This is a genomic window from Vineibacter terrae (assembly GCF_008039615.1).
In the GTDB taxonomy this organism is placed as follows: domain Bacteria; phylum Pseudomonadota; class Alphaproteobacteria; order Reyranellales; family Reyranellaceae; genus Vineibacter; species Vineibacter terrae.
Window position 1 is genome coordinate 1 of sequence record NZ_VDUZ01000064.1, and the last position, 48,598, is coordinate 48,598.

A 48,598-nucleotide genomic window follows, 5' to 3' on the forward strand; every position below is an offset into this window, starting at 1 on the left:
CCGTAGCACAATATATCCATAATTGCTACTCAAAAACACCATTTACATGCCTACATACTGGACGCAAAATCGCCGCTTTTTTCAACAAAGCCAAATACTTACCTGACTCTGTCAGGGGTAACTTCGGACTAGTACTGGGAATCGCAGGTCGCTGATACATCCGTCATCCCGAGCGCGGCGAGGGATCTCCCGCGTGGGACGCAGTACGCCATTCGCAGGAGATCCCTCGCTTCGCTCGGGATGACAGTCACGACTCACCTTCTACCGATAGCTGGTACTAGCGCCTCGGGTTCTCCAGGCCGCGCACCAGGGTTTCGACCATGGTGTCGAGCAGCTGCTTGCGGTCGGCCCAGGGGAACTCGGGGCGGGCGATCAGCAGCGCGACCAGGCCGTGACAGGCGGCCCAGATGGTCTGCGTGGCCACGGTCACGTCCATGCGGCGCATGGCACCCGCCTGCACCATGCGCGCGACCTGCTCGCGAAACAGCGTGAAGGCCTGCAGGCCGGGTGCCTGCTCGCTGAACGGCTGCGAGAGATCCTTGTGCTGCGGCGACTTCAGCATGGCGTGGCTCACCATGAAGGTGAGCTGGTATTCGTCGGGATTCTCGAGCGCGAACGCCATGTAGCCGCCGATCAGGCGGCGCAGCAGCCCCAGGTCCGGCGGCGAATCGCCGACGGTCTGGCAGAAGCGCCGGGAGAGCTCCTTGAACGTGGCCGTGCACAGCGCCTCGAGGATCTCCTCCTTGCTCTTGAAGTAGACATAGAGTCCGGTCTGCGACAGCCCGACCTGCTCGGCGAGCTTGCGCGTGGTGACCGTCTCGTAGCCTTCCGACACGAACAGCGCCTTGGCGGCTGCCAGAATCTCGCCATGCCGCTCGTGGCCCAGCCCACGCGGCTTGCGCCCACGCGGCGCCGGCGCCGGATGCCGCCGCGGCGGTGGTGGTTTCTTGGTCGTTGCGCGCGGTAAGGCCATCGGCTCCCTGCTGGGCATTGGTTTGTCGGGTTGACGCCACTAATCACTGAACATGAATGTACGTTCAGCAACACGACACGTCCAGGAAGCCGTCTCGCAACGCAGCAAGAACAAGGCCGTCATCCCGAGCGCCCCTTCGACAGGCTCAGGAGAGGGATGCGGGAAGACGCACAGTGCGCCATTCGCGGGAGATCCCTCGCTACGCTCGGGATGACAGTTACTTTCAGAAGAACACCGTCAGATTCTTCGCCAGCAGCACGTTCTGGTCGAGGATGATCTCGCGGCGCGCCAGCTTCCAGGCGCCGTCGACCCGGCGCAGCGTGTCGGTGCGCTTGCCGACGAAGATGTAGGTCTCGGTCTCGACCCGGTTCTGGTAGACGAGGAAGCGGCTGCGTGCCGTCACCGTCTGCGGCGCGGCGGCCGAGGGCAGCGCCTCGAGCAGCTGCACGTTGCTGACCATGTGGCAGATGCGCGACAGCGGCTCCTCGGCCCAGTGCACGCCGGTCATGATCTGCTCGCAGCGCTTGGCCAGCGTCCACTTGTCCTCCTCGAACCAGCTGATGTCGCTGCCTTCGCGGGTGTTCTCGCGCGCCGCGTGCTCGCCCGCCTTCACGTTTCGGCGCATGGGCATGAAGTAGACGAGATCGTCGGCCAGCAGGTCGAGCCACGCCGTGTAGCGGCGCTGGTCCAGCAGTTCGGCCTCCTCGTAGAGGAACGCCGCGACCTCCTCCTTCAGGAGGTAGAAATCCAGGTCCCGCGTCGGGCGCGGCGTGGCGGCGGCATCGTTCATGCGGGCGGCTCCTGCGGGGGCGCGTCGGGCCGCGGCGGGATCGGGCCGCCCTGATGGGCGAAGCAGCCGACATCGAGCACCGTGCCCGAGATCGTGGCCGCCTCGTCCGACAGCAGGAAGGCCACGGCCTGGGCGATATCCTCGCCCACCGCCACGCGCCCGGCGGCCGTGCCCGCGACGCTGCGGCTGGTGAAGCGCCGCACATCGCCGCCGGCCCGGCCGACGCCCATGCCCGACACGATGCCGCCGCCGCCCGGCACCACGGTGTTGACGCGGATGCGCTGATGGAAATGGTCGTAGGCCAGCGCCGCGCCGAGCGCGAACAGCCCGCCCTTGCTGGCGCTGTAGGCGGCCATGTTCGGCTTGCCCCAGCCGGCGCCGGAGCCGATGTTGACGATGGCGCCGCCGCCCTGGCCGATCATGTGCGGCAGCACCGCGCGGCAGCAGAGATAGGCGCCCTTCAGGTTCACATCGATGATGCGGTTCCACAGGTCCTCGGGCGTGTCGAGCACCGTGCCCAGCGGCCCGATGGCGGCGTTGTTGACCAGCGCATCGATGCGGCCATACCTGCCGGCGGCGAACTCCGCGACCCGGGCGACGTCGCCGGCCCTGGACACGTCGGCCTCCAGCACGTCGGCCTCCAGGCCATGCGCCGCCAGGTCGGCACGCAGCAGCGCGCTGCCGCCGGCTGCCGTGCTCGAGGGCTGCGGCGCATCGAGCCCGAACGCCACGACCTGCCAGCCGCGCTGCGCCAGGGTGACGCTGATCGCCTTGCCGATGCCGAACGTGCCGCCGCTGACGATGACGACGCGCATGAGGCTCACTCGGCGGCGGCGCGGCGTGGCGTGCCGTCGCGCCGCCCCATCAGCACGTCCCAGTCGCGGCCGGCCAGATAGTCCGACCAGCGGGCATAGAAGCGGCGCGAATTCTCCTCGGTGATCTGCACGCTGACATGGCCGGCGACGGGGTCGTCGTCCTTCCCGGCGCCCATCGACTGCTGATAGTTCAGAGGATAGCGCCGGGCGATGACGCCGCGCGCGCCTGCCGTGGCGTAGTTCCAGTTCTCCATGTCATCCTGCTCGGTCATGCCGGCCGGGCCGGAGTAGCGCATGTAGAAATGGCGCAGCAGGTCCTTGACCTCGGCCGGTGCATCCTTGTCGACCAGGAAGATGCGCCACACCTCGGTCGATTCGGGGCCGTGCGGATGCCACATGCAGATCGAGCGCGGCTGGCGGCCGTGATAGGAGCTGTTGGGGAAGATCGTGCCCACGAACGGCAGCAGGCGCGACTTCTCACCCAGGCGGCGCTGGCGCTCCTCGTAGCAGTGGCGGAAATACTCTTCGATGACCGGGGTGTCCCTGAACGCCTCGGCATAGGGCATCATCGCCGGCTGGATGGCGCTGTGGATGCCGTGGCCGGCCGGGAAGCTGACCCAGACATGCTGCGCGCCCTTGAGCTCGTCATCGCGCCTTCCCTTCGTGCCCGACCGGGCGCTGGGGCCGATGCCGATCATGTCGACCGAGCGATGGCTGGGGTTGTGGTAGGTGTCGCCGCAGAAATTCTCGGCCGGCAGCTTCCAATTGCACGGGATGATCCATTTGTGCACGCCGAGGAAGGCCTCGGAGCCGCCCTCGCGCCCGTCACGGCAATCCAGCGCCAGGTCGAGATGCTCCTTGGCGGCGCCGAGATAGTCGAGGAAGGGCGGCGCGTCCTTGTCCCAGGTGGCCCAGATCGTGCCCTTGTAGTTGGCCATCTGCGCCACCTCGATCAGCGACCACTTCGCGCGATCCATGCCGGGATAGAGCGTGTCGTATTGCGGCACGCCCACCAGCTGGCCATCGGTGGCGTAGCTCCAATGGTGGTAAGGGCAGGTGAAGTGCGTGGTGTTGCCTTCATCGTAGAGGCACACCTTCATGCCGCGATGCCGGCAGGTATTGAGCAGGACGTGGATCCCGCCCGCCTTGTCGCGGCTCAGGATCACCGATTCGGCGCCCATGCGCGAGACGAAGTAGTCGCCCGGGTTGGGGATCAGGCTCTCGTGGCCCACGAACAGCCAGGCCCGGGTGAAGAGCGTTTCCAGCTCCTGCTGGTAGAGATCCTTGTTGACGAACAGCTCGCGACTGATCAGGCCGTTGCGCGTGTCGACCAGCCGGTCGGTGTCCAGGCGCGCCATCCGCTTCCTCCATCTTGTTGGCGCGATGATACGCCGGCCGGGCCGGCTCATGAACCCTGCGGTTGCGGGGCAGCCCTGCGCCAGCCGGCGCCAAGCCGCCGCTACTCCCAAATGGCAATATCGTGCGGCCGGCCGAAGGGCGTACGAAGGTTGCCGCTCGCAATGTTGGGGGGTCCGGGACGCGCGGGCGTGCCGGCGGGATCATGCTGCGCCTCAAGCTCTATCCGATCACCATCAGCGGCTCGACGCTCGACGAGGACTTCCGCTCCATCGTCACCGCGATCGGGCCCTGGCTCAGCGCCAGGCAGCAGGACTGGCTGCTCCGGCGCTCGAACCGGCTTGACTTCGTCAACGATCCCCGGGCGCCGGCCCAGCGCTACGAGGAGGATATCAGGGCGCTGATCGAAGCCCATCTCCTGCGCACCGAGATCGGCAAGACGCTTTTCGGCATGCTGCCCAAGGATCTGCGGATCTGGATCATCCCCTACGATTCAATGGCCCAGACGTCGTTCGGCGCCTGCAATGCCATCACCAGCCAGATGAGCAGCCGGCTCAGCGACGGCGTGCGCATCCTCTACTCGCCCGAGACCTGGGCCTACTCGGCCTGCGGCCGGCTGCCGGGCTATCGTGCCGACGAGACGCTCTTCCATGAGATGGTCCATGCCTGCCGCCTGGCCCGCTTCGGCTTCGAAGGCAACAACCACGAGCCGTTGCGCGACAACAAGGATCACGAGGAGTTCCTCGCGGTCCAGATGAGCAACGTCTACCGCTCAGAGGGCAACGCCAGGACCTTCAACCACGCCTACATGACCAGCAAGCTGGGCACCCAGGCCGAGGTCGAGCGCACGCTGTCGGCCCCCGATTTCGTGAAGGCGATCGAAGACTTCCTGGACGATCCGTTCGTCGCCGCCGTCGCCAGGATCAACACCGCCTTCAATCCCTTCCGCGACATCGCGCGCCTGAAGGCGCAGGCCGAGCAGCTGGAGCAGCAGCGCAAGCAACAGCAGCAGCGCCGGCGCAAGTGATGCCACGCTCCCCAATGCAGGGCATTCGCATATGACCTCGCTGTCATCCCGAGCGCCAGCGAGGGATCTCCTGCGGCAAGGCGCACGGTGCGCAATTCGCGGGAGATCCCTCGCTACGCTCGGGATGACGGCAGAGGCATATGCGAATGCCCTGCTCCCAAATGGGAGTATCGACGATCCCCCGGCGCCCGCATGGTGGATCCGCGGCCGCCGCGACGAAGGTCGGCGGTGCGCGACCAGGCATGGCGGAGGCTTTCATGGCGCAAGCGCCCCTCGTTCGCCCGCGGGGCATCTACGGCGACCCGCCACGGGCGCGGATCGGCGCGTATGGCGGCATCGGCCTGTTCGGGCAGGTCGACACCACGGCCGACGGTGTCGTCTATTTCATCCAGGCGATCGTGCTCAGAGGCCCGGACAGCCTGGCCCCGGCGATCCGCCACGCGCGCGACGCGCATCGCTACATGATCGTGAGCGCGGCCGAGTTTGCCCGCCGCCGCGGACAGTGGCTGTTCAGGCTGCATGGCGTGCAGGCCGGCCCCGAATTCCGCGCCCACGCCGACCGGCTGGCACGCACGATCGGCATCGTCGGCTCGGGCATGGCCATCGAGCCCGACTACGAGGTGGCCCTCGTGGTGCCCAAGGTGCTGGCCTGAGTTCGGGACGCGATCTCACGGCATTCCGGGGCGATCGCATCCGCCACGCTGTCATCCCGAGCGCCCCTTCGACAGGCTCAGGAGAGGGATCTCCCGCGAATGGCGCACCGTGCGTCCTGCCGCAGGAGATCCCTTGCTGCGCTCGGGATGACAGGAGGGCCATATCCGGTGCTAGGCTCGGGATGCAGTCCCGGAGGAAGCACCATGCAGGAACGGATGATCGGCGCGGTCAAGGTCACGCGCGTCGAGGAGATGATGGGGCCGGGCTTTCCGGCCAGCCAGTTCTTTCCCGAATTCGACGCCGAGACGTTCAAGGCGCAGGAGCATTGGCTGGCGCCGCGCTACTATGATCCGCCCAGCGGCAAGCTGATGACCAGCATCCATAGCTGGCTGGTGCGCACCGAGCGCCACACGATCCTGATCGACACCTGCAGCGGCAACCACAAGCCGCGGCCGGGCATGCCGCGCTTCGACATGCTGAACTCGCCCTGGCTCGAGCGCCTGGCCGCGGCCGGCGTGGCGCCCGAGGCCGTCGACTTCGTGATGTGCACGCATCTGCATGTCGACCATGTCGGCTGGAACACGCGACTCGACAACGGAACCTGGGTGCCGACCTTCCCCAACGCCAAGTACCTGATGTCGCGCGCCGATCACGAGCACTGGCAGAAGGTCGCCCGCACCCAGGATGCCCCGGCCTTCGAGCGCAACACGTACAACGACTCCGTCCTGCCCGTGGTCGAGCAGGGCAAGGCCGTGATGATCGACGATGGCCATGCCTGCGGCGACTGCCTGACCGTGCGCGCCGCCGACGGCCACACGCCGGGCCATGTGCGCGTCGACCTCGCGTCCCAGGACCGCCGCGCTGTCTTCTCCGGCGATGCGCTGCACAACCCGGTGCAGGTGCCGCTATGGCGCTGGAACAGCGTGTTCTGCACCGACCGCGACCAGGCGCGCCGCACCCGCCACGGCATCCTGGCGCACTGCGCCGAGACCGGCGCGCTGCTGATGCCGGCCCACTTCGCCGCCCCGCACGCGGCGCGCATCAAGGCCAAGGGCGATGCCTTCGAGCTCGATTGGGATTGGGAGACGCGGTAGCGCATCTGTCATCGCGCTCCAGGGTGCACGGGCGGAGCACATCCGGTCGCAGGAATATTCAACCGGCGCAGCAGCTCCTCGAGGATGGGCCGCTGGCCCTTGAGGATCTTCATCGCCGCCTGCGGTGCGGCGAACCACGCGATCCTGTCGATCTCAGGCACGTCCTGGACCTTGCCCGAGCGCGGCGGCCATTCCAGCTTGAACGTGTTGCTGCGGAAGCGGGCGATATCGAGGTCGCACTCCACGGCCCAGGCGTGGACGGTCTTGCCGCCCGGCTGCTTCACCGGGTCCAGCGCGATGAAGTCGCCCTCGGCGCGCAGGCTCGTCTCCTCGATGAACTCACGCCTGGCGGTGTCGAACGGCGCCTCCCCTGGTTCGGGGATGCCCTTGGGGATCGACCACGCGCCGTCGTCCTTCCTGGCCCAGAACGGCCCGCCGGGGTGCGCCAACAGCACCTCCAGGGCCCCGTTCACGCGGCGGAAGACGAGCAGCCCCGCGGTGAGCTTTGCCATCTACCTGGACACCTTCTTCATCTCGTCCAGCACCTTGATCACGGCCGGTGCCAGGTGTGCGACCACGGTATCGACGCCCTTGGCATTGGGGTGGATGCCGTCGGCCTGGTTGAGGTCCTGCACCATGGCCACGCCGTCGAGCAGGAACGGCAGGAGCGCCACGCCGTGCTTCGCCGCCAAGCGCTCGTACAGGCCATCGAACTTCGCGGCATATTCCGGGCCGTAGTTGCGCGGCGCCTTCATGCCGCACAGCAGGACCGTGGCGCCGGCAGCCTTGGTCCGGGTGATGATCGCGTCGAGGTTCTTCTCGGTCTCGTCGGGATCGAGCCCGCGCAGCGCATCGTTGGCGCCCAGCGCCACGATCACCAGCTTCGGCTTGTCGCCCAGGGTCCAGTCCAGCCGCGCCAGGCCGCCGGCCGAGGTGTCGCCGGAGACACCGTGGTTGGCGACGCTGACGTCGCGGCCGGCCGCCTTCAGGGCCTGCTCCAGCCGGGTCGGCAGCGCCTGCTCCGGCGGCAGGCCGAAGCCGGCGGTCAGGCTGTCGCCCAGCATCGCGATGCGCACCGGCTGAGCCTGGGCCACCGTCACGCTGGCGCAAAGAAAGGCAACGGCGAACCAAAGCGCCGCCGCGAGGGAAAACCCGCTTCTTCCCCGCCGCACGCGCGCAGAGGAGCCGTTGACCCGGCCGGCGCAATCGCCATATCCCAGGCCGGCGCCTGCCGCCGCCAAAGAGCCCGATTCGCCTGCGAGCCTGCCGCCCATGATGTGTCCGCCATCGAAAGTCGCCGCATGATCCGCCTGCGCGACGTGCACCTAGACATGGCGAGCGCTGCCGGCACGGTCAACATCCTGCGTGGCATCGACCTGGACGTCCCCACCGGCGGCAGCACGGCCCTGGTCGGGCCCTCGGGGGCCGGCAAATCGAGCCTGATGATGGTCGTGGGCGGCCTGGAACGGGCCACGGCGGGCACCATCGAGGTCGCGGACACGGCATTGCAGGGCATGTCCGACGACGCGCTGGCGCGCTTCCGGCGCGACAACCTGGGCATCGTCTTCCAGGGCTTCCACCTGATCCCGACCATGACGGCGACCGAGAACGTGGCCCTGCCGCTGGAGTTCGCCGGCGTGGCCGACGCCTTCGCCCGCGCCGAGGCGGCACTGCGTGATGTCGGGCTGGGCCACCGGCTGACACATTATCCGGCGCAGCTCTCGGGTGGCGAGCAGCAGCGCGTCGCCGTGGCCCGCGCCTTCGCCACGCGGCCCAAGCTGCTGCTGGCCGACGAGCCGACCGGCAACCTCGACGGCGCCACCGGGCGGCAGGTGATGACCCTGCTGTTCGACCTCACGCGCAATGCCGGCGCCACCCTGCTGCTGATCACGCACGACCCCGGCATCGCCGAGCAGTGCGACCGTGTCATCCACATCGCCGACGGCCGCATCGCGGCCGATACCGTCAATTCCCTCTCCCCGCGCGAGCGGGGAGAGGGAGGGGCCCACGCCGCAGGCGTGGGAAGGTGAGGGGTATGTCCGATCAGTCCCGACTTTCGGGCGCAGAGTCTGATCGCTCGTACCCCTCACCCTCCCATCGTGCTGCGCACGATGGGCCCCTCCCTCTCCCCGCTCGCGCGGGGAGAGGGGAAGTGGCGTCATGGCGGCTGGCGGCGCGGATCGCGGTGCGCGAGCTGCGCACGGGCCTGGCCGGGTTCCGCCTGTTCCTGGCCTGCCTGGCGCTGGGCGTGGCGGCGATCGCCGGCATCCTCTCGATGTCGCGCGCCGTCGAGGAAGGGCTGCGCGCCGATGCCCGCCTGCTGCTGGGCGGCGACGTGGCCGTCACCCAGTCCTACCGGCCTATCACGGCCGAGCAGCGCGCCGCCCTCGCCGAAGGCGCAACGCAGGTCACCGACTGGATCGAGATGCGCGGCATGGCGCGCGCCGACACGCAAGGCGCACGGCCGAGCCTGGTGCAGATCAAGGCGGTCGACACCAACTACCCGCTGGCCGGGCGGCTGGAGCTGGTGGGCGGCGGCGATGTCGAAGCGCTGCTGAAGCCGCGCGACGGCGTCTTCGGCGCGGTGATGGAGGAGATCGGCCTGCGCCGGCTGGGCATCGCGGTCGGCGACGAAATCCGGGTCGGCGACGCCACGCTCGAGGTGCGGGGCATCATCGCGCGCGAGCCCGACCGCGGGCTGGGCCTGTTCGGCATCGGGCCGCGGCTGATGATGGCGCGCGATGCGCTGCCGCGCACCGGGCTGCTCCAGCCCGGCAGCCTGATGACCTATGAATATCGCGTGCTGCTGCCGGCGGGCACCGCCTACCGGCCCTGGATCGGCGACCTGCAGCGCCGCTTTCCCGAGGCCGGCTGGCGGGTGCGCGGCCTGAACGACGCCGGCAACGGCCTGCGCGCCTGGGTCGACCGGCTGACGCAGTACCTGGCGCTGATCGGCCTGGCGGCGCTGCTGGTGGGCGGCGTCGGCGTCGGCAATGCCGTCGACAGCTTCCTGCGCGCACGCTCCCGCACCATCGCGATCCTGAAATGCCTGGGCGCGCCGGCCGGGCTGGTCACGCGCATCTACTTCCTGCAGCTGGCGATGCTGGCCAGCGTCGGCGTCGCGATCGGCCTGGTGGTCGGCGCGCTGCTGCCCTATGCGGCGCAGGGGGCGATGGGCGACCTGCTGCCGGTGCAGGCGCGGGTGGCGCTCTATGTCCGGCCGCTGGCCAGCGCCGCGGTGTTCGGGCTGCTGGTGGCGACGCTGTTCGCGCTGTGGCCGCTGATGCGGGCCCGCCACGTGCCGGCCTCGACCCTGATGCGCGGCGCGGTGGCGACCGACGAGCCGCGCCCCGGCTGGCGCGATGCCCTGCTGATCCTGGGGATGGTGGCCGGGCTGGCCGCCTTCACGGTGATGACGGCGCCGGACCGGCGCATCGCGATCTGGTTCGTGGCCGGCGCGATCGGCGCCTTCATCGCCTTCCCGCTGCTGGCGCGGCTGGTGATGGCGCTGGCGCGGCTGGCCGGCCGGCCACGCTCGGCGGCGCTGCGGCTGGCGCTGGCCAATATCCACCGGCCCGGCGCGCCGACGCCGACCGTGATGCTGTCGCTGGGGCTGGGGCTCACCGTGCTGGTGGCCACGGCGCTGATCGAGGGCAACCTGCAGAACCAGATCGGCCAGCGCCTGCCCAAGGATGCCCCGGCCTTCTTCGTGGTCGACCTGCAGCCCGACCAGGTCGAGCGCTTCCGCGACCAGCTCCAGGCGCAGCACGTGCAGCGCATCGAGCAGGTACCGATGCTGCGCGGACGCATCTCACGCATCGCCGGCAAGCCGGTGCGCGAGCTGGCGATCCCGCAGAACGCGCGCTGGGCGGTGGAGAGCGACCGCGGCCTGACCTACGCCACGACCGTGCCGGAAGGCAGCAAGGTGGTGGCCGGCCAGTGGTGGCCGGCGGATTATAGCGGCCCGGCATTGATCAGCTTCGATGCCGAGCTGGCGCGCGCCTTCGGCATCGGCGTCGGCGACAACATCACGATCAACATCCTGGGCCGCGAGGTCGAGGCCAGGATCGCCAACCTGCGCCATATCGACTGGGGGACGCTGGGGATGAACTTCACGTTCATCTTCGCGCCGGGAACGCTGGAGAAGGCGCCGCAGACCTTCCTCGCCACGGTCTACGCCAACGGCAGCACCGAGGAAGCGGCCTACAAGGCCATCACCGACTCATTCACCAACGTCACCGTGGTGCGGGTGAAGGACGCGCTCGAGATCGCGGCCCAGATCCTGGGCAATATCGGCCTGGCGGCGCGCGTGGTGGGCGTCGTCGGCATCGTCGCCGGCCTGCTGGTGCTGGCCGGCGCCATGCTGGCCACGCAGCGGCGGCGGGTGCACGACACGGTGGTCATGAAGGTGCTGGGGGCCACCAGCGGGCGCGTGCTGCGGGTCTTCACCTACGAGTTCGCGGCCCTGGGCCTGGTGACGGCGCTGGCCGCCACCGGCGCCGGCACGCTGGCGGCCTGGCTGGTGGTGCGCTTCGTGATGGCGCTGGACTGGACGTTCCTGCCCGAGGTCGCCGTCGTCACCGCCTTCGGCGCCATGGTGCTGACGCTGGCGTTCGGCCTGGCCGGTGCCGTCAACGCGCTGCGCCAGCGGCCGCTGGGCCTGCTGCGCAACGAGTAGCCGCGACGGCAGCGGCCGATGCGGCTGCGGCTCCCGGGAGAGCCGCAGCGCCTCACATTGTGTCACGCCTGCTGGGTCACGCCTGCTGGCTGATGACGCCCGCCTTGGTCAGCTCGGCGACCTCGGCTGACGAGAAGCCGTGCTCGGCCAGCACCTCGGCGGTGTTGCTGCCGCGCTTGGGGGCGGCGCCCTGCACTTCCTCCTTGGTGCGGCTGAAGCGCGGCGCCGGTGCCGGCTGCATGAAGCCGGCGACATCGACATAGGCGTTGCGCGCCTTGGCCGCCGGATGATGCGGCGCCTCGCTCATCGTCAGCACCGGCGCGAAGCAGATGTCGCTGCCCTCCATGATGGCGCACCACTCGTCGCGCGTCTTGGTCTTGAAGATCGCCTCCAGCCGCGACTTCATCTGCGGCCAGGCCGCACGGTCGTGCTGCGCCGGCAGCTCCTGCCCCTTCAGGCCGGTCTTCTCCAGCAGCAGCTCGTAGAACTGCGGCTCGATCGAGCCGATCGAGACGTACTTGCCGTCCTTGGTCTCGTAGGTGTCATAGAAGTGCGCGCCGCCATCGATCATGTTGACCTCGCGCTCCTTGTCGTTCCAGAGGCCGGCGCCGTTCATGCCGAAGATCCCGCCCATCAGCAGCGCCGCGCCATCGACCATGGCGGCGTCGATCACCTGGCCCTTGCCCGACTTCTGGGCCTCGAGCAGGCCGCACACCATGCCGAAGGCCAGCAGCATGCCGCCGCCGCCGAAATCACCCGCGAGATTGAGCGGCGGCACCGGCTTCTGGCCCTTGCGGCCGATGGCATGCAGCGCGCCGGTGAGCGCGATGTAGTTCTGGTCATGGCCAGCCGCCTTGGCCAGCGGCCCGTCCTGGCCCCAGCCCGTCATGCGACCGTAGACCAGCTTGGGATTGCGCTTCAGGCACACCTCGGGGCCGATGCCCAGGCGCTCGGCGACACCGGGGCGGAACGGCTCCATCAACCCGTCGGCCTTGGCGCACAGGCGCAGCACCACCTCGGCGCCTTCCGGCTTCTGCAGGTCGACCGCGACGGACCGGCGGCTGCGGCCATGGACGTTGAACTTCGGGTCGGCGATCCGGTCCGGAAGACGTGTCTTGACCCGATCGACGCGAATGACGTTGGCGCCCATGTCACCCAGCATCATGGCCGCCATCGGCCCGGGGCCGATGCCCGCCACCTCGATCACCGTGTACCCCGTCAGCGGTCCTGACATTGCCGTCTCCTTGTGTCTTAGTGTTGTTCTGATATCGGAATATCGTTCTTATACTGGATGTTAATGGCTTGCCTTCCGCCTGGGACGCAACCCAAACCGCCGATACGCCGCGCATGCCTGATATGACACCGCGCGCCGCGGCCTCATGACCTCTTGGCCGCGACCGCGCGGCCATCATCCGGGGCCGCATCCTGACCGAGGATCAGGTTGCGCAGGTCGCCCTTGACCACCTTGCCGGTGAGGTTGCGGGGCAGCGACGGCAGGAAGACGAACCGGCGCGGCACCTGGAAGCGGCTGAGACGCTGGGTGCAGAAGCCGGCGACGTCGATATCGGCCGGTGCGCCCGATCCCGGCCTGAGCACGATGGCGGCGCAGATCATCTCGCCCCAGGCGCGGTCGGGCAGGCCGACGCAGGCCACCTCGGCCACCGCAGGGTGGCGGGCGATGACATCCTCGACATCGGCGGCCGGCACGTTGATGCCGCCTGTCTTGATGATGTCGCGCTTGCGGCCGACCAGGAACAGGAAACCCTCGTCGTCGAAGCGCCCGAGGTCGCCCACGCTCACCATGTCGCCGCGCCGGGTCTCTGCCGTCAGCTCGGGCTCGTTGAGGTACTCATCGTATTGCGAGGCGCCGCGCACGCAGATCTCGCCGACCGCGCCGGTCGCGACATCGTGCCCGTCGTCGTCAAGCAGCCGCACCTCCGAGCCGAAGAACGTGCGCCCGATGCCGCTGGCGGTCTGATCGCGCAGGATGTCGCGGCCCTTGAGGTTGGCGTAGGGACCCGACTCGGTCGAGGCGGCGTAGGTGCTGAGCACGTAGCCCAGCTTGTCGACCACGGCCGCGCGCGTCTCGTAGGACAGGGCGCCGGCGGCGTTCTGGATCAGGCGCAGCGACGGGCATTTCAGGCTGGCAAAGCCTTCATAGTCCACCAGCCGCTGCACCAGGGTCGGGATCATGAAGGTGGAATTGATGCCTTCAGCCTCGAGCAATCCCGCGACCCGCTGCTCGTCGAAGTCCGGCTCCAGATACAACGTGGCGCCGAGATAGAGCGGCAGCAGGCTGTAGCCATAGCCGTAGGACAGGCACAGCGGCATCACGCCCAGCGTGCGGTCGTCCTGCGTGAAGCCCTGCTCGATCGCCCGCGCGCTCAACCCCCAACGGGCGCGCAGCGCCCCCTTGGGCCGGCCCGTGGTGCCCGAGGTATGCAGCAGCGCCAGGTTGGTGGCCGCTGTCCAGTCGAACGCCAGCGGCCGCGCAGCGGCGATCAGCGTGTCGATCGCGTCAGGCGCGGCGCCGGATGCCGCCGGGCCGAGCGACAGCAGGCGCGCCTGCGGCAGCGCCTGCGACAACAGATCGGCATGGCCGCCATAGCCCGGCCCCAGCACCACCACCTTGGCGGCGCTGTTGCGGGCGATGAAGGCGATGTCGTCGTCCTTGAGGCGGTAGTTGATCGGGGCCGGGCTGGCGCCCAGCCCGAGCGCGGCGAGCATCACCGCCAGCATGTCGGGATGATTCTCCGACAGGAGGCTGACGCGGTCGCCGGCGCCCACGCCCTGCGCTGCCAGCAGCGCGCCCAGCCGCGCCACACGATCGTAGAGCTGGGCGTAGGTACAAGCCTCGCCCGCGAACACGATGGCGGGCTTGCGGGGATAGCGGCGCGCGTTCAGAAACAGCGCGCGCGTGTAGAGCATGTCCATGTGGTGATCCTCATGCGCACGGCATCAGTCGAGCCTGGCGCCCGACTGCTCGATGATCGTCTTCCACTTGCTCTGCTCGGCCCGGATGAATGCGGCGAAATCTTCGCCAGCCAGATTGAATGATGCACCGCCGAGCCTCCTGATCGTCTCGACGACAGCCGGCTCCTGGAGGGTGCGGCTCACCTCCGCCTGCATGCGATCGACGATCGGCTTGGGCGTTCCGGCCGGGAAGAACATCCCGATCCAGGCCACGGCCTGTGCTTGCGGATATCCCGCTTGCCCGCCTGGATGTGGGGAAACGTCGATGCCGTGAAGTCCAGGCTCAGGTCGACCTGGCCGCCCAGCAGATCGGCCATCGCCGGCGTGCTGCCCTTGTACGGCACGTGCAGGAACTTGACGCCGGCCGTCCTCTGGAACAGCTCGGAGACCAGGTGGCTTGACGTGCCGTTGCCGGCGGATGCGATCGACAGCTTGCCGGGGTTCTGCCGGGCGTAGTCGACGAGATCCTTGAGTGTGCGATACGGCTGATCGGCCCTCAGGACCAGGCCGGTCGAGATCGACAGGAGGGAATGGACCGGAATGAAGTCCTTGGCCGGATCGAACTTCAGGGATTTGTAGAGATACTGGTTGGCGGCGTGCGTGCCCTGCGTGCCCATCAGGATCGTGTAGCCGTCCGGTGCGGCCCGCGCGACGAACTCGGTTGCCAGGTTGCCGCCGGCGCCGCCGCGGTTGTCGATCAGGACACGTTCGCCGAGCCGCGCCGTCAGCCTGTCGCCGATCACGCGTCCCAGCTGGTCGATGAGCCCGCCCGGCGGCGCGGGGTTGACGAAGGTCACCGGCTTCGAGGGATACACACTTTGTGCGAGAGCTGATGGCGCCGTCGCGATGGCGGCCGCACCGACCAACGGGCCAAGCACCCTGCCGGCACGGCGGCCAATCCGACACATCAGGTCATGTAGACGACGACGCATGTTCCCACCCTTCTGCCTGTTGCTGCTGGCTGTGGTTCCGGCTCACTGGAGCTTGGCGCCCGAGCGTTCGATGATCGCTTTCCACTTGCCGTGCTCGGACTGCGTGAAGGCGGTGAACGCCTGGCCGCCGATGTTGAACGGCGTGCCGCCGAACTTGCGGATCGCCTCGAGCACGCTGGCCTCCTGCAGCGCGCTTGCCGTCTCCGCCTGCAGGCGCGCGACGACCGCGGCCGGCGTCCCGGTGGGCGCGAACAAGCCGATCCAGGCCACCGCCTCGGCCTGCGGGTAGCCCAGTTCGGCGATCGTCGGCACATCCGGCAGAGTCGACAGCCGTGCCGGTCCGGTGACGGCCAGCGCGCGCAGCTTGCCGGCCTGGATATGCCCCAGGGTCGTGGCTGCGAAATCGAAGGCGAGATCGACCTGGCCGCCCAGCAGATCGGCGATCGCGGGCGCGTTGCCCTTGTAGGGCACGTGCAGGAACTTCACCCCGGCAGCCGTCTGGAACAGCTCGCCCACCAGATGGGTCGACGTGCCGTTGCCGGCCGACGCCATCGACAGCTTGCCGGGATTCTTCTTCGCGTACTCGATGAGGTCCTTGATCGACCGGTACGGCCGCTCGCTGTTCACGACCAGCACGGTCGAGATCGAGATCAGGGCCTGGATGGCCACGAAGTCCTTGGCCGGATCGAACCGCAGCGATTTGTAGAGATACGGGTTGGACACCTGCGTGCCCTGGGTGCCCACCAGCACGGTGTGGCCATCGGGCGCCGCACGGGCGACGAACTCGGCCGCCAGGTTGCCGCCGGCGCCGCCGCGGTTGTCGATCAGGATCCGCTGGCCCAGCCGTTCCGACACCCGGTCGCCGATGACACGCGCCACCTGATCGGTGATCCCGCCCGGCGGCGCCGGCACAACGAACGTCACCGGCTTGGCCGGATACGCGTCCTGGCCCTGGGCCGGCGCGACGGCCGCAACGGCGAGCGCCGTCAGCATTCCCATGACGATGCCGGGCCGACGGCAAGTCAACACCTTGATTCCACGCATATTTCCATCCCTATCTCGATGATCTGTCCGCATTTGCCGCCGAATCTTGATTGACGATTCCGATATATCGGAATATTGTACGGCTAATCGGATTCATTGCCTTATTTGGCGGCGACGTCAAGGGGCCGATGACGCAGCCATCGAAGGACAGCCATGCCGACCCTGATTCCAGCGGCCAGCCGTGCGCTTGCAGTGTTCGAGGTGTTCGCGCGCGAGAAGCGCGAGCTGTCCAATTCGGACATGGCCCGGTTCCTGTCCGTGGCCGACAGCAGCTGCTCGGACCTGCTGCACACCCTGCATTCGCTGGGCTACCTGATGCGCACGTCGCGCACGCGCCGCTTCTATCCCACCGGACGCCTGCACGAGATCGCACGCCAGATCGCCGAGAACGACCCGCTGACGACGGTGGGCCGCGAGGCGGTGGAGCTGCTGGCCGAGCGCGCCAACGAAAGCGCCTCCTTCGGGATCATCGACACCACGGCGGTGAAGGTCGTGGCGGCGCAATCCAGCAAGCACCCGCTGCGCTACATCTTCGATGTCGGCGAGCGGGTCGCCTTCCATGCATCGGCCCTGGGCAAGGCCCTGCTGGCGCTGCTGCCACGCGAGGAGGCGCTGGCGGCGCTGCAGCGCCGGACGCTGCGCCAGGTCACACCGCACACGATCACCAACATCGACCAGATCCTCGCCCAGCTCGAGCAGGGCCGCGAGCGCGGCTGGTACGAGACCCGCGGCGAAGGCACCGAAGGCGTCACCGCGCTCGCCGTCTCGGGCCGGCTGGGCGGCCAGCCGGTGTCGATGTCGCTGGTCGGCCCCACCGAGCGCATGGAGCGCAACCGCGAAGCCTATCTGCGGGTCCTGCAGGACGTGCGCCGCACCATGCTCGCGGGCGACTGACACGCCTCACGCATCGCCATCAGGAGACATCATGGATCTGGGACTCAAGGATCGCGTCGCCATCGTCACCGGCTCGGCGCGCGGCATCGGCGCGGAGACGGCGCGCATGCTGGCCAGCGAGGGCATGGCCATCGTGGTCAGCGACATCGACGGCGACGGCGCCGTGGCTGCGGCCAAGGCGATCGCGGACAACGGCGGCAAGGCGATCGGCGTGCGCTGCGATGTGCGCCGGGAAGAGGATGTGCGCGCCATGGCCGGCGCCGGCCGTGACGCGTTCGGGCGCATCGATGTGCTGGTCAACAACGCCGGCCTGGTGAAGGACCGCAGCCTGCTGAAGATGGACGAGACCGACTGGGACCTGGTGCTCGACGTCACGCTGAAGGGCGCGTTCCATTGCTGCCGCGCCGTGCTGCCGGCCATGCACGAGCGCAAATGGGGCCGCATCATCAACATCACGTCGCGGGCGCTGTTCGGCAACCCCGGCCAGGCCAACTACTCGTCGGCCAAGGCCGGCCTGGTGGGCTTCACGCGCGCGCTGTCCCTGGAGCAGGCGCGCAACGGCATCACCGTCAACGCCATCGCGCCCGGCTTCATCGAGACCGAGTACATCCAGAGCCTGCCCAACTACGCCCATGTGCGCGACAACGCGCTGGCGAAGAACGCGGTGCCGTTCGGCGGCGAGCCGCGCGACATCGCCTCGGCCGTGGCCTTCCTGGCCTCGGCGCACGCCCGCTACATCACCGGCACCACCCTGTTCGTGACCGGAGGCCGCTATGGATGAGATCGACGCCGACGGCCTGTCGCCCGAGCAGCGCCTGCTGCGCGACAATGTGCGGCGCTACCTGAAGGAGCATCTGGCGCCCCTCGTCCAGAAGAGCGAGGCGGAGAAACGCTTCCCCTTCGAGGCCATGACCGGGCTCGCCGATTTCGGCTATTTCGGCGGCTACCTGCCCGAGGATGCCGGCGGCCTCGGCCTGGACTACCTGACCTGGGCGGTGCTGATGGAGGAAGCCGGCTACTGCTGGCTGTCGCTGCGCGTGCTGCTGAGCGGGCTGAACATCGTTTCGGGCATCATCAACACCTGCGGCACCGAGGTGCAGAAGGATCGCTTCATGCGGCCGCTGCTGCGCAACGAGCGCCGCACGTTCGTGTCGATCTCCGAGCCCGGAGTCGGCTCGAACGTGGCCGAGATCAAGACCCGCGCCGACAAGCGCGGCGACCGCTACGTGCTGAACGGCAGCAAGCTGTGGATCACCAACGGCATGTTCGCTGATTTCGGCATCGTCGTGGCGCGCACCTTCAGCGACACCTGCGATGGCGGGCTGTCGCTGTTCCTGGTCGAGAAGGCGCAGACGGCGTTCGAGCAGCGCCCGGTCGAGACGATGTTCGTGCGCAGCACCGGCACGGCCGCCTTCACGTTCGAGAACGCCGAGGTGCCGGCAGCCAACCTGCTGGGCCGCGAGGGCGAAGGCCTGAAGCAGGTCCTGATCGGCCTGAATTTCGGCCGCCTGAACGTCGCCATGGGCGCCGTCGGCGCGGCTCAGTGCGCGCTCGACCTGTCGATCGAGTACGCCCGCGCCCGCACCCAGTTCGGCCGCCCGATCGCCTCCTTCCAGCTGGTGCAGAAGCACATCGTCGACATGACGATGAAGACGCAGGCCTCGCGCGCGTTGGGCTATCGCGCCGCACGCGCCATGCAGACGGGCCAGGCGCGCTCGGAATGCTCGATCGCCAAGCTCTACGCCACCGAGGCGGCGCACCAGGTCGCCAACCTGGCGCTGCAGGTGCATGGCGGCATGGGCTACGCCACCGAGTATCCGATCGAGCGCATCTTCCGCGACACCCGCGGCGGCATGATTCCCGAGGGCACGACCGAGATCCAGACCCTGATCATCGGCCGCGAGATCCTCGGCATCTCGGCCCTGACCTAGGCTCGGACCCGTCAGAAGAAACCACAGAGGCACAGAGACACAGAGGCCGCACAGAGAAAGGACGATCGCGCGCGGCGGCGCGCAACTTTTCAATCTCTGTGCCTTCTCTGTGCCTCTGTGTCTCTGTGGTTGCCTTCACGGCAACATCAGGAGACAGCATGAGCAATCCGTCCGTCATCGAGGCCGTGGCGCAGGCGGCCATCTACTGGGAAGACCTGCCGGTCGGCACCCGCTACACCACCTCCTCGCGCACCATCACCGAGGCCGATGTCGCGGCCTTCGCGGCGCTGACCGGCGATTTCAACCGCCTGCATGTCGATGCCGAATACGCCAAGGCCAGCATCTACGGCCAGCGCATCGCGCACGGCATGCTGGTGGCGTCGTTCATGGCCGGCCTCACCTCGCGCTCGATCCCCAACCAGCTGATGGAAGGCGCGCTCTTCGGCGTGCTGCAGAACACGCTGAAGTTCCCCAGGCCGACCTTCATCGGCGACACCATCCGGGTCGAGATCGAGGTCGTCGAGCAGCGGCCCACCAGCCGGCCCGACCGCGGCCTGATCAGCTTTCTGCGCAAGGCCATCAACCAGCGCAACGAGGTGGCCGCCGAGCTCGGCGCGACGTGCCTGCTGAAGCGCCGCAACCCGGCGGTGGCATCATGACCCAGGCCGTCGTGAAGACCGATATCGGCTACACCACCACCGACACCATCATGGTGCGCGGGCTCAACCTCGCGACCGAGATCATCGGCACGTTCGACTTCGTCGACATGATCTTCCACACCATGCTGTCGCGCCGGCCAAGCCCGCAGGAAAAGGCGATGGTCAACGCCCTGCTGGTGACCACGGCCGACCACGGCATCACCCCCAGCTCGCTTGCCGCGCGGCTGACCTATATCGGCGCGCCCGAGGCGCTGCAGGGCGCCGTGGCCACCGGCCTGCTGGGCGCCGGCAGCGTGTTCCTGGGCACGATGCAGAACGCCGCCGAGATGCTGTGCGACGCCGCCCGGCCACTCGCCGCCGACACCGACGACGCGGCAATCCGCGACGCGGTGCGCGACTTGATCCGGCGCCACAAGGCCGAGCGCCGCGCCATCTACGGCGTCGGCCACCCGATCCATGTCGATGGCGACCCGCGGGTGCCGGCGCTGCGCGAGGTGTCGCGTGCCAACGGCTTCTTCGGCGTGCACTGGCGCATGATGGACATGATCGCCGCGGTGCTGGCGAGCGAGCATGGCAAGAAGCTGCCGGTGAACGCCGTCGGCGCCATCGCGGCGATGGTGGCGGCCATGGGGCTGGACCCGCTGATCGCACGCGGCCTGTCGCTGGTCGGCCGCTCGGCCGGGCTGCTGGCCCACATCCTGGAGGAGAAGGAGGCACCCATGGCCCGCGAGGCCTGGGAGCTGGTGCTGCGCGCCGACCCGCGCAACGTGCTGCCGTGATGCAATCCCGCAAGGCGGAACAAGCGTCGCGACGCCCGGTCACCCCGGCCGGGCCGACGGCGCGGCCTCAGTTCACGACCTCGCCCTTGTAGACGCCCCAGACCTTGATGCGCTCGATCCAGCCGACAAGCGGGCCGACCTGCACGCGGCACCATTCGCCGCTGCAGGATTTCACCAGGCAGATCACCTCGGTCTGCAGCCGGGCGATCTCGGTCGCGTTGGTGGCCGGCGTCTTGTAGAGGATCGCCTCTTTGGCCGAGACCGTGACCGAGCGCTTGCCGGTCAGCAGGCTCTGGTGCACCCAGCCGCCCGAGCCTTGCCAGTCGCGGATCTTCCGCCAGTTCTCGTACTCGGCGATGATCTCGACCGGCATGGATTTGCGCTTGAAGACCCAATCGATGGGATAGCGGCTGCCGGGGCCGGTGCGCACGTTGGTCTCGTCCGACCGCAGGGACGCGAAGCGCGGCAGCGGCAAGCCGGTGCCCTTGCGCAGGGGCGGCGGCCCCTCGGCTGTCACCCGCGACCCGAACTGCTGCGCCGGCGCAGGCGACAGGCCTACGAACGCGATCGACAGCAGCACCAGGGACGCCGCGACAGCAGCCGCCTTGACGACGGCGCGGGGCGCGGCCACGCGGGAACGCAACATCTGGAACTTATACCCTATCCCGAGCCGCGCGGCCATTGCAGACCGCCGTGCAAGGGGCCGGAATCGTTGGCGAAATGCTTCCGCGTGACGGCTGGCGGGCGCGCTGGACTCGCGGCACGGCCCTTGCTATTGCCGAGCTGACATCGACCCGGGCGCCGCACGCCGACGCGGCTCCTCAAGACACCCACGGGCCCGCCGGAGCCAATATGCCGTTTGCGCAGAAGAAGCCGCTGGTGATCGTCACCCGCAAGCTGCCCGACGCCATCGAAACGCGCATGATGGAGCTGTTCGACACCCGGCTCAACGCCGACGACAAGCCCCTGTCGCAGGCCCAGCTGGTCGAGGCGGTCAAGCAGGCCGACGTGCTGGTGCCGACCGTGACCGACCGGATCGATTCCAAGGTCTTGGCGCAGGCGGCGCCGAAGCTGCGGCTGATCGCCAGCTTCGGCACCGGTGTCGACCATATCGACCTCGACAGCGCCCGCCAGCGCGGCATCACCGTCACCAACACCCCGGGCGTCCTGACCGAGGACACCGCCGACATGACCATGGCCCTGATCCTGGCCGTGGCACGGCGGCTCGGCGAGGGCGAGCGCCTGGTGCGGGCCGGCAAGTGGACCGGCTGGGCGCCGACAGCCATGCTGGGCGGCCGGATCTGGGGCAAGCGGCTGGGGATCGTGGGCATGGGCCGCATCGGCCAGGCGCTGGCACGGCGCGCCCGCGGCTTCGGCATGACCGTCCATTACCACAACCGCCGCCGGGTCCATCCCGACATCGAGCGGGCGCTGGAGGCCACCTACTGGGAAAGCCTCGACCAGATGCTGGCGCGGATGGACATCGTGTCGGTGAACTGCCCGCACACGCCGGGCACCTACCACCTGCTCTCGGCGCGGCGCCTGAAGCTGCTGCGGTCGACCTCGATCGTGGTCAACACGGCACGCGGCGAGGTGATCGACGAGAACGCGCTGATCCGCATGCTGCGCGGCAAGGAGCTGGCCGGCGCCGGGCTGGACGTGTTCGAGCACGAGCCGGCGATCAGCCCCAAGCTGCTGGAGCTCGACAACGTGGTGCTGCTGCCGCATATGGGCTCGGCCACACTCGAGGGCCGCATCGAGATGGGCGAGAAGGTGCTGATCAACATCAAGACCTTCGCGGACGGCCACAAGCCGCCCGACCGCGTCTTCGCAGCGATGCTGTAGGCTTCAGCCCTCGCCTTCGGTGCCCTCGGCGCCGCGGACCTCGAGCGCATCGCGGGTAGCGCGGCCGACCTGGCCGGCGACCAGCACGATGATCGCCGAGTAGTAGACCCAGACCATGACGGCGGCGAGCGCGCCGGCGGCGCCGAAGGCGCTGGCCAGCACGCTGTGCGCGAAATACCAGGCGATGGCGCTGTTGCCGATCAGGAACAGCACCGCCACCACCGCGCCGCTGATCAGCGCGAAGCGCCAGGGGATCGGCACGTCGGGCAGGAACTTGTAGATCAGCGCGAAGAAGCCGGCCGTGACGCCCAGCGACCAGCCCTCCGATAAGGCCGAGCCGAGATACTGGCCCAGCCACGGCAGGCGGCGCAACACCCCGTCATAGGCGGCGATGGTGGCGGTGGCCGTGAACACCAGGATGAACAGCACGCCGATCACCGCCATCAGCCCCAGCGCCAGCAGCCGCGAGCGGATCTCCGCCAGCACCGGATGGCGCCGCCAGCCGACTCCCGGCCCCCAGATCACGTCGAACGCCGAATCCAGCTCGACGAAGATCGCCGTGCCGGAATAGAGGATCACCCCGACGCTGACGATGGTCGTCCAGGTCGAGCCGCCGCGGAACAGGCCTTCCTGCACGGCACGACGGATCACCTCCAGGTTCTCGACGCCCAGCGCCTCGGACAGGCCCGACATGATCGCCTCTTCCGCCGCCATGTGGCCCAGGATCGGATCGGCGATGGTGATGGCCACCAGCAAGATCGGGCCGACCGAGAACAGGGCGTAGAACGCGATCGCGGCCGCCATCGATGTCAGGCGGTTATCGAAAAAGCCGTTCCAGGTCGCAACGACGATCGTCTTCAGCGTCTGCAGCATGCGCCGCCCGTGTCAGGCCGCAGCGACGAAGCGCGGCACGGCGCGGTCGCCGAAAGGCGCGACCGTGGCCCGCACCCGCGCCCCGATCGCCAGCGACGGATCGGCGTGGGCCATCATGCGCACCCCCTCGTCGAGGTCGACCAGCGCGATGGCATAGGGTGCGAAGGGCTGCAGCGCCGCCGACGGCGGGCGGTGCACGACGGTAATCGAGAAGATCGTGCCGGTGCCGGCCGCCGTGCGCATCGCGACCTTCGCCGAGCCGCAGGCCGTGCAGTGGCCGCGGGGATAGAACTGTGCCGCGCCGCAGTCGGTGCAGGCCTCGTAGCCGATCCGGCCCTCGGCGATCCCGGCCCACCAGTCGCGCGCGATCGGATCGGCGGACACGTTCGTTGCTTCTGTCATGCCTACCTCACACCCGCTCCAGCACCATCGACACGTGCGATGACATCACGCCGCCGTCGCCGTGCACGAAGCCGACCGTCGCGTCCTTCACCTGGCGCCCGTCGGCGCGGCCGGCGAGCTGGCGCTGGGTCTCGACCAGATGCGCCAAGCCACCGCCGACCCCGCAATGACCGAACGACAAAAGGCCGCCATGCGTGTTCAGCGGCAGGTCGCCGTCGACGTCGAACCGCCCGGCCCGTGCCGCCTCGCCGGCGCCGGCGCGGCGCACGAAGCCGATCTCCTCCAGCAGCATGGCGAGCGTGATGGTGAAGGAGTCGTAGACCGCGAGATAATCGATGTCGGCGGTCCGCATGCCGGCATCGGCGAAGGCGCGGTCGGCGGAGGCCTTGGCGCCCATGGCGGCCCAGTCGCGGGCGCAGGAGATGTGCTGGTGCAGATGGGCCTGGCCGGCACCGCGGATGCGCACGCGCGCCGCCGCCGTGGGCTCGCGCGTGATGATCGCGGCGATGCCGCCATCCGACACCGGGCAGCAGTCGAGCAAGCGCAGCGGCAGCGCGATCGGCTTGGACGCCATCACCTCTGCGGCCGTGATCGGCGTGCGCAGATGGGCATCGGGATGCCGGCCGGCGTGACGGCGCATCACCACCGCCAGCTCGGCGAGATCCTCGTCGGTGACGCCGAACTGGTGCATGTAGCGCGCCGCCAGCAGGCCATAATAGGCCGGGATGGTGGCGCCATAGGGTACCTCGTAGTCGGGATGGCCGGCCTGGGCCAGGGTCTGGATCGCCTGGTCGCGGCTCTGGCCGCTGGCACGGTTCTCGGCGGCGACGATCAGCACCGCGCGGCAGCGGCCGCCGTCGACCAGGATCTTGGCCAGCATGGCCATGGCCACGCCGGTGGCGCCGCCGGCCTGCAGGGCATGCGCGTAGGCCGGCTGCACGCCCAGCCGCTCGGCGATCACCGTCGCCAGCATGATGTGCGGCATGGTCGTGGCGTAGCCGGTGAGCAGGCCGTCGATGTCCTGCGGCTTCAGGCCGGCGTCCGCCATGGCGGCCTGGGCCGCCGCGGCCGCCAGGCTCATGGTGGTGCTGCCGTCGATCTTGCCGTAGCGCGTGTTGCCGACGCCGGAAATGAAAGCCATCGCAACTCCTCCTGCCGGCGACCATAGCCCGCCGATGGCGCGCCACTCCAGTGCTGCCCTCATCTCCTCTCCCGCCGTGCGGGAGGGGAAGGGACCCATCGCGTCAGCGATGGGAAGGCGAGGGGTTAGGGACGAGGCATCTTGTCCTTGGGCCCTCACCCGCCGGGCGCTTACGCGCCCGGCGACCTCTCCCGCTCGCGGGAGAGGTTATAAGTCGCTACACTGCGGCATGCTCGAGCCGGTCGCGGTACCGCTTTGGCTGTTCCTGCCGATCGCTGCGTTCGCGCTGTGGTCGCTGCTCGACCGCCTGCTGATCCCCTCTGCGCGCTGGGTGCTGCGGCGGCGCGTCAATCGTCTGATCGACCAGGTCAACCGGCGCCTCCAGGTCGAGATCCGCCCGTTCCAGCTCACCAAGCGGCAGGTGCTGATCGACCGGCTGATCTACGACCCACAGGTCGTCGCCGCGGCCAACGAGCATGCCCTTGCCGCCAAGGTGCCGCGCGACGTCGTGATGAGCGACGTGCGCCGCTACGCCAACGAGATCGTGCCGGCGTTCAACGCCTACTTCTATTTCCGCATCGGCTACCTGCTGGCACGCGCTTTCGCCCGCGCCCTCTACCGGGTGCGCCTGGGCATCGCCGACGACGCGGCGCTGGCCGCGGTCGGCCAGGATGCCACGGTGGTCTTCGTCATGAACCACCGCAGCAACATGGACTACGTGCTGGTCGCCTTCCTCGCCGCCGACCGCACGGCGCTGTCCTATGCCGTCGGCGAGTGGGCCCGCGTCTGGCCCTTGCAGACGCTGATCAAGGCCATGGGCGCCTATTTCGTGCGCCGCGACTCCAACGACCCGCTCTATCGCCGGGTGCTGGAACGCTATGTCCACATGGCGACCGAAGCCGGGGTGGCTCAGGCGATGTATCCCGAGGGCGGATTGACGCGCGACGGCAAATTGCGCCCGCCGCGGCTGGGCCTGCTCGACTATGCCTTGAAATCGTTCGACCCCAGCGGCCCACGCGACATCGTGTTCGTGCCGGTGGGCATCAACTATGACCGCGTGCTGGAGGACCGCACCCAGCTGCGCGCCGCCGACCCTGCCGCCGAACGCCGCAGCGGCGGCTATGCGATCCGCACCACCCTGCGCTTCGCCGGCCGCAACCTGCGCCAGATGCTGGGCGGCAGCTGGTACCGCTTCGGCTACGCCTGCGTGAATTTCGGCCGGCCGGTCTCGGCCCGCGCCTGGCTGGCGCAGCACGCGGCGCAGTTCGGCGGTGATCTGCGGCCGCTGACCCGGGAACGGCGCTTCGAGGCCGTCGCACTGCTGGCCCGCGACCTGATGGATGCGATCGGCCAGGTGGTGCCGGTGCTGCCGGTATCGCTGGTCTCGACCGTGCTGCTGCAGGCCGGGCAGCCGCTGGACGAGCTCGAGCTCAAGGCGCGCTGCCAGGCGCTGGCCGACGCCCTGCGGGCCGGCGGCGCGCGCATCTACGTGCCGCGCGACGACCGCGACTACGCCATCCATGTCGGACTGCGCATGCTGCGCCTGCGCCGCCTGGTCACGGCCAGCGATGAGGGCCTCTACAGCCCGGCCACGGCCGAGACGCCGCTGCTGCTTTACTATGCCAACGCCATCGCCCATCTGCCGCGGGGCCCGGTTGCGCCGGAGGCCCACACTCCCGGCCATTGACGCAGCGCCCGGTCGGGCACACTTTGAGGCTACAGGATCCGGGAGATCGCCATGTTGACGTCGCTGTTCTCCAAGAAGGTGAAGATGCCGGAGCCGGAGCGCGCGCTGCCCGGCCGCAAGAGTCCGACGTTCGAGGTGCCTGAGTCGCATTTCGTGAACGGCAACCGCATCCAGCCGCCGTTCCCGGCCGGCCTGGAGGAGGCGATGTTCGGCCTCGGGTGCTTCTGGGGGGCCGAGCGCAAGTTCTGGCAGGCGCCCGGCATCTACAGCACCGCCGTGGGCTATGCCGGCGGCTACACGCCGCATGCCACCTACGAGGAGGTCTGTTCCGGCCTCACCGGCCATAACGAGGTGGTGAAGGTATGGTTCGACCCGGGCAAGACGTCCTACGAGGCGCTGCTCAAGGTGTTCTGGGAGAGCCACGACCCGACGCAGGGCATGCGCCAGGGCAACGACATCGGCACGCAGTACCGTTCCGGCATCTACACCTTCTCACCGGCCCAGAAGGCGGCGGCGGAAGCGTCGCGGCGCATGTACCAGGCAGCGCTGCGGAGCCAGGGCTTCGACGACATCACCACCGAAATCCTCGACGCGCCGGCGTTCTACTACGCCGAGGACTATCACCAGCAATACCTGGCCAAGGAGCCCAACGGCTATTGCGGCCTGGGCGGCACCGGCGTGTCGTGCCCGATCGGAGTCGGCGTGCAAGTTCCAGCAGCGGAGTAGCCGCTGGCGCCGGAGGTGCGGCTAGCTGATACAATTGGCATCCCGCACGCAGCGAGGAATCTCCTGCGAAAGACGCATCATGCGACATTCGCGGGAGATCCCGCGCTGCGCTCGGGACAGTGAACGGTCCCGCGGCCGCGGCCTTTGACGGCCGGAGCGAAAATCAATCGTCAGGAATGGTTGCGAAGTCTGACGGGCTTCGCAAAAATGCGACGGCCCGACAATGGGACACAGGCCATCCGCAACGGCCTTCCCATCGCCGGCTCATGGCGACTGCTCACCCTTCGCCGCCCGCTTGCCGGGCACTGACTGGTCGATGGCTCGGCCGGTTCCGCGAGGTCGAGAAAGAGGAGCGCCACCCCTCTCCTCCGTCACTCCGAGATTCGGAATGCCCGATCGGCCGATTTTCCCGGAACGTTCCTCGAATGCATCATATGTGCAAGCAGCCAGCGCGACGCGCGCCGTCTTGCTGGCACCGACCCTGGTGATGATCCGGCGCCGTGAGCGACCGATGCGCCGCTGGATGAAGCGCGGCGCCGGGCTTGGCGGCCTGGTGCTGCTGGCGGTCATCGGCTGGCTGGCCCTGCGGCAGGATCCTGTCGCGCCGGAACCAACCGCCACAGATATCGCAACGGCCGATCTGACCGCGCCAGAGGTCGCGGACGACCCTGAACCGCCGCCCATCGCGGCCGTGCCCGAGACGGCGGAGGCTGCGACGCAGCCTCCGCCGCAGCCGGCCGCCGCGGCGCCTCAACCCGGCGCCGCCCCCGGACAGCCCACCGCTGACGGCCAGGCACCGGCCGCACCGGATGCGCCGACCGCCTCCGCCACCCCCGAAGGCGCATCACCATCAACGCCGGGCAGCGCCGATGCGCCGCCGGAGGCGGACTCCTATGTCACGATCGTGCGCCTCGAGAAGGGTGACACCATCAGCAGCGTGCTGCAGGACCTCGATTTTGCGCCGGCGGAGATCGGCAACGCGGTGCAGGCGCTGTCGAGACGCCTCACGCTGAAGCGCCTGCAGATCGGCCAAGCGCTGACCCTGGAAGTCCGCACGCCGGAGGACGCCGACGCCAAGCCGATCCTGCAGACCCTCACGATACGGCCTGATGCGCGCCGGGAGATCACGCTGCAGCGCGACGATAACGGCACGTTCAGCGCGGCGGAAAAAATCTTCGACGTCATCGCCAAGCTGGTGCGCGCATCGGGCGTCGTCGATGGCTCCCTGATCGCCAGCGCCGACGACGCCGGCGTGCCGCGGCCGGCGCTGGCCGAGATGGTGCGCGCCTTCTCATGGGATGTGAATTTCCAGCACGACATGAAGGCCGGCGACCGCTTCGCCGTGCTGATCGAGCAGTCCTGGACCACGGACGGCAAGCTGGTCGATTCCGGACGCGTGCTCTGGGCCGAGCTGACGACCGGCGGCGGCCGGCAGACCTACGCCATCTACCGCTTCAAGCCGCAGCGCGGCGCGGACGGGTTCTACTACGGCAATGGCCAGAGCGTGGTGAAGGCGCTCTTGCGCACGCCCTTGAGCCTCAGCCGCATCTCCTCGCGTTTCGGCATGCGCCGCCATCCCGTGCTCGGCTTCAGCAGGATGCACAAGGGCATCGATTTCGCGGCGCCACCCGGCACGCCGATCCTGGCCGCCGGCGCTGGCCAGGTGGTGCAGGCCGGCCGCAACGGCGGCTACGGCAACTGGGTGAAGCTGCGCCACAGCCGTGGGCTCGCCACCGGCTACGCCCACATGTCGCGTGTCGCGCGCGGCCTGCGCCCCGGCCACAAGGTGCGCCAAGGCCAGGTGATCGGCTTCGTCGGCAGCACCGGCATGTCGACGGGGCCGCACCTGCATTTCGAGCTGCACCGCAACGGCATACCGGTGAACCCCCTGACCGTCGCCCAGACGTCGGTGCGGGCCAGCCTTGCCGGCGCCGACCTGACGCGGTTCAAGGCCGCCGTGGCGAGGATCAACCGCGCCCGCGCCGATGCCACGGTGCTGCAGGCGAGCACGCCGTGAAACGGGACACCGACCGGTACGGGCTGTTCGTACGCCGCGCCCTGATGCTGGGCGCGTTCAAGACCGGCCTGCTGGGCATCCTGGGCGCGCGGCTCTACTGGCTGCATGCGGTGGACGGCGAGGAATACAAGGTCCTGGCCGAGGAGAACCGCATCAGCACGCGGCCGCTGGCGCCGACACGCGGGCTGATCTTCGACCGCACCGGCGAACCCCTGGCGACGAACCGCAATACCTACCGCCTGCTGATCGGCTCCGACACGGGCCGCATTTCCGATGCGATGCGGCAGGCAGAAATGGTGCTGCGGCGGCTCGACCGCGTGATCGAAATCAGCGGCCCCGAGCACGACCGCATCCTGGCGCAGCTGCGGCGCAACCGCGCCATCGTGCCCGTCGCGGTGCGCGAGAACCTGACATGGGAGGAAGTGGCCCGCATCGAGTTCAACACGCCGGACCTGCCCGGCGTGTCGATCGAGCTCGGCCGCATCAGGGACTACCCGCACCCCGAGGCGATGAGCCATGTCATCGGCTATGTCGGCCGCGTCTCGCCGGAGGACCTGGACAACAGCGACGATCCGCTGCTGGAGCTGCCGGGCACGCGCATCGGCAAGAGAGGCATCGAGAAGGATGCCGAGGAAACGCTGCGCGGCAAGCCCGGCGCCGTGCAGGTCGAGGTCAACGCCCTCGGGCGCGTGGTGCGCGAGCTGGACCGGGTCGAAAGCGAGCCCGGCGCCAACCTGCTGCTGACGATCGACCTCGCCTTGCAGCAATACGTCAACAGCCGGCTGGAAGGCCAGAGCGCTTCGGCCGTGGTCATCGACGTCGTCACCGGCGACATCCTCGCCATGGCATCGATGCCGGGCTTCGACAACAACGCCTTCGCACGCACCATCACGCAGGCCGAATGGCAGGCGCTGCTGAACGATCCGAAGAAGCCGCTGATCAACAAGGCCGCGCAAGGGCAATACCCACCGGCGTCGACATACAAGATGGTCACCGCCCTGGCCGCATTGGAGAGCGGCACGCTGGGACTGTCCGAGCGCCTGTTCTGCGGCGGCTATATCGAGCTGCCGGGCAAAGGCCAGAAGAAGTACTGCTGGATACATCCGGGCGGCCATGGCTGGCTCGATGTGGCGGAGGCGCTGCAGCAATCCTGCGATTGCTTCTTCTACGAGGCCGCCAGGCGCGCCACTGTCGATCGCATCGCCGAGGTCGCGACCCGGCTCGGGCTCGGCGCATCCACGCATGCGGGCCTGCCCGAAGAGGCCGGCGGGCTGCAGCCGACCCGGGCCTGGAAGCAGGGGCGCGGGACCGCGCCCTGGGGGGTCGGCGACACCTACAACCTCGGCATCGGCCAGGGCGCGATGCTGGCCACGCCGCTGCAGCTCGCCCTGATGACGGCACGTATCTGCAACGGCGGCCATGCCGTGCGGCCACGGCTGATCGCCGCCAGCGCCGGCCCGGGCGCGAAGCTGCAGGCGCCGCCGGTACAGATGAAACCGGATGCGAAGAGCCTCGGCTTCCGCCCGGAGCACCTGCGCGCCGTGCGGATCGGCATGGAGATGGTGGTCAACAGCCGCAACGGCACGGCCCACGGCGCGCGCATCACCGAAGCGCACATGGCCATGGCGGGCAAGACCGGCACGGCCCAGGTCAAGCGCATCACCGAGAGCGAGCGCAGCCGGCGCATGTCGCAGGAAGAGCTGCCCTGGCATCTGCGCCACCACGCATTGTTCGTCGGCTACGCGCCCACCGACAAGCCGCGCTACGCATGCTCGGTCGTGGTCGAGCATGGCATCGGCGGCTCGGTCACGGCCGCGCCGATCGCCCGCGACATCCTGCACGAGGTGCAGCAGATCGACCCCTCCCGACACCCCGAGCGTTTCGACAACCCCCTGCTCGACGGCAGCAACGCCGCCGAAGCCAGTTCGGCAACGCCGGAACCGACGCCACCGCCGGAGGGCAGCGGCAGCAACTGAGGCGCTACAGCGTCACGACCTGCGCGCCGGGCGGCGTGGCCTCGAGCAGCGTGACAATGCCGGCGACCTCGTAAACGAGGTCGCCGCGCAGGCTGGCGGGATCGATGCCCTGGGCACGCAGGCCCATCTCGCAGACGATGAACCGCACGCCCAGCTCGACACATGCCGCCAGCAGCGTCTCGAAATCGCCGACGCCGCGAGCCTTGAAGTCGTCGTCACGCGCCGCGCCGGTCTGGCCATCCGAGGTCAGGTCTGCCGGCAGCGCCGCCCAGCCCGGCCGGCCATGGCGATCGTGCCGCAGCGCATGAAGCGCGCCCTGGGTGAAGAACAGGGTGACGTCGCGGCCGACGGCGCGGGCGGCGCTGGCCATGGCGAGCGCGTAGTGCACGCGCTCGAAATCGCCCGACAGGGCGATGATCGACAAAGATGCGTCAGTCGCCACAGTAAGCCTCCGCATAGCTGGCCTGGGCCAGCGGCGAGGCGAGCGACGTGATGGCGGGGCTCGATCCGCATAGCGGGCAATCGTCGCGGCGCGCCACGGCCAGGCGCTCGACGCGCGCATCGAGTGCGTCGTACAGCAGCAGCTTGCCGGACAACGACTCGCCGATGCCCAGGATCTCCTTCACGACCTCCGTCGCCTGCCAGGCGCCGATGGTGCCGGCCATCGAGCCCAGCACGCCGGCAGCGGCGCAGCTCGGCACCGCCTCGGGCGGCGGCGGCTCGGCAAAGATGCAGCGATAGCAGGGATGCGGCGGCCCCAGATGTGGCTTGTAGGTCGAGAGCTGGCCCTCGAAGCGCAGGATGGCGGCAGCGACCAGGGTCTTGCCCGCCAGGAAGCAGGCATCGGTCAGCAGGTAGCGGGTGGCGAAGTTGTCGGAGCCGTCGGCGATCACGTCGTAGCCGGCGATCAGCTCCAGGGCGTTGTCGGGCGACAGGCGCAGCGCGTGCGCGGCCACATTGGCCTCGGGGTTGATCTCGGCCAGCGCCCGCCGGGCGCTGGCGACCTTGGCGGCGCCGACATCGGATGTGCGGTGGATCACCTGGCGCTGCAGGTTGGAGAGCGACACGGTGTCGTGGTCGACGATGCCGATGGTGCCGATGCCGGCAGCGGCGAGATATTGCAGCAGCGGTGTGCCCAGGCCGCCGGCGCCCACCACCAGCACCCGCGCCGCGCGCAGCCTCGCCTGCCCGATGCCGCCGATCTCGGGCAGGATGATGTGCCGCGCATAGCGATGCAGCTCGGCCTCGGTGAAATCGAGATTCATCTTATCAGCCCTCTCCGCCCACGCAGTGGGGGAGAGGGAGGGGCCCATGCCGAAGGCATGGGAGGGTGAGGTGGGCGTCGGGCCCGAGCGCAACCTCACGGGAGACATCCGGTTCGTCTTCAACACCCACCTCACCCTCCCACGCTTCGTGTGGGCCCCTCCCTCTCCCCCCACTTCGTGGGCGGAGAGGGAAGTATCAATACCCGTCGAACAGGGAGGTCGAGAGGTAGCGCTCGGCGAACGACGGGATGATCACCACGATGCGCTTGCCGGCATTCTCCGGCTTCTGCCCCAGCTCGAGCGCCGCGGCGAGCGCGGCGCCCGAGGAGATGCCGACCGGCAGGCCTTCCAGCGCCGCCACCTCGCGCGAGATGGCAAAGGCGGAGCTGTTGGCGACGCGCAGGATGCCGTCGATCACGCCGCGGTTGAGGATATCGGGCACGAAGCCGGCCCCGATGCCCTGGATGGGATGCGGGCCGGGGTTGCCGCCCGACAGCACGGCGCTGTCCTCCGGCTCAACGGCATAGACCTTCAGGTCCGGCAGGCGCGGCTTCAGCACCTCGCCGACGCCGGTGATGGTGCCGCCGGTGCCGACGCCGGAGATGAAGATGTCGAGCTTGCCGCCGGTGTCCTGCCAGATCTCCTCGGCCGTCGTGCGGCGGTGGATCTCGGGATTGGCCGTGTTGCTGAACTGCTGCGGTATGAAGCTGTCGGGAATCGTGGCCAGCAGCTCCTCGGCGCGCGCGATCGCGCCGCGCATGCCCTTCTCGCGCGGCGTCAGCTCCAGCTCGGCGCCGAGGAAGCGCAGCATCTTGCGGCGCTCGATCGACATCGACTCCGGCATCGTGAGGATCAGCCGATAGCCCTTGGCCGCCGCGACGAAGGCGAGCCCGATGCCGGTGTTGCCCGAGGTCGGCTCGATCAGGGTCGATCTGCCCGGCGTGATGCGCCCGGCCTTCTCGGCGGCCTCGACCATCGCCAGGCCGATACGGTCCTTCACCGAGGCCAGCGGGTTGAAGAATTCCAGCTTGGCGAGGATCTCGCCGGTCACGTTGTGCTTGGCCGCGAGCTTGCTGAGCCGCACCAGCGGCGTGGCGCCGATGGTGTCGACGATGCTGTCGTAGATCCGGCCGCGGAATTCCGGCTTGGAAGCGATGGCTGGCACGGAGTCCTGGGCAGCAGCGGCCATGACGGTTCCCCTCACGTTCGGCTCATTTCACATGGCGATGACGTAAGACACAACAGCCGGCGGTTCAAGCAGGGCGCGGACCTGATCTCCTCTCCCGCGAGCGGGAGAGGAAGGGGCCCATCGTGCGCCAGCACGATGGGAAGGTGAGGGGCCAGGGACGAGGCGCCGTGTCCTTGGGCCCTCACCCGCCGGGCGCTGCGCGCCCGTCGACCTCTCCCGCACGCGGGAGAGGTGAAGACGAAAACGGCGGCCTGTGGGCCGCCGCTCGCTCTTCTGCTCCCAACCGTCACACCGGCTGGGATGCGCTGGCGGGGTCGGCGCCTTCGCGCGGCGGCCGCGGCTCACGCGGAATCTCGGCGCCGGTCTGCTGGTCGATGACCTTCATCGACAGCTTGACCTTGCCGCGATCGTCGATGCCCAGCACCTTGACCTTCACCTGGTCGCCTTCCTTCAGCACGTCGCTGACCTTGGCGATGCGGCGCGGCGCGATCTCGCTGATATGGACCAGCCCGTCGCGGGTGCCCAGGAAGTTCACGAAGGCGCCGAACTCGACGATCTTCACGACCTTGCCGTTGTAGACCGTGCCGACCTCGGGCTCGGCGACGATGCCCTTGATCCAGTCGATGGCGGCCTGGCCGGCCTTGGCGTCGACCGCCGCCACCTTCACCGTGCCGTCGTCCTCGATGTCGATCTTGGCGCCGGTCTGCTCGACGATCTCGCGGATCACCTTGCCGCCGGTGCCGATCACTTCGCGGATCTTGTCCTTGGGGATGTTGATCACGGTGATGCGCGGCGCGTTCTGGCTCACCGTCTCGCGCGCCCCGCCGAGGCCCTTGGCCATCTCGCCCAGGATGTGCAGGCGGCCATCCCTGGCCTGGGCCAGCGCCACCTTCATGATCTCCTCGGTGATCGAGGTGATCTTGATGTCCATCTGCAAGGCGGTGACGCCGTTGTCGGTGCCGGCGACCTTGAAGTCCATGTCGCCGAGATGGTCCTCGTCGCCCAGGATGTCGGTCAGCACCGCGAAGCGGTCGCCTTCCTTGATCAGGCCCATGGCGACGCCCGCCACCGGCCGCGACAGCGGCACGCCGGCGTCCATCAGCGACAGCGAGGCGCCGCACACCGTGGCCATCGACGAGCTGCCGTTGCTCTCGGTGATCTCCGACACGACGCGCACCGTGTAGGGAAACTTCTCCTTGGGCGGCAGCATCGGCTTGATGGCGCGCCATGCCAGCTTGCCGTGGCCGATATCGCGGCGGCTGGGCGAGCCCATGCGCCGCACCTCGCCCACCGAGTAGGGCGGGAAGTTGTAGTGCAGCATGAAGTGCTCGCGGTACTCGCCCTCGAGCGCATCGATGATCTGCTCGTCCTGGCCGGTGCCGAGCGTGGCGACCACCAGGGCCTGGGTCTCGCCGCGGGTGAACAGCGACGAGCCGTGGGCGCGCGGCAGGATGCCGACCTCGGCCACGATCGGCCGCACCGTCCTGGTGTCGCGCCCGTCGATGCGATGGCCGGTGTCGAGGATGGCGTTGCGCACCACGTCGGCCTCGAGGTTGCCGAACTGCTCGCCCAGCGCCGCCAGCGCCGGCTCGTCGCCCGCGAACAGCGCCTTGGCCTGCGTCTTCACGGCCGCGACCTTGTCCTGCCGCGACTGCTTCTTGACCTCGCGATAGGCATCGGCGAGGCCGGAGCGCAGGTCGCTGTTCAGCTTCTCGGCGACGCGCTTGGCGTCGGCCGACGGCTCGGCCAGCGGCCACGGCTCCTTGGCGCAGTGCTCGGCGAGCTGGATGATGGCGTCGATCACCGGCTGGAACGAGCGGTGGCCGGCCATGACGGCGCCCAGCATCACGTCCTCGGGCAGCTCCTTGGCCTCGGACTCGACCATCAGCACGCCTTCCTTGGTGCCGGCGACGACGAGGTCGAGCTCGCTCTGCTCCATCTGGACCAGGGTCGGGTTGATCACGTACTGGCCGTCGATGCGGCCGACGCGCGCGGCGCCGATCGGACCCAGGAACGGGATGCCTGAAATGGTGAGCGCCGCCGAGGCGGCGACCAGCGACACGATGTCGGGGTCGTTCTCCATGTCGTGCGACAGCACGGTGACCACGACCAGGGTCTCGTTGCGGAACGACTCATGGAACAGCGGCCGGATCGGGCGGTCGATCAGGCGCGAGACCAGGACTTCCTTCTCGCTGGGACGTCCCTCGCGCTTGAAGAAGCCGCCGGGGATCTTGCCGGCAGCAAACGCCTTCTCCTGGTAGTTGACCGTGAGCGGGAAAAAGTCGATTCCCGGGCGCGCCTCCTTGGCGGCCACGACGGCAGCCAGCACGCTGGTGCCGCCCAGATGCGCCATCACGGCGCCGTCGGCCTGGCGGGCGATCTTGCCCGTCTCGAGGACCAGCTTGCGGCCGGCCCAATCGAGTTCCTTCCTGTATACGTCAAACATGTTCTTCTCTTCCTTTCCCTACCGGCCGGACGCCCCCGCGACGCCGACCGCCCGGCCCTGCCCCATGCAGAACCGGGACCGACGGGATGATTCGCTCTCGCCCGCATCCCGCCGGTTGCGCTGACAATGCCGGCAAGGCCGACCGCTTCCTCGGGGAATCGGCCTCGTCGACACGAAAAGGCCCCGCCATGTGGACGGGGCCCTCTTCCCTAGCGGCGCAGACCGAGCCGATCGATCAGGCCCTCGTACCGCTTGGGGTCCCTGGACTTCAGATAGTCCAGGAGTCGGCGGCGCTGGCTGACCATCTTGAGCAGGCCGCGCCGCGAATGGTGATCCTTCGTGTGGCTTTTGAAATGCTCCGTCAGGTTGTTGATCCGCTCGCTCAGCAGGGCGACCTGCACTTCGGGCGAGCCGGTATCGTTGTCCTTGACGGCGTATTGCTTGACGAGCTCTGTCTTGCGCTCGGCGGTGATCGACATCGGGAACTCCCGGATCAGAGGTTGAGGACGCGCACAGGGCGCACCAGCCCCGCGTCGATCCGGGCGATTGCCACCAGCCTGTCCCCTGCCATGGCCCGCACGACGCCCTTGTCGGCGCCTGTGCCGGGTCCGGCCGATTCCTCGGCGGGCGACATCGTCCCGATCGGCGCCGCCGGGCGGACGCCAGCCTCGGGCAGCTTCACGGCCATCCCCTGGGAGAGCCGTTGCGCTTCGCGATCCGTCAGGGCCAGCGCCGGGATGTCGTCCAGCGCGGTCACGACGGGTCGCAGGTACCCGAAGAGCGCGGATGTATGCCCCAATTCCCCCACCGGGGAAAGCGAATTTCCTGCCAGATCATGGCCCTGGGCGCCGCTGGCATCGCGGCCTGCTGCCGCAGCCAGTGCGTCCAGGGTAACCGACTCGCCCTCTGCAAAGGGTCCGCAGGCGGTCCGTCGCAGGGCCGCCACGTGGCCCACCGTGCCCAGCACCTGGGCGATATCGCGGGCCAGGGAGCGGATATAGGTGCCCTTGCCGCAGCGCACCTGCAAAACAGCCAGGTCGGCGCTGGTCCTTTCAAGCAGCTCCAGCGCGTGGATATCGACCTGACGCGGCGCCAGATCGACGACGGCGCCGGCCCTGGCCAGGGCATAGGCGCGCTGGCCGGCCACCTTCAGGGCCGAGAACGCCGGCGGCCGCTGCTCGATACGTCCGCGGAAGCCGGGCAGGATGGCGGCGAGGGCGGCATCGTCCGGCCGGACATCGGATGTGGCGACGATCTCGCCCTCGGCATCGTCAGTGGCGGTGGCGATCCCGAAGCGCAGGGTGAAACGGTACGCCTTGGGGCCGTCCATCACCCAGGCCACGGTCTTGGTCGCCTCGCCGAAGGCGATGGGCAGCACGCCGCTGGCCAGCGGGTCGAGCGTGCCGCCATGGCCGACCTTGGCGGCGCCGAACAGCCGGCGCGCCCGCGCCACCGCCTGGGCCGAGCTCAGCCCCAGCGGCTTGTCGAGGTTGAGCCAGCCGTCGACCTTGAGTCCGCGTCGTTTCGTCATGCGCCGGCTTCTATCGAAAGCGCCCACGCTCCGGAAGCGGCCCTGAAGGGTTGGCCTCCGGCGAACGGCGGGGCAGTTGCAACGGGCAGCTCCGGCCGTCAGGACCGCGCCGGCCGAGATGGCGTGCTGAAGTGTTGTTGCGCGAAGATTTGCGCGAATTCGATTGTGCAGCAAAGACAAGGGCTTGCGGGGACTGCGGGGACTTGCGCAAATCATTTGCGCAAGTCCCGGGGGCGCCTTCCGGCCGGCCATGAGACCGGCGAAGTCCGGTTCGCGATACGGCGTGCGGAAATTGCGCAACCCCGTTGGACGCACCGGCATCGCGGAAGCCCGCAGGTTCGCCGGCTGACCCGACCCCATGCGCGAGACACGGGTTGCGGAAATTGCGAAAGTCCGCTGGGCACTGGCTGGACGGGCCCGCCGGGTTCGCGCCGACGATAGGGCCTGCGTTGTCGCCGGGAAGCACGGATCCCAGGCGGGGCAGCCGTGAGTTCACCCGGCGGGTTGCGGGAATTGGGAAGGCTATCTGTCTCACGGTGGGGTTCTACGAGATCGGCTTCCGAAAGCATCCGCAAGCCAACAGGTTCAAGACCAGGAGAGATGGACTCTCCTCCTGCCCGCTTTTTGTATCAGGGTTCCGATCTGGAAACAAGAACAAAAAATGAACAACCACCCGGGCGTCGCGTCCAGGCGAAGGCGGATCAGCCTGAGGACGACCGGCATCGGCAGCAGGCCACGGGCCGCCGGCCGCATCCGGCCCACCCAATCGGTGCGCGCACCATCGAGGTCGCGACACTCGTGTTGGCCGCGATGCAAAAGGCCAGAGCCGACGTACGCGACAGCGGCGTCGGCGACCCTTTCGCTCTCCGTCGTTTGCTTGACCTCGATGGTGACGTCGATCTGCGCGTTTTTGAGTCGGGTACCATTAGCTTCCACCCAAAGTCGTGGATTTTCCATTTTCACAGCAGCCCAGGCATCGCGATCGTCGGCAGCTCGAATCTGTCAGCAACCGCACTTAGGACCGGTGTCGAGTGGAACTACCGGGTTGTTGACCCTTCCATGACTGCAGGTTGGAGAGACGTACTGAAAGGCTTTGAAGAACTATTTTTCCACGCCCGAGTTCGCGAACTTAGTCATTCTTGGATCGATAGCTATGCCGAGCGCCGTTCGATCGGACATCTGAGGAACTTCGCGCCTGACGCTTTCGACTACATCATCGTTGACGAATTCCATCATGCTGCCGCGCGCACCTACCGAAATCTCATTGAGCACTTCACTCCGAAATTCATGCTGAGTCTCACGGCGACACCAGACAGAACCGACGGCAGTGCTGATGTTGCGTCCCACCGAATCGGCCATAGTCTGACGAAGTCATACAAGATGCTGCTGTTGCGAGCGATGCTGCGAGCGGACGAGTTTCCAGGCTCACTTCATATCGACCAGCTCGTTACCAGCTTGGAGAGTGTCGCTGGCCGGAACCCGCACTACAGGGCAGACCTTTCTGCTCGTGACTCTCAATAAAGACGGTATGTCACCTCAAGCCCAATATGGTGATCGGTTCTTGGATGCGTCCCGGCTTCTGTGGCACAGTCAGAATCGTACGAAGCGAGCTTCCTCGCATGGCCGCATCATCTCACAACCGGGCCATCGCCTTCATCTGTTTGTCCGGGCGTCCAAGAAACGCCCAAGCGGCGCAGCGGCGCCCTTTGTATATTGCGGACTGGTGGAATTTGTGACCTGGACAGGCAACCAACCGATCGAAGTTGAATGGCGCGTTCTACAACCACTGCCCGAGCACCTGCACAGGGTCTTTGGTGTTCCGGCCAGATAGCGGTTTGCTAGGTCAAGCGTAGCTGCCAGCACTTTACGGCGCTCCCATCTTGACGCCGCAGACGGGATGCCGACGATGGCGCGGGCGCGGCCGGACTTGCGCCGCCCGCTGCGGCACGACAGCAACGACGGATGCGGACGGCCATGTCGCGTGACTTTCCGGAGCGGGATTGGAGGCTCCTGCGGGAGCTGAAGCCCATTGCGCTCGATCGGCTCTGTCAGCGGACCCTGGGTGAGGTTCAGGCGCTCTGCGCAGACGCCGGCAAGACGAACCACCAGCGCTATCTGGCGCTTTGGGACATGATCCGCGAGCGCGACGATGAGCTCGCCGGAGCTTTCGACGACCTGCGACGCTCCACGGCAGTATGGCGCCTTACGGCCATGCGGCAGCTCGGCGTGCTGACCGACGATGAGTTTGGCCGCTTCAGCGAGGAAGTGCGTGATTCCGTGTTGACGGCAATCGAGATCCTGGGCGCAGCTCGCGGCGGCCGCAGCAAGCGGTCGAAGAAAGAATGACCCCGGTCACCGGCGACACCCGACGGCCCTGTGCGGGGCGCGAGCTTGGCTGACGGCCGCCCCATCCCAGCCATCCCGGCCATCGGCCCGATCAACTGCCGCCCTCGAACTGGGCGCATCGGCAGGCCGTCACCGAAGGAGCCTGAGCATGGCAGCCCCGAGCTTCGTCTTCACCATCGCCCGTGCGGCCAGGATGTTCGGCGAGGACGAAGACTGGTTGGAAGAGCTCGCCATGAAGATGCAGCCCGAAGACGGTCGCCTCCATGTCCGCGATATCGACGACGATATTGCCGTCACTGCCTTCACGCCGGCCGGCGTCGAACACCTCAAGGAGCTCGTCGAGGAATACAAAGCTTGGCGGGCAGCCGGCCGCCGCGTGTGACGACGTCAGTGCTCCATGCCGTCCGCGGGGAATCCCCCTTTAGTAACGAATCCTTTACTTTCGAAGCGCATTGATAAAGACTTCGTTCCTAACGGAGCCGACTGGGAATGAAATCGTGCCCTGTCCGCTGCGAGCCGGCACCGAACCATACGTGACATCGCGCAACATGACACGCATCACAGGCCGGCATGAGCGCACCCTCGCGGGAAGCGAGGAGGTGTCCGCATTCGTTCCCCGCCCTTTGCCACCACGAGCCCCCGCCCTGACGATCTATGGCCAGCTCGCGGAGCGGCTGCGCGAGGCCGAGCAGGCGTTGGCGCGGCTCGACCTTGCCGGCGAGATGATTCCCTCCATCGACTGGTTCCTCTATGCCTTTGTCCGCAAGGAAGCGGTGATCTCGTCGCAGATCGAGGGCACGCAGGCCACGCTGGTCGATCTGCTGGTCTTCGAGGCGGAGAGCGAGATCGCGCCGGCCGCGGACGTCGAGGCCGTCTGCAACCATCTCCAGGCGTTGAACCATGCCCGAGCCGAACTGGCCAAACCGCGCGGCCTGCCGCTCTCCATGCGCCTGCTCAATGAAGCGCACCGGCAGCTGATGCAAGGTGCGCGAGGCGCGAGCAAGCAGCCGGGCGAGGTGCGGCGAAGCCAGAACTGGATCGGCGGCAGCCGGCCGGGCAACGCCACCTATGTCCCGCCGCCTGCACATCTGCTGCCGGCGCTGCTCGGCGATCTCGAAAAGTATCTGCATGCCGTGGACAGGCTGCCGCCGCTGGTGCGCACGGGGCTGGCCCACGCGCAATTCGAGACCATCCACCCCTACCTTGACGGCAACGGCCGGATCGGACGCCTGCTCATCACCCTGCTGCTGGAGCACTGGGGGCTGCTGCGGGCGCCGCTGCTCTACCTCAGCCTGTTCTTCAAGCGCCACCGCGCCGAGTACTACCGACGCCTGAACGCGGTCCGAAGCGAGGGCGACTGGGAGGGCTGGACCGACTTCTTCCTCGATGGCGTCGCCACCATCGCCGGCGAGGCTGTCGCGTCGGCGCGCGAACTGTTCGCCGTCGTCAGCGCCGACCGGTCCCGCGTGCTGGCCCGCGACACGACGTCGATCGCGGCGGCGCGGTTGTTCGAGCTGCTGCCGAAGCACCCGATCGTGACGGTGGCCGGCGCGGTGAAGCTCATCAAAACGACCAAGCCCACGGCGACGCGAGCCATCGAGTCGCTGGTCGCCGCGGATGTCCTCGTCGAGATCACGGGCCGACGACGCGACCGCAGCTTCGCCTACCAGGCTTACGTCGACCGGCTGAGGATCGGGACAGACATCGAGCGGGCGTGAAGGCCTCGATGGTGTGGACGCCCCCCGACCCCCTGACTATGCCGGCGCTCGCCTCTCGTACAGGATCGGGTTGAGCGGGCTGGCGATGATGTCGCCGACCTTCGTGTTCCAGTTGTCGCCCTGATGCTTGTTCCGGGGCGCGGCCAGCCGCATGTCCCGGTCCATGTAGATGATGGTCATGACCTCGCGCGGACGCTGGGTCGTGTTGGGGCCGGCGCGGTGGAAGGTGCGGCCGAGGTGGATGCTGACCTCGCCGAGGTCGAACGGCGTCTCGTCGACCGGCAGGTTCGACAGCTTGAGCCGCTCGTTCATCGTCCTTTCGCTCTCGTCGCTGATCTCGAGATCGCGGCCGGTGCGGATCCGCTGGCTGCCGACGGAGAACATCAGCGGCCCCTGCGCGATGGGCACCGCATGCAGCGGGACCCATGCCGTGGCGACCCGGTCCGTCGCCAGCGGCCAGTAGAACTGGTCCATGTGCCAGGGCGTGTAGCCGCCGCCTGACTCCTTGTAGAGGGCCTGGTCGTGGAAGAGCCGCACGCCTTCGGTCTGCAGCAGCTCGGTCACGATCCGCGCCAGGCGCCGGCCGGAAACGAATTCCCGGACGATGTCGCTCTGCCGCCACAGATTGATCACCTGCAGGAACGCCTTGCCGTAGGTGTTGCGCTCCTCGAGCGGCCTCGTGTCCCGGCTCTGCTCAAGGACGAGGCGCGTGATCTCCCGTCCATAGGCATCAAGCGTTTCCCGACTGAACACACCCTTGAGCTTGATGTAGCCGTCCTGCCGGAAGCGGGCGACCTGCTCGGCTGAAATCCCGTACTCGGAATCAATATCAGGGGCGGCCGAACCCGGTTCCCGGGCCAACACTGCCATAACGCCTCTCCAAATCCGCAGAGCGAATTATACTGTATTCCGGCCTTCTTCTTCAAGAAGACGCCGGATCTGCGCGAAGGATCTTCGCAGCCCGAAGGCAGTCATCCCGAAAACAGGGGCGGCGGCGGCGTGGAACCGGCACGCCGGGACGGCGTTAGGCAGGAATCTGGTCTTCCAGGAAACGCCGACAGATCATCCGACATATACGGGCCGGGAGGGCGCGTGGCTGAAGCAAATATGCGCGAAGCAGCCGGGCGCAAGCTCTGGTTCTACCTGGCTCTCGGCCTGGTGACGGCAGCGACCCTGATGCTGCAGATCATCGAGACCAGGATCATCTCGGTCATCTCCTGGTACCACCTCGCCTTCTTCATCATCAGCATCGCCATGTTCGGCCTGACCGCCGGCGCGGTGGTCGTCTACCTGCGCCGGGCGCGGTTCCGGCCGGAACGGCTGTCCGCCGACCTCACGGTGGCGACGCTGGCCTTCGCCCTCACCACCGATCTCGCCATCCTCGTGCAATTGACGTTGACGACAGGGGCCTCGCCGTCGCTCACCACCTTTGTCGCCTGGACGTTGTTCGCCCTCTGTATCGCGCTGCCGTTCTTCTTCTCCGGCGTCGTCGTCAGCCTGGCGCTGACGCGCAGTCCCTATCCGGTCGGCAAGGTCTATGGCGCCGACCTGATCGGCGCCGCCGCCGGCTGCATCGGGGTCCTGGCGATCCTGAACCTGACGACCGGGCCGGCGGCGGTCCTGTGGGTGGGCGCGCTCATCGCGCTGGCAGCCCTGGCCTTCGCGCAAGCCGGGGGCGCGCCACTGGAGTGGCGCGCTTCCGGCGAACGCGGCATCGCCTCGCGGCTGTTCCGCCACCGCCGCGGCATCGTCGCCGGCTGCCTGGTGCTGGCGATCGCCAACACCCTCACGGACCACGGCGTGCGGCCGACCAACGTCAAGGACCACGTCGAGACGGCGGACAAGTACGCCTACGACCGCTGGAACTCATTCTCCCGCATCACCGTCAGCCAGACCGCGAACGAAGCGCCGTCGATGTTCGGGGCCTCGCCGCACCTGCCCCGCTCAACGACCGTCGACCAGCGATCGCTGCTCATCGACGGCGGCGCCGGCACCGCCCTGTACCGCTTCGACGGAAACCTCGAGGGCCTCGGCTTCCTGCGCTACGACGTGACCAACCTGGCGTATGCCATCCCGAACCTGAAGACGGGCGCCGTGATCGGCGTCGGCGGCGGCCGCGATGTGCTGTCGCAGCGACTCTTCGGCCTGAGCGACGTGACCGGCGTCGAGATCAACCCGATCATCATCGATGTCCTGCGCGCCCGCTTCGCCGGCTACACCGCGATCGCGGCCCTGGACGGCGTGACGTTCGAGGTCGACGAGGCGCGCAGCTGGTTCGCCCGCACGCCGCGCACCTTCGACGCCATCCAGATGAGCCTGATCGACACCTGGGCGGCGACCGGCGCCGGCGCCTTCACGCTGACGGAGAACGGCCTCTACACCGTCGAGGCCTGGCAGCGCTTCCTCGGCCGGCTCAACCCGGGCGGCCTGTTCACGGTGAGCCGCTGGCATGCGCCCGGCGAGGTGAACGAGACCGGGCGCCTGGTCAGCCTTGCCGTCGCGACGTTGATCGAGAACGGCGCCGCCACGCCCCGGCGCCACCTGTTCCTGGCCACTGCGGGCAACGTGGCGACGCTGATCGTGACGAAGCAGCCGATCGCGCCGGACGCGCTCGCGGCGCTGAAGGACGCCGCCAGCGCCAATGTTTTCACGGTGCTGCTCAGCCCCGACATGGCGGCGCCGTCCGCGATGCTGGAGAGCATCGTCACGGCCCGCGACCGCCCGGCGCTCAGCCGTGCCACCGCCAGCTACTACCTCGACCTCACGCCGCCGACCGACGCGCGGCCCTTCTTCTTCAACCAGCTGCGGTTCGCCACGCTGCTCGACGCGAGCGTGTTCTCACGCTTCACCCACACAGGCGTGTTCGCCGGCAACCTGGTCGCGACGCTGACGCTGGCCATGCTCGTGCTGATCTCGCTGGCCCTTGTCGCCGCCACGATCATCGTGCCGCTGCGGCCGACCGTCAGGGAGGCCGGCTGGGCGCTGGCCGCCGGCGGCACCGCCTATTTCGCCCTGATCGGCGCCGGCTTCATGATGATCGAGATCGCGCTCCTGCAGCGGATGAGCGTCTTCCTCGGGCATCCGGTCTACGCCCTCTCCGTCGTGCTGTTCAGCCTGATCCTGTGGACCGGCTTCGGCAGCCTGGCGTCGGAACGCGTGCCGCTCGACGGGCCCGGCAAGCTCGCCGTCTGGAGCCTGGCGAGCGCCGTCTATGTCTTCGCCCTGCCGTCCTGGCTGCCGCCGCTGCTCGCCACGCTCGACGGCGCCGACCTCACCCTGCGCGCCGGGCTTTGCGTGCTTGTGCTGGCGCCCGCCGGGCTGCTGATGGGCTTCGGCTTTCCCACCGGCATGCGCCTCGCCGGCGCGATCAGCAGCGGACCCACGCCGTGGTTCTGGGGAGTCAACGGCGCCGCGGGGGTTCTCGCCGCCAGCGTCGCCGTCGTCACGAGCATCGCCTTCGGCATCGACACGACGCTCAGGATCGGCGCAGCCTGCTACCTGCTGGTCGGCGTTCCGGCCATGGTGCTGATGACCGCCGGCGCCCGCTCCAGCCGGACGGCGTCTCACGCGTTGTCATCGAGCGCGGCCGCGGACGGCTAGGACAGCCTTCTCGCCGCCTTCACTCCTTGGGCTCGGCCTCGTCAGCCGCATCGAGATCGCGCGCCACGTTGGGCGAATTCAGCAGCTCGCCGATGCGGTGCGCATGATCGAAGCTGTGGTCGAGCTCGAAGCGGAAGTCGGGCGCATGCCGCAGCTCGACGCGCTGCGCCACCTGGGCCCGGAACCAGGGCGCGGCGCGGCGCAGCGCCGCCATGACCCGCTCGCGGTCGGCGCCGGCCAGCGGCATCACGAACGCCGTGGCGCTGCGCAGATCGGGGCTGACATCGACCTCGGTCACGGTGACGGAGACGCCGCGCAGGTCGGGGTCGCGCATCTCGCCGCGCTCCAGCACGGCGGCAAGGACATGCCGCAGCTCTTCACCGACGCGCAGCTGGCGCGGTGACTTGGCCCGGCCGGCAGCATCGGCGCCGCGGGCACGGTCGGTGCGACGGTGGCGGGACATGGTGGGGTTCCTTGATCTTGCCCTTCCTCCTCACGCAATGGGGAGGTGCCCCGAAGGGGCGGAGGGGAGCCAACGTGGTCTTCGCAACTGAGACTACGTCGGGTCCCCCTCCGGCCTTCGGCCACCTCCCCCAGCAAAGCTGGGGGAGGGTTAGTGCTACAGCGTCGGGCGGATCTCCTCGACATCGAAGCACTCGATGATGTCGCCCTCGCGGATATCCTCGTAGTTCTCGAACGCCATGCCGCACTCGAAGCCGGCGCCGACCTCGCGCACCTCGTCCTTGAAGCGCTTGAGGGTCTTGAGCGTGCCTTCGTGGATGACCGTGTTGTCGCGCAGCAGGCGAACCTTGGCGCCGCGCTTGACCTGGCCTTCCGTGACGTAGCAGCCGCCGACATTGCCGACCTTGGTGATCCTGAACACCTGCCGGATCTCGGCGTTGCCCAGGAACGTCTCCTTGTAGGTCGGCTCGAGCAGGCCGGTCATCAACGCCCGCACGTCGTCGACGACGTTGTAGATGATCGAGTAGTAGCGCATCTCGACCTTGTCGCGCCGCGACATCTCGCGTGCCTGCGGGTTGGCGCGCACGTTGAAGCCGATGATCAGCGCCTTCGATGCGCGCGCCAGCGTCACGTCCGACTCGTTGACGCCGCCGACGCCGGAATAGAGCACGCGCACCGAGACCTTGTCGGTCGACTGCTTGGCCAGCGAGGCGGCAATCGCCTCGACCGAGCCCTGCACGTCGGCCTTGATCACGACCGGCAGCTCCTTGGCGGTGCCGGCGCGGATGCCGGCCAGCATCTCCTCCAGCGTGCCGCGGCCGCCCGCCGCCTTGGCAAGCTGCGCCTGCCGATCGCGCCGGGCGCGGTACTCGGCGATCTCGCGGGCGCGGCTTTCGGTGTCGACGACGTGGAACTCGTCGCCCGCCTCGGGCGTGCCGTTCAGGCCCAGCACCTCGACCGGGAAGGCCGGGCCGGCGACCTCGACGCTGTTGTTGCGGTCGTCGACCAGACGGCGCACGCGGCCCCACACGGCGCCGGCCACGAACACGTCGCCGGTGTGCAGCGTGCCGCGCTGCACCAGCACGGTGGCCACCGAGCCGCGGCCCGGATCGAGCTTGGCCTCGACGATCGTGCCTTCGGCGGCGCGCTCCGGGTTGGCCTTCAGGTCGAGCAGCTCGGCCTGCAGCAGGATCGCCTCCTCGAGCTTGTCGAGGTTGGTCTTCTTCAGGGCCGAGACCTCGACCGACTGCACGTCGCCGCCGAACTCCTCGACCTGCACCTCGTGCTGCAGCAGGGCCTGGCGCACGCGCGAGGCGTCGGCACCCGGCTTGTCGATCTTGTTGATGGCGACGATCATCGGCACGTGCGCCGCCTTGGCATGCGCAATCGCCTCGATGGTCTGCGGCATGATGCCGTCATCGGCCGCTACCACCAGCACGACGATGTCGGTGACCTTGGCGCCGCGCGCACGCATGGCGGTGAACGCCTCGTGGCCCGGGGTGTCAAGGAAGGTGATCTTCTGGCCCGAGGGCAGGTTCACCTGGTAGGCGCCGATGTGCTGCGTGATGCCGCCGGCCTCGTGCGCCGCCACGTCCGTCGCGCGCAGGGCGTCGAGCAGCGACGTCTTGCCGTGGTCGACGTGGCCCATGATGGTGACCACCGGCGGCCGCGACTGCAGCGCCTCGGGCGCATCCTGATCGGCGCCCAGGCCGACCTCGATGTCGCCTTCGGCGACACGCTTGGGCGTGTGGCCCATCTCCGACACCACCAGCTCGGCGGTGTCGGCGTCGAGCGTATGGTTGATGGTGACCAGCTGGCCCATCTTCATCAGGGTGCGGATCACGTCGGCGCCGCGCTCGCTCATGCGGTTGGCCAGATCCTGCACTGAAATGCTCTCGGGGATGGTGACCTCGCGGTAGACCTTCTGCGCCGGCTCCGAAGCGCTGTACATCTTGCGCTTCTCTTTCTCGTTGGCGCGCCGCAAGGCGGCCAGCGAGCGTCCCCGCACCGTGTCCTCGTCGTTGAGCGCCGCGCCGACGTCGATCTTGCCCGTGCGCCGCTTCGGATCCTCGCGCCGGCCCGGCGTCGTCGGCCGCTTCGGCGGTGGCATCATCGGCGGCCGGCGCAGGGCGCCGCCCGGCCCGGCGGCACCCGCCGGCCGTGCGCCGACAGGACGCGGCGCGCCACCGGCAGGACGCGGCGCGCCGGCCCCGGCACGCGGCGCGGTCCGATCCTCGCGGCCGCCGTCGGCATCGAGCAGCTGCTGCGCGCGGTGGGCCGCGGCCGTCGACTGCGGCGCCTGGGCCTGGGCCTCGCGCAGACGCTTCTGGAGCTGGTCCTCGGCCTTTCGCCTGGCTTCCTCCTCGAGCTTCTTGCGCGCCTCCTCCTCGGCCGCGCGCCGCTCGGCCTCCTCACGCTGCTTGGCCAGCCGCACCTCTTCCTCGGCACGGCGGGCAGCTTCCTCGATCGCCCGCTGCCGGCGCAGCACTTCCTCCTTGCCAGCCTCGACCAGGGCGCGCGCGCGGGCTTCCTTCTCCTCGTCGGTCAGCGTGCGCAGCACGACGCCGCGGCCGGCCGGCGAGCGCGGCGGGCCACCACGGCCACCAGCAGGTCCGTGGCCAGGCCGCACGGTGCGTGCCGGACCTCCCGGTCCACCGGCACCGCGGTGTTGCGGCCCACCAGCCGATCCCGGCCGGCCGGCCGGCGGAGCGCCGCGGGGCGCCACGGGCGGCGGCGCAGCACGCGGTGCGGCAGGAGGCGGGGCCGGCGGCGCGG

Annotated in this window: 45 protein-coding genes; 21 read left to right on the forward strand and 24 right to left on the reverse strand. The window is 68.7% G+C overall.

The window, feature by feature from the left end; genetic code table 11:
- Positions 1 to 277: 277 nt before the first annotated feature.
- The 4 genes from FHP25_RS35685 to FHP25_RS35700 form a co-directional block, all read right to left on the reverse strand.
- On the reverse strand, positions 278 to 973 hold the full coding sequence (locus tag FHP25_RS35685; RefSeq protein ID WP_178134045.1) for a TetR/AcrR family transcriptional regulator: 696 nt from the start codon (positions 971 to 973) through the stop codon (positions 278 to 280).
- Between the two features lie 223 nt (positions 974 to 1,196).
- Positions 1,197 to 1,763 (reverse strand): 3-phenylpropionate/cinnamic acid dioxygenase subunit beta, encoded by a 567-nt coding sequence (locus tag FHP25_RS35690; protein WP_147851774.1) that lies wholly within the window; start codon positions 1,761 to 1,763, stop codon positions 1,197 to 1,199.
- Complete coding sequence (locus FHP25_RS35695; protein ID WP_147851775.1) at positions 1,760 to 2,578, reverse strand: SDR family NAD(P)-dependent oxidoreductase; 819 nt, start codon at positions 2,576 to 2,578, stop codon at positions 1,760 to 1,762. The genes FHP25_RS35690 and FHP25_RS35695 overlap by 4 nt, the downstream gene beginning before the upstream one ends.
- Before the next feature lie 5 nt (positions 2,579 to 2,583).
- A complete protein-coding gene (locus tag FHP25_RS35700) occupies positions 2,584 to 3,936 on the reverse strand; it encodes an aromatic ring-hydroxylating dioxygenase subunit alpha (protein WP_147851776.1) in 1,353 nt (450 codons plus the stop codon).
- Positions 3,937 to 4,139: 203 nt separating this feature from the next.
- Here FHP25_RS35700 and FHP25_RS35705 point away from each other — a divergent pair, with 203 nt between their 5' ends.
- From FHP25_RS35705 to FHP25_RS35715, 3 genes are all read left to right on the forward strand, one after another.
- Entirely contained in the window at positions 4,140 to 4,961 is an 822-nt protein-coding gene (locus FHP25_RS35705) for a hypothetical protein (protein WP_147851777.1), read from the forward strand.
- Positions 4,962 to 5,218: 257 nt separating this feature from the next.
- The gene (locus tag FHP25_RS35710) at positions 5,219 to 5,614 is read left to right on the forward strand and encodes a hypothetical protein (protein ID WP_147851778.1); all 396 of its coding nucleotides are present in this window, start codon (positions 5,219 to 5,221) and stop codon (positions 5,612 to 5,614) included.
- A gap of 204 nt (positions 5,615 to 5,818) precedes the next feature.
- Positions 5,819 to 6,709, forward strand: coding sequence for an MBL fold metallo-hydrolase (locus FHP25_RS35715; RefSeq protein WP_178134046.1), 891 nt, complete (start codon positions 5,819 to 5,821; stop codon positions 6,707 to 6,709).
- A gap of 8 nt (positions 6,710 to 6,717) precedes the next feature.
- On the opposite strand, the gene FHP25_RS35720 is transcribed toward FHP25_RS35715, so the two are convergent.
- Together FHP25_RS35720 and FHP25_RS35725 are read right to left on the reverse strand one after the other, a co-directional pair.
- Positions 6,718 to 7,221 (reverse strand): NUDIX domain-containing protein, encoded by a 504-nt coding sequence (locus tag FHP25_RS35720; protein ID WP_147851780.1) that lies wholly within the window; start codon positions 7,219 to 7,221, stop codon positions 6,718 to 6,720.
- Positions 7,222 to 7,983, reverse strand: a complete 762-nt coding sequence (locus FHP25_RS35725; RefSeq protein ID WP_231712598.1) for an arylesterase — start codon at positions 7,981 to 7,983, stop codon at positions 7,222 to 7,224.
- Between the two features lie 27 nt (positions 7,984 to 8,010).
- Here FHP25_RS35725 and FHP25_RS35730 point away from each other — a divergent pair, with 27 nt between their 5' ends.
- Both FHP25_RS35730 and FHP25_RS35735 read left to right on the forward strand, forming a co-directional pair.
- Positions 8,011 to 8,739 (forward strand): ABC transporter ATP-binding protein, encoded by a 729-nt coding sequence (locus FHP25_RS35730; protein ID WP_147851781.1) that lies wholly within the window; start codon positions 8,011 to 8,013, stop codon positions 8,737 to 8,739.
- Positions 8,740 to 8,861: 122 nt separating this feature from the next.
- Positions 8,862 to 11,387, forward strand: a complete 2,526-nt coding sequence (locus FHP25_RS35735; protein ID WP_218578841.1) for an ABC transporter permease — start codon at positions 8,862 to 8,864, stop codon at positions 11,385 to 11,387.
- A 76-nt stretch (positions 11,388 to 11,463) separates the two neighbouring features.
- Here FHP25_RS35735 and FHP25_RS35740 read toward each other — a convergent pair whose 3' ends face one another.
- The 5 genes from FHP25_RS35740 to FHP25_RS35755 form a co-directional block, all read right to left on the reverse strand.
- Entirely contained in the window at positions 11,464 to 12,621 is a 1,158-nt protein-coding gene (locus tag FHP25_RS35740) for a CaiB/BaiF CoA transferase family protein (RefSeq protein ID WP_147851783.1), read from the reverse strand.
- A 143-nt stretch (positions 12,622 to 12,764) separates the two neighbouring features.
- Positions 12,765 to 14,321: a class I adenylate-forming enzyme family protein gene (locus tag FHP25_RS35745; RefSeq protein ID WP_147851784.1), complete on the reverse strand. Its 1,557-nt coding sequence runs from the start codon at positions 14,319 to 14,321 to the stop codon at positions 12,765 to 12,767.
- Positions 14,322 to 14,345: 24 nt separating this feature from the next.
- Positions 14,346 to 14,558: a tripartite tricarboxylate transporter substrate-binding protein gene (locus tag FHP25_RS42775; protein WP_218578843.1), complete on the reverse strand. Its 213-nt coding sequence runs from the start codon at positions 14,556 to 14,558 to the stop codon at positions 14,346 to 14,348.
- A complete protein-coding gene (locus FHP25_RS35750) occupies positions 14,501 to 15,157 on the reverse strand; it encodes a Bug family tripartite tricarboxylate transporter substrate binding protein (RefSeq protein ID WP_218578845.1) in 657 nt (218 codons plus the stop codon). The genes FHP25_RS42775 and FHP25_RS35750 overlap by 58 nt, the downstream gene beginning before the upstream one ends.
- A 177-nt stretch (positions 15,158 to 15,334) precedes the next feature.
- Positions 15,335 to 16,336, reverse strand: coding sequence for a Bug family tripartite tricarboxylate transporter substrate binding protein (locus FHP25_RS35755; RefSeq protein ID WP_218578847.1), 1,002 nt, complete (start codon positions 16,334 to 16,336; stop codon positions 15,335 to 15,337).
- 153 nt (positions 16,337 to 16,489) lie between these two features.
- Between FHP25_RS35755 and FHP25_RS35760 the strand changes: the two genes are divergently transcribed.
- From FHP25_RS35760 to FHP25_RS35780, 5 genes are all read left to right on the forward strand, one after another.
- Complete coding sequence (locus tag FHP25_RS35760; RefSeq protein ID WP_147851786.1) at positions 16,490 to 17,230, forward strand: IclR family transcriptional regulator; 741 nt, start codon at positions 16,490 to 16,492, stop codon at positions 17,228 to 17,230.
- Between the two features lie 31 nt (positions 17,231 to 17,261).
- Positions 17,262 to 18,011: an SDR family NAD(P)-dependent oxidoreductase gene (locus tag FHP25_RS35765; RefSeq protein ID WP_147851787.1), complete on the forward strand. Its 750-nt coding sequence runs from the start codon at positions 17,262 to 17,264 to the stop codon at positions 18,009 to 18,011.
- Positions 18,004 to 19,161, forward strand: a complete 1,158-nt coding sequence (locus tag FHP25_RS35770; protein WP_147851788.1) for an acyl-CoA dehydrogenase family protein — start codon at positions 18,004 to 18,006, stop codon at positions 19,159 to 19,161. Before FHP25_RS35765 ends, FHP25_RS35770 begins: the two co-directional genes overlap by 8 nt.
- A gap of 158 nt (positions 19,162 to 19,319) precedes the next feature.
- Positions 19,320 to 19,820: a MaoC family dehydratase gene (locus FHP25_RS35775; RefSeq protein WP_147851789.1), complete on the forward strand. Its 501-nt coding sequence runs from the start codon at positions 19,320 to 19,322 to the stop codon at positions 19,818 to 19,820.
- Entirely contained in the window at positions 19,817 to 20,599 is a 783-nt protein-coding gene (locus tag FHP25_RS35780) for a citryl-CoA lyase (protein ID WP_147851790.1), read from the forward strand. Before FHP25_RS35775 ends, FHP25_RS35780 begins: the two co-directional genes overlap by 4 nt.
- Before the next feature lie 67 nt (positions 20,600 to 20,666).
- On the opposite strand, the gene FHP25_RS35785 is transcribed toward FHP25_RS35780, so the two are convergent.
- Positions 20,667 to 21,245: an SH3 domain-containing protein gene (locus tag FHP25_RS35785; RefSeq protein WP_147851791.1), complete on the reverse strand. Its 579-nt coding sequence runs from the start codon at positions 21,243 to 21,245 to the stop codon at positions 20,667 to 20,669.
- A 206-nt stretch (positions 21,246 to 21,451) separates the two neighbouring features.
- Between FHP25_RS35785 and FHP25_RS35790 the strand changes: the two genes are divergently transcribed.
- A complete protein-coding gene (locus tag FHP25_RS35790) occupies positions 21,452 to 22,444 on the forward strand; it encodes a 2-hydroxyacid dehydrogenase (RefSeq protein WP_147851792.1) in 993 nt (330 codons plus the stop codon).
- A 3-nt stretch (positions 22,445 to 22,447) separates the two neighbouring features.
- On the opposite strand, the gene FHP25_RS35795 is transcribed toward FHP25_RS35790, so the two are convergent.
- The 3 genes from FHP25_RS35795 to FHP25_RS35805 are packed head-to-tail and all read right to left on the reverse strand — an operon-like array spanning position 22,448 to position 24,860.
- Positions 22,448 to 23,317 carry a YihY/virulence factor BrkB family protein gene (locus FHP25_RS35795; RefSeq protein WP_147851793.1) on the reverse strand — a complete coding sequence of 290 codons (870 nt, stop codon included), beginning with the start codon at positions 23,315 to 23,317 and terminating at the stop codon, positions 22,448 to 22,450.
- 12 nt (positions 23,318 to 23,329) lie between these two features.
- Positions 23,330 to 23,719 (reverse strand): Zn-ribbon domain-containing OB-fold protein, encoded by a 390-nt coding sequence (locus tag FHP25_RS42355; RefSeq protein WP_147851794.1) that lies wholly within the window; start codon positions 23,717 to 23,719, stop codon positions 23,330 to 23,332.
- Between the two features lie 7 nt (positions 23,720 to 23,726).
- The gene (locus FHP25_RS35805; protein WP_147851795.1) at positions 23,727 to 24,860 is read right to left on the reverse strand and encodes a thiolase family protein; all 1,134 of its coding nucleotides are present in this window, start codon (positions 24,858 to 24,860) and stop codon (positions 23,727 to 23,729) included.
- Positions 24,861 to 25,089: 229 nt separating this feature from the next.
- Between FHP25_RS35805 and FHP25_RS35810 the strand changes: the two genes are divergently transcribed.
- The 4 genes from FHP25_RS35810 to mrdA all read left to right on the forward strand — a co-directional run bounded on the left by FHP25_RS35810 (position 25,090) and on the right by mrdA (position 31,266).
- Positions 25,090 to 26,547, forward strand: a complete 1,458-nt coding sequence (locus tag FHP25_RS35810; protein WP_147851796.1) for a 1-acyl-sn-glycerol-3-phosphate acyltransferase — start codon at positions 25,090 to 25,092, stop codon at positions 26,545 to 26,547.
- A 51-nt stretch (positions 26,548 to 26,598) separates the two neighbouring features.
- Complete coding sequence (msrA, locus tag FHP25_RS35815) at positions 26,599 to 27,273, forward strand: peptide-methionine (S)-S-oxide reductase MsrA (RefSeq protein WP_147851797.1); 675 nt, start codon at positions 26,599 to 26,601, stop codon at positions 27,271 to 27,273.
- Positions 27,274 to 27,739: 466 nt separating this feature from the next.
- Entirely contained in the window at positions 27,740 to 29,290 is a 1,551-nt protein-coding gene (locus tag FHP25_RS35820) for a peptidoglycan DD-metalloendopeptidase family protein (RefSeq protein ID WP_147851798.1), read from the forward strand.
- A complete protein-coding gene (gene mrdA, locus FHP25_RS35825) occupies positions 29,287 to 31,266 on the forward strand; it encodes a penicillin-binding protein 2 (RefSeq protein ID WP_147851799.1) in 1,980 nt (659 codons plus the stop codon). Before FHP25_RS35820 ends, mrdA begins: the two co-directional genes overlap by 4 nt.
- Positions 31,267 to 31,270: 4 nt before the next feature.
- Here mrdA and FHP25_RS35830 read toward each other — a convergent pair whose 3' ends face one another.
- From FHP25_RS35830 to truB, 6 genes are all read right to left on the reverse strand, one after another.
- Complete coding sequence (locus tag FHP25_RS35830; protein ID WP_231712599.1) at positions 31,271 to 31,708, reverse strand: DsrE family protein; 438 nt, start codon at positions 31,706 to 31,708, stop codon at positions 31,271 to 31,273.
- A complete protein-coding gene (locus FHP25_RS35835; RefSeq protein ID WP_147851801.1) occupies positions 31,698 to 32,531 on the reverse strand; it encodes a HesA/MoeB/ThiF family protein in 834 nt (277 codons plus the stop codon). The genes FHP25_RS35830 and FHP25_RS35835 overlap by 11 nt, the downstream gene beginning before the upstream one ends.
- 196 nt (positions 32,532 to 32,727) lie before the next feature.
- Positions 32,728 to 33,720 carry a cysteine synthase A gene (gene cysK / locus FHP25_RS35840; protein ID WP_147851802.1) on the reverse strand — a complete coding sequence of 331 codons (993 nt, stop codon included), beginning with the start codon at positions 33,718 to 33,720 and terminating at the stop codon, positions 32,728 to 32,730.
- A gap of 286 nt (positions 33,721 to 34,006) precedes the next feature.
- Complete coding sequence (gene pnp, locus FHP25_RS35845) at positions 34,007 to 36,166, reverse strand: polyribonucleotide nucleotidyltransferase (RefSeq protein WP_147851803.1); 2,160 nt, start codon at positions 36,164 to 36,166, stop codon at positions 34,007 to 34,009.
- Positions 36,167 to 36,375: 209 nt separating this feature from the next.
- Positions 36,376 to 36,645, reverse strand: coding sequence for a 30S ribosomal protein S15 (rpsO, locus tag FHP25_RS35850; protein WP_147851804.1), 270 nt, complete (start codon positions 36,643 to 36,645; stop codon positions 36,376 to 36,378).
- Positions 36,646 to 36,659: 14 nt separating this feature from the next.
- Positions 36,660 to 37,697 (reverse strand): tRNA pseudouridine(55) synthase TruB, encoded by a 1,038-nt coding sequence (truB, locus tag FHP25_RS35855; RefSeq protein WP_147851805.1) that lies wholly within the window; start codon positions 37,695 to 37,697, stop codon positions 36,660 to 36,662.
- A 600-nt stretch (positions 37,698 to 38,297) separates the two neighbouring features.
- On the opposite strand from truB, the gene FHP25_RS35860 reads away from it, so the two are divergent.
- From FHP25_RS35860 to FHP25_RS35880, 5 genes are all read left to right on the forward strand, one after another.
- Positions 38,298 to 39,218: a DEAD/DEAH box helicase family protein gene (locus tag FHP25_RS35860; protein WP_147851806.1), complete on the forward strand. Its 921-nt coding sequence runs from the start codon at positions 38,298 to 38,300 to the stop codon at positions 39,216 to 39,218.
- Positions 39,219 to 39,225: 7 nt separating this feature from the next.
- Positions 39,226 to 39,528 (forward strand): DUF3427 domain-containing protein, encoded by a 303-nt coding sequence (locus FHP25_RS42780; protein ID WP_408068565.1) that lies wholly within the window; start codon positions 39,226 to 39,228, stop codon positions 39,526 to 39,528.
- 143 nt (positions 39,529 to 39,671) lie between these two features.
- A complete protein-coding gene (locus FHP25_RS35870) occupies positions 39,672 to 40,043 on the forward strand; it encodes a peptide ABC transporter substrate-binding protein (RefSeq protein ID WP_147851807.1) in 372 nt (123 codons plus the stop codon).
- Between the two features lie 148 nt (positions 40,044 to 40,191).
- The gene (locus FHP25_RS35875; protein ID WP_147851808.1) at positions 40,192 to 40,425 is read left to right on the forward strand and encodes a hypothetical protein; all 234 of its coding nucleotides are present in this window, start codon (positions 40,192 to 40,194) and stop codon (positions 40,423 to 40,425) included.
- A gap of 217 nt (positions 40,426 to 40,642) precedes the next feature.
- On the forward strand, positions 40,643 to 41,761 hold the full coding sequence (locus FHP25_RS35880) for a Fic family protein (RefSeq protein WP_218578849.1): 1,119 nt from the start codon (positions 40,643 to 40,645) through the stop codon (positions 41,759 to 41,761).
- Between the two features lie 36 nt (positions 41,762 to 41,797).
- Here FHP25_RS35880 and FHP25_RS35885 read toward each other — a convergent pair whose 3' ends face one another.
- Positions 41,798 to 42,631, reverse strand: a complete 834-nt coding sequence (locus FHP25_RS35885; protein WP_147851810.1) for a phytanoyl-CoA dioxygenase family protein — start codon at positions 42,629 to 42,631, stop codon at positions 41,798 to 41,800.
- 222 nt (positions 42,632 to 42,853) lie between these two features.
- On the opposite strand from FHP25_RS35885, the gene FHP25_RS35890 reads away from it, so the two are divergent.
- Entirely contained in the window at positions 42,854 to 45,361 is a 2,508-nt protein-coding gene (locus tag FHP25_RS35890; RefSeq protein WP_147851811.1) for a spermidine synthase family protein, read from the forward strand.
- A gap of 19 nt (positions 45,362 to 45,380) precedes the next feature.
- Here FHP25_RS35890 and rbfA read toward each other — a convergent pair whose 3' ends face one another.
- Both rbfA and infB read right to left on the reverse strand, forming a co-directional pair.
- Entirely contained in the window at positions 45,381 to 45,824 is a 444-nt protein-coding gene (gene rbfA, locus FHP25_RS35895) for a 30S ribosome-binding factor RbfA (RefSeq protein ID WP_147851812.1), read from the reverse strand.
- A gap of 156 nt (positions 45,825 to 45,980) precedes the next feature.
- On the reverse strand, positions 45,981 to 48,452 hold the full coding sequence (infB, locus tag FHP25_RS35900) for a translation initiation factor IF-2 (RefSeq protein ID WP_408068564.1): 2,472 nt from the start codon (positions 48,450 to 48,452) through the stop codon (positions 45,981 to 45,983).
- Between the last annotated feature and the right edge of the window lie 146 nt (positions 48,453 to 48,598).

Bases quoted from the DNA above. Each gene is read 5' to 3' on its own strand.
- FHP25_RS35685 (WP_178134045.1), bottom strand. From the start codon at position 973: ATGGCCTTACCGCGCGCAACGACCAAGAAACCACCACCGCCGCGGCGG.
- FHP25_RS35690 (WP_147851774.1), bottom strand. From the start codon at position 1,763: ATGAACGATGCCGCCGCCACGCCGCGCCCGACGCGGGACCTGGATTTC.
- FHP25_RS35695 (WP_147851775.1), bottom strand. From the start codon at position 2,578: ATGCGCGTCGTCATCGTCAGCGGCGGCACGTTCGGCATCGGCAAGGCG.
- FHP25_RS35700 (WP_147851776.1), bottom strand. From the start codon at position 3,936: ATGGCGCGCCTGGACACCGACCGGCTGGTCGACACGCGCAACGGCCTG.
- FHP25_RS35705 (WP_147851777.1), top strand. From the start codon at position 4,140: ATGCTGCGCCTCAAGCTCTATCCGATCACCATCAGCGGCTCGACGCTC.
- FHP25_RS35710 (WP_147851778.1), top strand. From the start codon at position 5,219: ATGGCGCAAGCGCCCCTCGTTCGCCCGCGGGGCATCTACGGCGACCCG.
- FHP25_RS35715 (WP_178134046.1), top strand. From the start codon at position 5,819: ATGCAGGAACGGATGATCGGCGCGGTCAAGGTCACGCGCGTCGAGGAG.
- FHP25_RS35720 (WP_147851780.1), bottom strand. From the start codon at position 7,221: ATGGCAAAGCTCACCGCGGGGCTGCTCGTCTTCCGCCGCGTGAACGGG.
- FHP25_RS35725 (WP_231712598.1), bottom strand. From the start codon at position 7,983: ATGGGCGGCAGGCTCGCAGGCGAATCGGGCTCTTTGGCGGCGGCAGGC.
- FHP25_RS35730 (WP_147851781.1), top strand. From the start codon at position 8,011: ATGATCCGCCTGCGCGACGTGCACCTAGACATGGCGAGCGCTGCCGGC.
- FHP25_RS35740 (WP_147851783.1), bottom strand. From the start codon at position 12,621: ATGTCAGGACCGCTGACGGGGTACACGGTGATCGAGGTGGCGGGCATC.
- FHP25_RS35745 (WP_147851784.1), bottom strand. From the start codon at position 14,321: ATGGACATGCTCTACACGCGCGCGCTGTTTCTGAACGCGCGCCGCTAT.
- FHP25_RS42775 (WP_218578843.1), bottom strand. From the start codon at position 14,558: ATGTTCTTCCCGGCCGGAACGCCCAAGCCGATCGTCGATCGCATGCAG.
- FHP25_RS35755 (WP_218578847.1), bottom strand. From the start codon at position 16,336: ATGCGTGGAATCAAGGTGTTGACTTGCCGTCGGCCCGGCATCGTCATG.
- FHP25_RS35760 (WP_147851786.1), top strand. From the start codon at position 16,490: ATGCCGACCCTGATTCCAGCGGCCAGCCGTGCGCTTGCAGTGTTCGAG.
- FHP25_RS35765 (WP_147851787.1), top strand. From the start codon at position 17,262: ATGGATCTGGGACTCAAGGATCGCGTCGCCATCGTCACCGGCTCGGCG.
- FHP25_RS35770 (WP_147851788.1), top strand. From the start codon at position 18,004: ATGGATGAGATCGACGCCGACGGCCTGTCGCCCGAGCAGCGCCTGCTG.
- FHP25_RS35775 (WP_147851789.1), top strand. From the start codon at position 19,320: ATGAGCAATCCGTCCGTCATCGAGGCCGTGGCGCAGGCGGCCATCTAC.
- FHP25_RS35780 (WP_147851790.1), top strand. From the start codon at position 19,817: ATGACCCAGGCCGTCGTGAAGACCGATATCGGCTACACCACCACCGAC.
- FHP25_RS35785 (WP_147851791.1), bottom strand. From the start codon at position 21,245: ATGTTGCGTTCCCGCGTGGCCGCGCCCCGCGCCGTCGTCAAGGCGGCT.
- FHP25_RS35790 (WP_147851792.1), top strand. From the start codon at position 21,452: ATGCCGTTTGCGCAGAAGAAGCCGCTGGTGATCGTCACCCGCAAGCTG.
- FHP25_RS35795 (WP_147851793.1), bottom strand. From the start codon at position 23,317: ATGCTGCAGACGCTGAAGACGATCGTCGTTGCGACCTGGAACGGCTTT.
- FHP25_RS42355 (WP_147851794.1), bottom strand. From the start codon at position 23,719: ATGACAGAAGCAACGAACGTGTCCGCCGATCCGATCGCGCGCGACTGG.
- FHP25_RS35805 (WP_147851795.1), bottom strand. From the start codon at position 24,860: ATGGCTTTCATTTCCGGCGTCGGCAACACGCGCTACGGCAAGATCGAC.
- FHP25_RS35810 (WP_147851796.1), top strand. From the start codon at position 25,090: ATGCTCGAGCCGGTCGCGGTACCGCTTTGGCTGTTCCTGCCGATCGCT.
- msrA (WP_147851797.1), top strand. From the start codon at position 26,599: ATGTTGACGTCGCTGTTCTCCAAGAAGGTGAAGATGCCGGAGCCGGAG.
- FHP25_RS35835 (WP_147851801.1), bottom strand. From the start codon at position 32,531: ATGAATCTCGATTTCACCGAGGCCGAGCTGCATCGCTATGCGCGGCAC.
- cysK (WP_147851802.1), bottom strand. From the start codon at position 33,720: ATGGCCGCTGCTGCCCAGGACTCCGTGCCAGCCATCGCTTCCAAGCCG.
- pnp (WP_147851803.1), bottom strand. From the start codon at position 36,166: ATGTTTGACGTATACAGGAAGGAACTCGATTGGGCCGGCCGCAAGCTG.
- rpsO (WP_147851804.1), bottom strand. From the start codon at position 36,645: ATGTCGATCACCGCCGAGCGCAAGACAGAGCTCGTCAAGCAATACGCC.
- truB (WP_147851805.1), bottom strand. From the start codon at position 37,697: ATGACGAAACGACGCGGACTCAAGGTCGACGGCTGGCTCAACCTCGAC.
- FHP25_RS35860 (WP_147851806.1), top strand. From the start codon at position 38,298: ATGGACTCTCCTCCTGCCCGCTTTTTGTATCAGGGTTCCGATCTGGAA.
- FHP25_RS42780 (WP_408068565.1), top strand. From the start codon at position 39,226: ATGTCACCTCAAGCCCAATATGGTGATCGGTTCTTGGATGCGTCCCGG.
- FHP25_RS35870 (WP_147851807.1), top strand. From the start codon at position 39,672: ATGTCGCGTGACTTTCCGGAGCGGGATTGGAGGCTCCTGCGGGAGCTG.
- FHP25_RS35875 (WP_147851808.1), top strand. From the start codon at position 40,192: ATGGCAGCCCCGAGCTTCGTCTTCACCATCGCCCGTGCGGCCAGGATG.
- FHP25_RS35885 (WP_147851810.1), bottom strand. From the start codon at position 42,631: ATGGCAGTGTTGGCCCGGGAACCGGGTTCGGCCGCCCCTGATATTGAT.
- rbfA (WP_147851812.1), bottom strand. From the start codon at position 45,824: ATGTCCCGCCACCGTCGCACCGACCGTGCCCGCGGCGCCGATGCTGCC.